The following is a 57,671-nucleotide window of genomic DNA, read 5'->3' on the forward strand; positions in this document are numbered from 1 at the left end:
GAGCTGGAACGGGTGCTGCACCATGACATCCCGCTGACCCGTGAAATGGGCATGCGGGTGGTCGACTGGCATCACCACACGCTACGCCTGCATCTGCCGCTGGCCCCCAACGTCAATCACAAGAGCACGCTGTTCGGCGGCAGCCTGTACTGCGGCGCAGTACTGGCCGGCTGGGGCTGGTTGCACCTGCGGCTGCGCGAAGCGGGAATCAGCGACGGGCATATCGTGATTCAGGATGGGCAGATCAGTTATCCACTGCCCGTACGCAGCGACGCCATCGCCCGCTGCGACGCGCCAGACGCCGCGCAATGGGAGAAATTCATCACCACCTACCAACGCCGAGGCCGTGCTCGCCTGACCCTGCACACCCACATCAGTGCGCAAGACAGCGAAGAACAGGCCGTGAGGTTTGTCGGGCAGTTTGTGTTGCACAGGTGAAGCTTGCGCGGAGCCGACTCACTCTCGTTTCCACGCTGCCTTAACGCTGTTCTGGGCGCCCTGCGTCCAATCTGAATCACGTGATGCGGCGCAGAGCTGTGACGCGGAGCGTCACGAACGGCATGACGACGCGGAGCGTCGCACGATAGCTCTGAGGTTATCGTTCCTCACGCTCTGGGAACGCCGTTCTGGACGCTCTGCGTTCAACCCGGTTTCAGGACTGCGCCAGCACCAGCAGTTTTTCGCGCCATTCGGCCTTGGCGGGCAGCGCCAGGAAGAACGGATTGAGCAGCGATTCGCGGGCCGGGTAGCTGAAAGGCTGGCCGTCCAGTTGCAGCACTGCGCCTCCTGCACCTTCAAGCACGCCTTGTGCCGCTGCGGTGTCCCATTGCGAGGTCGGGGCCAGTCTTGGGTAGCAATCGGCGGCGCCTTCGGCCAGCAGGCAGAACTTCAATGAACTGCCGATATTGGTCAGTTGCAAAGGCCCAAGACCGCTCGCCAGACCGGCCAGTAAATGCTCCTGCTCCGGGCTTGAGTGGCGGCGGCTGGCGACCACGGTAAAGGTCTGCCCGTCGCCGACCTCGTTGCGCACGGCAATCGGCATGCAGTGATCAATGTCATCGCTGCGCCAGGCGCCCAGCCCGGCACCGCCGAAATAGCAGCGGTTATTGGTCGGCATCGAAACCACACCGAACACCACACGACCGTTTTCTATCAACGCGACATTGACGGTGAACTCCTCGCTGCCGGAGATGAACTCCTTGGTGCCGTCCAACGGATCGACCAGCCACCAGCGTTGCCACATCGCGCGCTCACTGAACGGGATGTCGGCGTCCTCTTCGGACAGCACATGAATGCTAGGGTCAAGTGCCTGCAAGCCCTCGACCAGCACCTGATGGGCTGCCAGATCGGCGGCGGTCACCGGGGAATCATCGGTCTTGGTGGTCACCGTGACGTTGGCACGCCAGAACGGCAGGATCACTTCGCCTGCCAGCCTGGCGAGTTCGATCACCGGAGCGAGCAACGGATGGGGCAGGTTTCTCAACGAATCAGTCATGGCTGGAACAATCCACGCTGGGTCAGCAGGTCACGGGTGAGGTACAGCGCAGCCAGCGCCCGGCCTTCGCTGAACTGGGCATTCTGCGCCAGGCTCGACAGCTCCCGCAGGTTGATCCGGTCAACCCGAATAGGCTCGGGCTCGTCGCCTTCCAGCCGCTCTTCGTAAAGATCGGTCGCCAGCACCACCTGAATTTTCTGGCTCATGTAGCCAGGGGACAGCGACAGCTCAGTGAGCAATTCCAGATGGCGGGCACCAAACCCGGCCTCTTCCTTGAGCTCGCGGTTGGCGGCCTCAAGTGCGTCTTCGCCCGGCTCGATCAAGCCTTTGGGCAAGGACAGCTCGTATTCATCGGTGCCACCGCAATATTCTTCGATCAATACGGCGTGATCAGCATCCAGCATGGCCACGATCATCACCGCGCCGGGCCCCGACCCTTTGCTGGCCAGGCGCTCATAGGTCCGCTCTACGCCGTTGGTAAAGCGCAGTTGCAGCTCCTCAACGCGGAACAGGCGACTGCTGGCGACAATGGCGCGAGCAAGTACGGTAGGTTTCTGACGCATGACAGGCTCCTCTACATGAACGAGGTACTATACCGAGCTTTTCCTGATGTCTGTGTCGGATATGCTTGACCGACACCCACCCCCTGACGAGGCCTGAATGCTTTCCATGCCCTGGAGCGAAATCGATACCGTCCTGCTGGATATGGACGGCACGTTGCTCGACCTGCATTACGACGAACACTTCTGGATGCAACACCTGCCGCAGCGCTACGCCGAATTACACGGCATCAGCTTCGCCATGGCCTGGCTGGAACTGAAGCCGCTGTTCGAAAACAACGCGGGCACGCTCAACTGGTATTGCCTGGATTTCTGGAGTGCCGAACTGAAGTTGTCGGTGCGTGACCTGAAACGGGAAATCGCGCACATGATTGCCCTGCGCCCGGACGCCGAGACCTTTCTGGCCGCCATCAAGCAGGCCGGAAAACGCGTGATCATGATCACCAATGCGCACCGTGATTCGTTATCGCTGAAGATGGAGCGCATCGAACTGGCGCCCTATTTCGAGCGCATGATCAGTTCTCATGACTACGGCTTCCCGAAGGAAAACCAGCAATTCTGGGACGCCTTGCAGGCTGAAACCGATTTTGATCCGGCACGCAGCCTGTTTATCGACGACACGCTGCCGGTCTTGCGCAGTGCCCGGCAATTTGGCGTGGCCCATCTGCTCGCAGTCAGCCAGCCGAATAGCCAGAAAGGTCCGAAAGACACCGAAGAGTTTGCCGCAGTGGACGACTATCGTGAGCTGATCAAGGGTCTGTGAAGCGGAAAAGTGCCCACCATGTTCAGTGGGCACTCGCTTCACGTCACTTGGGGATACGAAGCTTCTGACCCGGATAAATCTTGTCGACGCTCTTGAGCATCGGCTTGTTGGCTTCAAAGATTTTCTGGTACTGGTTGGCATCGCCGTACACACGCTTGGAAATCGCGCTGAGGGTGTCACCGGACTTCACCTCGACGTATTCGGATTCCGCGCTCGCGCCGCCTGCAACGGTCATCTGATCGTCAACTTTCTCCACACCATGAATGTTGCCCAATGTCAGAACGATCTTTTCCCGTTCTTCCTGGCTGGCGACTTCGCCTTTGACAATGACAGTGCTTCCGTTGACTTCCGTCTGCACATTGGGATTGCCCAGGCCTACCTCGGAAATATGCTTTTTAAGCACGTCGTCTGCGTTGGCCTTGTCCGGCGTCAAGGCGTCCAGAATTTTCTCGCCTGCTTCTTTCAGGAAACTGATAAGACTCATTCTCTGGTTCTCCCATAATGTGGTTTCAGATAGGCCGCTTAAACTGTAGCCCTTATAAATCAAGGGTTGCAGGCATCCGACCAACGTTGCTCGACCATCGTTCAGCCTGAACGGGTAGAATCGGCGGTCTGGACTGCCCACCGGAGAGAATATGGACATCAAGCAACTCAAATTTCTGATCGCCCTCGATGAAACGCGTCACTTCGGCCAGGCGGCTGCGCGCTGCAATATCACTCAGCCGACGCTGTCGATGCGCTTGCGCAATCTGGAAGAAGAGCTTGGCTTGCCACTGGTCAACCGGGGCCAGCGTTTTGAAGGTTTCACGGCGCCCGGCGAACGGGTGCTGGCGTGGGCGCGTACCGTGCTGGCCGCTTACGACGGTTTGCAGGCTGAGGCCGCAGCGTGCCGGGGGCATCTGGTCGGCACATTGCGCCTGGGCGTGGTGCCGTTGTCGAGTTTCGATCCGTTACCGTTGCTGCACCGGCTGCATCAGCTGCACCCCAACCTGCGCTTCGAGCTGTCGTCACTCAGTTCCGAGCAAGTACTGGAGCAACTGGCGAGCAACCGTATCGACCTGGGCGTGTCCTATCTGGAGCGGCTGGACAGCGAGCGTTTCGATTCGCTGACCCTGGACGACACGCGCATGGGCCTGCTGTATGACCGTCGGCATTTTTCGTTTGGCGAAGAACCGCTGAGCTGGGCTGAGCTGGTCGAGCTGCCGTTGGGCATGCTGACCAGTGGTATGCATTTCCGGCAATCGATTGATCACAACTTCCACAGCCGCAACCTGCAACCTCATCCGCTGATTCAGACTGATGCCGTTCATCAGTTACTTCAAGCAGTAAACGGCGGCTTCTGTTGCGCAATCATGCCGCTGGATGGCGGCCTGGAAACACTCACCGAACATTTGCGTCTGCATCCTATTGCAGATGCGCGCACGCTGGCCCGCCTCGGGCTGATCATGCGCCGCAGTGCACCCCGCTCTGCGCTGGCTGAGGCGTGTTTTGCGCTGGTAGCAGAAATACCCCGCTAGCAAGCTGATCGACGTCATCTATCGGAGCATCAGCACTAGCGATTAGACGATATCCAATAAGACGCCTAGTCTTGCAGATGTCATTCTGCCGGTATTACAGCCCATGCCCGTCACGCGCAAGGTCAGCTCGGCGTCCGTTTCTGCGCCAGCCCCCGAAGCAAGCCAGTCCTACAGCTACTCGAATATCGAGGGCAAGGACTCTGCACGCAATGCGCTTGCCGAAGAAGTGGCTCTGGCCATCGCCTACAACGGCATTAGCCAGGCGGTCATGCTGGTCAGCCCGACCGATCTGGAAGACTTCATCGTCGGCTTCAGCCTTGGCAGCGGCATCATTGCGGCGCCCGATGAAATCTACGACTTCACGCTCAGCGGGAGCGGCTCGGCGATGCAGGCCGAGGTCGAAATCGCCAGCCGCGCTTTCTGGGAGCTCAAGCAGCAACGCCGACAACTGGCGGGCACCAGCGGCTGCGGGTTGTGCGGCGTTGAAGCCGTCGAGCAGGCCTTGCCTGAGCTGAAGGTTTTACCTGGCGCACCCTTGCCGCCGATTGAGTGGCTCGAAGGTCTGCGCCAGCGCATCGGCGAATTCCAGCCTCTCGGCCGCCACTGTGGCGCCGTGCATGCCGCGGTATTCATGGACGGCAACGGCCAGTTACTGCTGGGCCGTGAAGACATTGGCCGCCACAACGCGCTGGACAAGCTGATCGGCGCACTTGTCCGGCAGAACATTTCGACAACCGGCGGCGTTGCTATCGTCACCAGCCGCTGCAGTCTGGAACTGATTCAGAAAGTACTGCGCGCCGGCATCCAGACGCTGGTCAGCCTGTCGTCGCCTACCGGACTTGCCCTGCAATGGGCTCGCCGTCACAAACTCAATTTAATTCACCTGCCGCAGCACAGTGCGCCGCGGGTTTATAGCCCTGCGATGGAGATTCAACCTTGAGCACTCATCATCAAGCCGACAAGACACCAATCCCCCGCTACAAGCCGTACAAAGGTGCGGCAGGCGGCTGGGGCGCACTGATCAGCGTGACCCAACACTGGCTGGGCAGTGATAACGCGCTGAAGAACCTGCGCATGATGCTCAAGACCAACCAGAACGGCGGCTTCGACTGCCCGGGCTGCGCGTGGGGCGATTCGCCGGAAAGCGGCATGGTCAAGTTCTGCGAGAACGGCGCCAAAGCGGTGAACTGGGAAGCGACCAAACGTCGTGTGGACCCGGCCTTCTTTGCCCGCTACAGCGTCAGCGCGCTGCTGGAGCAGAGCGACTATTGGCTTGAGTATCAGGGTCGCCTGACCGAGCCGATGGCGTATGACGCAGAAACTGACCGTTACAAACCGATCAGCTGGGATAACGCGTTCGCGCTGATCGCCAAACACCTGAAAAACCTGCCCAGCCCGAACATGGCCGAGTTTTATACCTCGGGTCGCGCCAGCAACGAAGCCGCGTACCTGTATCAGCTGTTCGTGCGCGCTTATGGCACCAACAATTTTCCCGATTGCTCGAACATGTGCCACGAAGCCAGTGGCGTAGCGCTGTCGCAAAGCGTCGGCGTCGGCAAGGGCACCGTGACTTTCGAAGATTTCGAACACGCCGATGCCATCTTCGTCCTCGGCCAGAACCCCGGCACCAACCACCCGCGCATGCTCGAACCGTTGCGTGAAGCGGTACAGCGCGGTGCTCAGGTGGTCTGTGTCAACCCGCTCAAGGAGCGCGGCCTGGAACGCTTCCAGCATCCGCAGCACCCGGTCGAAATGCTCACCAACGGCGACCGCCCGACCAATACCGCCTACTTCCGCCCTGCCCTGGGTGGCGACATGGCGCTGTTGCGCGGCATGGCCAAGTTTCTGCTGCAATGGGAGCGTGATGCACAACTGGCCAATGAGCCGTCGGTGTTCGATCACGCATTCCTCAACGAACACACCGAGGGCGTGCTGGAATACCTGGCGGCCATCGATGAAACCTCGTGGGACGAGATCGTCGAGCAATCCGGGCTGCCACTGACTGAGATCGAGCAGTCGGCGCGCATGTATGCCAAGGGCAAGAACGTCATCATGTGCTGGGCGATGGGTATCACCCAGCATCGCCACTCGGTTGCGACCATTCAGGAAATCGCCAACCTGATGCTGCTGCGCGGCAACATTGGCCGCCCTGGCGCAGGTCTGTGCCCGGTGCGTGGCCACAGTAACGTGCAAGGCGACCGCACCATGGGCATCAACGAGCGCCCGCCGGTGTTCTTCCTTGATGCGCTGGAAAAACGCTTCCAGTTCCAGGTGCCGCGTGACAACGGGCATAACGTGGTCGAGGCGATTCACGCCATGGCCGAAGGCCGCGCCAAGGTGTTCATCGCGTTGGGCGGCAACTTCGCTCAAGCGACACCGGACAGCCACCGCACCGCCGAAGCACTCAGCCAATGTGATTTGACGGTACAGATCAGCACCAAGCTCAACCGCAGCCACTTGTTCCATGGCAAGGACGCATTGATCCTGCCGTGCTTCGGTCGTACTGACATCGATATCCAGGCCAACGGCCCGCAAGCGGTCACCGTGGAAGACTCGTTCAGCATGGTCCACGCCTCCAACGGCCAGTTGCAGCCGCTGTCGAAGCAAATGCGTTCGGAGCCGTCCATCATCGCTGGCATCGCCAACGCGACACTGGGCAAAAAGCCGGTGGACTGGTTGTGGCTGGTGGAAGACTACGACCGTATTCGTGACCTGATCGCCGACACCATCCCGGGCTTCAAGGACTTCAACGAGCGCGTCAAGCATCCCGGCGGGTTCTACCTGGGCAACGCAGCTGGTGCGCGCCGCTGGAATACCGCGTCGACCCGCGCCAACTTCAAGTCCAACGCACTGCCGCTGAAGCTGATCCATGAAGGCATCAGCTCGACCGGTCAGGTGCCAGACCTGATCATGCAGTCGATGCGCTCCCACGATCAGTACAACACCACGATTTATGGCCTGGACGACCGTTATCGCGGTGTGAAAGGTCAGCGTGATGTGCTGTTCGTCAACGAGGCCGACATCATTCGCCTGGGCTTCCAGCCAGGTCAGAAAGCCGACCTGATTTCGATCTGGAGCGACAATCGCGAACGCCGCGTCAAAGGCTTCACTCTGCTGCCATTCGATATTCCGGCCGGTCAGGCTGCGGCTTACTACCCCGAGGTCAACCCGTTGGTGCCGTTGGAAAGCGTCGGCGAAGGTAGCAGTACGCCGACATCGAAGTTCGTGGCGATTCGTCTTGAGCGTTCAGCTGAATCAGCGCGGATTGTCTGACACTCATCGTTGTTTGAAGCGCCCATAAAAAAGGCCCGTTTCAATTGAAACGGGCCTTTTTGCAAGTAACCTGAGACTGCTTTTTTGTAGTTAAGTTCCTTAACTAAAACAGTAACTTAGGCTTATTTGTGGCAAACGTGTTACTCGTCGGATTTGAATTGCTACATTCTTCACTTGACACCAATATCGCGCCGTCATCCCTATGAGATTCCATACATGAAGTATTCCTCGATACTGTTGTTGTCTCTTACCCTGATCGGCGGTGCAGCCTCTGCAGGCAATCTCGAGTCAGGCGTAGGCGGAGCATTGGGTGGGGTACTCGGTTCAGCCGTCGGTCAACAGCTCGGCGGCAGCACCGGTTCAGCGATTGGCGCTGGCGTTGGCGGTGCAGCTGGTGGCGCGGTCGGTGCCGATCGTCGTAATCGTACAGAAGCCGCTATCGGCGGTGGTCTGGGCGCAGCAGGCGGTAACGTTCTGGGCCGCAGCGTTGGCGGCAATACCGGCAGCCTGGTGGGCTCGGCGGTAGGTGGCGGCGGTGGCGCCGCACTTGGCAACTACATGGGCAATGAAAGCCGTAGCGACGATCGTCGGGATCGTGGCGGCCGTGAGTATCGTGGCAATAAACGTAACAAGCACTACGGACATCGCCGTCACGGTCGCGACTGACTTGATCGCTGACTGTTGATACATCCAGAACCGGCCGCTCTTGAGCGGCCGGTTTGGTTTTAGAGCATCCCCTGCACCCACGTCCTCACCTGCGCATACGGATAATCCTCCAGTACGGCAAACCCGGCCGTCGCACGGGCCTTCAGTTTGGTGAACAGCGGCACACTGATGCCGCAGAGGAAGCGTGTCAGGCATTCAGCACTTGGCGGCTGGCCGGTGTAGTCCTGATGCTTGTGGATAAAACCACCACACAGTTGCTGAAAGTCGCGACTCTGCAAAGGTTCCAGTGCAGGCGGTTCGGGCAGGTGGGCGACTTCGCCAAGGCACACCGAACAATGCCCGCACTGCTCAGGCGCGTTGTGATCGCCGAAATAGCGGGCCAGGCGATGGGTCAGGCACTGATCGCTGGAGAACACTTCCAGCATGGCGTGAATGCGCGCCACTTCAGTGGCTTCGTGATGGACGAAATAGTCATGCAGCTCGGCACTCAGTGCCTGCGGGTCAAAATCGCTGCGCAGCAGGCTATAGACCTCGGTCATCTGCTTGCTTTCAAGCTCGATCCAGCCCTTCTCCTGAAAGTAGTCCAGCGCCTTGACCACCCGCCCACGCTCGGCGCCGTATTGCTGGTACATCGCATCGAAATCAACGGTGGCCCAGGTGCGTGCCCGATTGGAGGTGTTGATCAGCGCCTGAACAAACTGTTGCCGCTCGCCTTCGAACCGCGCCATCAGATCATCTGGCTGTAGCAGGAACTTGAAACGGTATTCCGCAAAATACGCGTAACGCGGCGCGATGATCCCGCGCAGTTCCAGTTGCACCAGCAAGGTTTTCAGCGGCAGTTGGCGGATGTTGCTGAGATCGGCCAGCGGCCCGAGCAAAAACTCCCATTGGCCGTCATGGCGTGCGTTGAGCAGGTCATCCAGCACGCGCGCAATGCCCTCGCGCTCTGGCGTGTCGCCATACACGAAGTTCTCCAGCACGTTAAGGCTGTCACGGTTGGCCAGCACCAGGCAGTCGGATGCGGCACCGTCGCGCCCTGCCCGGCCGATTTCCTGGCTGTAGTTTTCGATGGATTTGGGCAGATCGAAATGCACCACGTTGCGAATGTCGCTCTTGTCGATCCCCATCCCGAACGCGATGGTCGCCACGATGCAATTCAGGCCACCGCCCATGAAACGCTTCTGAATCGACTCGCGTTGATCGTTGGGCAGCCCGGCATGGTAGGCGCTGGCCGGCAGCCCGTTCTGCTCAAGGTGCGCGGCGATGTATTCGGCGGTTTTTTGCAGCGTCACGTAAACAATGGTCGGCTGCCCGCGCTTTTCATCAAGCCATTCGACCAGCCGCCTTCTCTTGTCACGGCCGCTTACCGGTTTGACCCACAGGTGCAGGTTAGCGCGGTAGAAACCGGTAGTGACCACATCGTAGGGGGCGATGGCGAACTTGTTCTGCATGTCGATAATGACCTGCGGCGTCGCCGTAGCCGTCAGCAGCAGTGCCTGGGGGATATTAAATTCACGCTGGTAGTCGGGCAGCTTTAAATAGTCGGGCCGGAAGTTATGCCCCCACTCCGAGATACAGTGCGCCTCGTCGACCACCAGCAAAGAAATCGGCACTTGCGCTATGAAGTTCCGGAAGCGCTCATTCTTGAGCCGTTCGACCGAGATCATCAGGATCCTCAGCTCGCCGGAACGCGCCCTGGCCATGACGTCAGCGACCTCCTCGCGGCTTTGCGCCGAGTCGATGCTCGCCGCCGAAATACCGTGACGATGCAAAAAAGCCAGTTGATCCTGAATCAGCGCCAGTAAAGGCGACACCACCAGCGTCAAATTCGGCAACATCAGTGCGGACAATTGGTAACATAGCGATTTGCCAGAGCCAGTCGGGAAGATCGCCGCAGCCGAACGCCCGGCCAGCACAGCACTGATGGCAGCCTCCTGCCCCGGCCGAAACTGTGTGTAACCGAATACCTGTTCGAGACGCTGGTGCATGACGGGCTGTCCTTCCATAACAATCAAAACGGCCACAACCTTAGCGCGCCAGGCGAAATGCACATAGCGCCGAAGCGTTACAGAAACCCGACACACAGCCGATAGCGTTTTAATATCACGCCCGGACAACGCTTGATCAGGAGCAGGAATGGATTCCCTACAGCAGCCCGAGGACGACGGCGTCATCCGTATCCAGCGCCTCGTGCCAGGCCAAGTCGATGTCGTGCTGGGCTCGCATCCGCGCCGACAGCGCGTCGCTCCGCCTCGTCGGTCACGCCCCTACGGCCTATGGCTGGCCTGCCTGATCGTTGCCGGATGCCTGGCCGGGCTGATCGCCTCCAACGTGAGAGGTCCCAAAGCCGTGCCCATAACACCTGTCGAACAGCGAACACCCGACGCTGAGACCGTCGAAATCGAGTCTCAGCCCGCCGCTGTCGCAAGCACGGCTCCAGTAAATATACGCAGGACGGCAGAGCTTTTGCCTGTCGCCGCAACGCCGGAGCAGCCTGCCGCCGTGCAGCCTTTGGACAACTGCCTCAAGAACGGCAATGTCATCGATGAAAGCGTCGTGAACTGCCGGTTCGGCCAGGTCCCCCGTCCCGTTCAGGCGGAAACAGCCAAAGGCATGGTCTCTGCGGACTACATGGCCGACTTCAAGGCCAACACAACGCGCAACTCCGCTCGACCCTCCAGGCCTTACAGCGTCGCAACCGTCTCGATCCGCGAATGGGACGGCCGTAACCGCTATAGCGCGCAGTGGCGGGTATACGGCAACACCATCGACGGCGACAGCGTCTGTGAGAACTTCGCCATTCACTCACTGGAACGACGCGAGTGCCGCAAATCGGCGCAGGTCAACTTCAAAGAACAATGCCGTGAGTGGACCAGACGCGTGGCCCGCAACCACGATGAAGCGAGTAAAAACGTCGAGCAGCGCTATTGCGAGATAGCAGCGACGTTTTCACCCTGAACCTGTCCCTGTCGCCCCAGGAGCCTTTATTTTAAAGGTTTGCAGACGTTTAAAGGCTGTATGAAGGTGATCGGCATTAGACCAATTCCCACACACGTATAGCCAAAGGCTTACACGCCGTAGGGGAAGTTGGCTATTTTGCAACCTTGGCGGCGCCAGTAGCATTGGATCCAACAACTGGTGAACAAGGAGTTCACCAGGATCAGGGACGATCGACCATCGCCGGGAAGGCAGCCGACAGGGAGTTGGAATGGTCTTGGTACAAACCCGCTTCGGCGGGTTTTTTATTGTCTGCGTTTTTTGCTGCCGGCAGACCTGGACGATTCGCCATTTTTCCTGACGCCAGAATAATCGCTCTCCTGTTATACGCTCAGACATCATTCAGTGAGGTATAGCGAAAGGCTTACACGCGATGGAGTCACTTGGCTATTTTCAACCCTGCTCCCCCTCCGTAATATTGGATCCATCAAGTGGCGAACAGGAGTTCACCACGATCAAGGATGATCGACCATCGCCTGGGAGGCGGCCGACAGGGAGTCGGGATGGTCTTGGAAAAACCCGCTTCGGCGGGTTTTTTATTGGGCGCAGGAAAGCCGGTTGTAAACGCCTACTTGCGTCGCGCTTTCCTCTTGCGCAGATTCCCACGGTTCTTTTCCAGCGCATCCTGGCGGCGCGCCTCAACAGTGCTTTCTTCGCGCTCGAGCCTCAAGGCGACGAACTCTGCACGCATTTCCCGGTGCAGCCTGCTGTTAAGCAGCAACAGACCCAATAGCGGAAACAGCAAACCCAGCACGTATATAAACAGCTGCGCACCCGGACCCTTTGCCGGAAAAGTCGGCAGTACCGCCAACAGACTCACCACCATCATCGCCACCAGCACCCACACGCCCCAACTACGTCCACGACTGATCATCAAGCCTGCGAACGCGAGCACCATCGAAGCGCCGATCAGAAACATGGCTTGATAGAGACCGATGTCCGCAACGTCGCCAAACCAGATGTGGCTGACCTGAGATGTGGCGATGACCACTGAAAAAAGAGTGAGGAACATCGAGCCCAGAAATGAAGGAAAGTAACGCGCGCGAAAGGCGTAGTAGTTGTGGCGGTCTGTCATTCGGTGATTTCCTTTTCATGATGATGCGGGGTACGACTCTGCGCTTGCTCACACTGAATTCCGTTCAATCTGGCAAGCGCTTCAAAAAACGCCACGATGCCTACGCATCTCTAGCGGCGAAAATTATTTCGTGAAACCTTGTTTTTGCGCAAACGCTCGCGATTACGCTCCAGAGCGTCATACCGGCTGTTTTCTTCCCGTCGCCTCTCTACCACAGCGCGGTTGAACACCAGCTGCTCACGCAACTCTCGACTGCGCTTGCTGTTGAGCGACAAAAGCCCCAGTAACGGAAAAAGCATGCCCAGTGTCGAGATAATGAAATCTGCAAGGCGGTTCTGGGCAGGCAACGCAATCATTACTGCCAACAGGCTGGCAACCAGAATTGCGACCAGTATCCACATCGTCCAGAGGCGGCCTCGGCTCAGCAGGAAGCCTCAAACTGTCAGGATCACGGAAGCACCCATGATGAACATTGCCGAGTAGCTTCCATTATCCAAGTCGTCACGAAAGTACGTTTTGGTTATCACTGCCGTAGCTGTGGCGATTGAAAATATGCACATGAAGATAGAGCGCATGAACGAAGGGAAATAGCGGGGGAGAAAACCGACCAGGTTATGGGCGCACTCTACTTGCCGGGATACCGGACCTGGCTTACTACGAGACTTCTCACCCATCCTTGTCTCCATGAAAAAGCGTGCCGTGTCCATTCCGTGCGAACTCTGTCAGACCAACCTTCAAGACATCGACAGACATTACGCATGGTCGATTAGCATGACCTCCCCCCACAGTGTTCGCTCCACATGAAGCCAACTCAACGCGAACGAGCCGTTCAAAAAACCACGGAGCCACTACCCTTTTCAACCCGTAAAATCTGGTCACATCCTGGATTGATGCTCCTATGCTTGTTAAAACACGTGGCTCAAACGATTAGACCAGTCCTCTCACGCTAAATTTAAAACGATAATCGAGCGAAGAAAAAAGGCTAGAACCCTTTCAGAACAAGGCATTCAGCTACATGATCACCATACTCCAATCGGATGATGACTCATTGATATCATTGCTTACTGTAACAATTCCGAGAAAATAACCGTAGTCTGTAGGAACTTTCCCACCGAAAGTGCTGCCATAGACGACAATGCTGGCTATACGATTCCTATATGCCAGTACACGATCTCTCCTTATCGTGGCAGTGCGTTTTGCAGGGATGCTCCCGGCAAAACCACCTCGTGACGAGGCGTACAGTCGAGAAACTCGCAACCTCTCCCCGTCCCCGGTCTGATCCGGGAAGCGGTCGTGAGGGGTTCAAGGACGATGTACCGATGACTCAGACGTTCGATATAGAAGCATTGATCAAGCTGCGCAAACAGACGCGCGCTATTTCCGATGCGCTCAAGGTGCAGGCGTCCGACTATCTGTCGACCCTGGCGTTGCTGATACGCCCGCAGACATTCTTCGGTGAATACCTGCAGGGCGCGCAGCGCAGCAGCGGTCGCGAGACTCAGCACCACTTCAAAGAGCTCAAGGAGCTCTATGACCGCATCGCATCGGCCGAGCCGTTCAAGCTGGTCAATGAGCTGGAAGTACCGCTGAACCTGATCAGCACCACGCCTGAGCTGTTTCCACTCGAGTACGACATGGTTCTGTCACAAAGCGGGCAGACCATTCGCATCACCAGCCCGGTACGCTGGGTAGTGGGCTTCAACTCGTTCGATCTGGCGCAGTTTCGCAAGGTGATCAAGGACCCTAATCGCAGCAGCGCAGAGCTGTACCGCTACGTTGTGCATTATCTGGTCCTGTTCTACTGCCTCAGCAAGTCGCCCGGCATGAGCCGACTGTTCGAAGGGCTGCGCTTTCCGGTCAGTTTCGAGCGTTTGAAAGACTTCGGCGATCTGCCGTTCTGCGTTATCAGCTCACCGGTGCGCTCCGAGTTGCCGGATGAGTCGGTCATTCGTAACAGCACGCAGATTGCAGGCAATACAAGCTTCGAAGAATTGGTTGGGCACGAAAATATTCTGGAAATGAACGATGAAATCCGTCAGCGTCTTCTGCTGACGATTGAAGGACTCTAATCGCGCCTGGCCTAACCAGAGGCCCGGTACGCAAACGACTTGCAGCGAGTTGCTCGCACAGGAGATGACGATGGCGAAGAAGGAAAGTACCCAGCACAAACTTGACCGCGTTCGCGCGCCTCGGGTCCACATTACCTATGACGTAGACATCGGCGATGCTCAGGAAAAGAAAGAGCTGCCATTCGTTGTAGGCGTTTTGGGTGATTTCTCCGGCAACCCATTGGAGCCGCTGCCCAAGCTCAAGGATCGCAAATTCATCTTCATCGATCGCGACAACTTCAACGGCGTCCTCAAAGGCATCAAGCCGCGCCTGGCGTATCGCGTCGACAACACCCTGGCCAAGAACGGTACTCAGCTCGGTGTCGAGCTGAATTTCAACGCGCTTGAAGACTTCGAACCGCAGAACGTCGTGCGTCAGGTAGAGCCACTGCGCAAGCTGCTGGAAGTGCGCAACAAGCTGGCAGACCTGCGTAACAAGATGGGCGGTAACGACAAGCTTGAAGAGCTGTTGATGGACGTGCTGCAGAACACTGAAAAGCTTAAAACCCTGGGCAAGGAATTCGGCCGCGAAGCCGCCGTGCCAGCCACTGACAGCAAAGAGTAAGGAGGAGCCTGACGATGACCGATAAGCAAAACGCGACTCAGCAGGACGGCGCTTTGGTAGAAGTTGAGAACTTCGCCCCGCAATCCTCTTTGCTCGACAGCATCATTTCCGAAAGCCGCGTCGCGCGCTCCGAAACCGAGCGTACCCGCACTCGCGATCTGATCGGCGAACTTGTGGCGCAGGTCCTGGAAGGCGAAATGACGCCAAGCAAGGATCTGATTGCCGTGCTTGACGCGCGCATCGCTGAAATCGATGCGATGCTCTCCGAGCAAATGAACGAGATCATGCATGCCCGTGAATTCCAGCAACTGGAAGCGTCCTGGCGCGGCCTGAAATATCAGGTTGACCAGACAGAGACCAGCACCACGCTGAAGATTCATTTGCTCAACGCTTCAAAAAAAGATCTGGTTCGAGACCTCAAAGCCTCGTCCGAGTTTGACCAAAGCGCACTCTTCAAAAAGATCTACGAAGAAGAGTACGGGACCTTCGGTGGTGCGCCGTTCGGCATGTTGCTGGGTGACTACGAGTTCAACCGCAGCCCTGAAGACATGTACCTGCTGGAAGAGATCTCCCATGTTGCCGCTGCAGCCCATGCACCGTTCATTTCGGCAGCCTCGGCTGAACTGTTCGGCTGGGACTCATTCACCGACATGGCTGGTCCGCGCGATCTGGCGAAGATCTTCGACACTGTCGAGTACGCCAAATGGAAGTCCTTCCGTGCTTCCGAAGACTCCCGTTATGTAGGCCTGACTCTGCCGCACGTGCTGGGTCGCCTGCCTTACGGCCCGGATACCACGCCCGTCGAAGAATTCAACTTTGTCGAAAGCGTCGATGGCCGTGACCACAACAAATATCTGTGGATGAACGCTGCCTACGCACTGGGCACTCGCGTAACTGACGCGTTCTCCCGCTACGGCTGGTGCGTTGCGATTCGTGGTGTTGAAGGCGGTGGCTTGGTTGAAGGCTTGCCGACTCACACATTCAAGACCGATGACGGCGAAATCGCGCTGAAATGCCCGACTGAAATTGCCATCACCGATCGTCGTGAGAAAGAGCTGTCGGACCTGGGCTTCATTCCGCTGGTGCACTGCAAAGGGACTGACTATGCCGCTTTCTTTGGCACTCAGTCGACCCAGAAGCAAAAGCACTACAACACTGACATTGCCAACGCCAACGCCCGTCTCTCGGCGCAGTTGCAGTACATCTTCGCCACCTCGCGTATCGCTCACTACATGAAAGCGATCATGCGCGACAAGATTGGCAGTTTTGCTTCCCGCAAGGATGTCGAACTGTTCCTCAACAAGTGGCTGTCCAGCTATGTGTTGCTGGATGACACAGCCAGTCAGGAAGCCAAGGCCAAGTTCCCGCTACGCGAGGCGCGTGCCGAAGTGTTCGAAGTACCCGGCAAGCCTGGCGTCTACAAGGCCGTGACCTACCTGCGTCCGCATTATCAACTGGATGAACTGACGGCTTCGTTGCGTTTGGTCGCCGAATTACCCCAATCGACTCGCGGCTAATACCCTTTACTTAGCCAGGGAGGCAACATGAGTAGTCAACACAAGCTGTTGCCTTCATTGCTGGATCGATTACTCGACGATCGTCCGCATCAGTCCATGGAAGCGTCATCGGAACGCCTTTGCTCGCTGTCCGATTACAAGGCCAGCATCGTTCGTGACCTGGAGATTCTGGTGAACACTCGCCAGTCTCTGGTTGCTGGCGAGCTGGAAGGCTTTGCCAATCTGAGCGGCACCATTCTCGATTACGGCATGCCCGACTTCACCAGTAGAAGCGTGCTCGACCCGCAGGACCGTCTTTTGATCCAGCGCCAGCTGGAAAAGGCAATTTCTGTAGGAGCCCGCCGCTTCCGTAGCGTGAAAGTTCAGTTGCTTGCACAACAGACCGGCCAACGCATGCTGACTTTTCGTGTGGACGCAGTACTGCGTCTGCAGGACATTTCGCGTCAAGTTTCTTTTGACGCCGTGCTGCAGGTCAACACTCAGGAATACAAAGTGCAGAACCTCAACTGATGCTCGACGATCTGCTGCCCTATTACGAGAAAGAACTCTCGCACCTGCGCTTTCTGGGCCAGGAGTTTGCTGCTCAATATCCGAAGATAGCTTCGCGGCTTCTGATTGAAGGTGATAATTGCGAAGATCCGCATACCGAGCGTCTGATCGAAGCGTTCTCGTTCCTGTCTGCGCGCGTGCACAAGAAACTCGATGATGAGTTTCCTGAGATCGTCGAGTCGTTCCTGGAGGTGCTGTACCCGCATTACCTGCGCCCTACACCCTCGATGTCGATTGTCGAGTTCAACATGGGCAGGCAGGAAAAGGTCACCGAGTCCTACCGCGTGGCCCGACACACAGAGCTGCACGCCACTCCGGTAGACGGCATCGTGTGCAAGTTTCGTACGTGCTACCCGGTCGAATTGTGGCCGGTTGCAGTACAAAGCGCTTCGTTCATTGAAATGGAGCGCTCGGCCTTCAATGGCCACAGCGCAGACCTGATCGCCCGTTTGCGTATCGGGCTGGCGGCTACCTCCGACGTCCTGTTCGGCAAGATGGAACTGGACAGCCTGCGCTTTTTCCTTGATGGCGAAAGCACGCTGATGCATCAACTGTATGAGCTGCTGTTCAACAACCTGGCCAAGGCCACTTTGTCATTCGAAGACGAAGGCCGCACTCGCGAAGTGGTGCTGCCTGCAGGTGCCTTGAAGTCTGTCGGCTACGGTCTGGATGAAGGGCTGGTGGATTACTCGGAACGTTCGTTTCTGGGGTATCGACTGCTGCATGAGTACTTCACCTTCCCTGATAAATTCATGTTCTTCGACCTGTCGGGCTTTGCCCGTATTCTGGCCGGCAAAGAAATCGCGAAAGTGGAAATCAATTTCTACTTTTCCGATTACGACCTGACGGACCGTCTGGCGCGCCTGACCCAGAACATCGGCCGTAACAACTTCAAGCTCAACTGCACGCCGATCATCAACCTGTTCCGCCAACAGGCCGAGCCAATCAAGCTGACCCACGTCCAGCATGAATATGCAGTCACGCCGGATGTACGCCTGCAAAGCTCCGCCGAAGTGGTCTCGATTGATCGTGTGCGCCGGGTGAAAAAAATCAATGGAAATGATCAGGTAGGCACCTGCCATCCGTTCTTTGAACCTCGCGGCGATCAAGGTCCCGGCCAGAGTTTCTGGATTGCCCGGCGACGTCCGACGCAGAGCCGGCAAAGCGATGGCTCGAACATGTTCATCCGCGTCGTGGATCGTGATCTGGAACTGATTGATTCCAACAACGACACGCTCAGTATCCGTCTGACGTGCAGCAACCGCGATTTGCCGCTGATGCTACCTTTTGGCGGCGAGCGCGGGGATTTCAACATCCCTTCCAACTCGGTGATCAAGGATATCCGCTGCCTGCGCAAACCCACTGCGACGGTGCGCGTGCCGCTGGGCAACGGCGTGATCTGGCGTCTTATTTCGCACCTGTCGCTTAACCACATGTCGCTGGTTTCGAAAGGGCGCGAAGTGCTGCTGGAACTGCTCTCGCTTTACAACTACCGCAACATGTCGGCGATTCGTAAACAGATCAACGGGATCGTATCGGTGACCAGTGAACCAGTCGTGGCGCGCATCGGGCATCCGCGCCCGAACTTCGTACGCGGCGTCGGCATCACACTGAAATTCGATGAAAGCCAGTACACCGGCAGCGGCGTGTTCCTGTTCGGCATGGTACTTGACCACTTCTTTGGTCAGTACTGCTCGATGAACAGCTTTACCCAATTAACCCTTCGCACCTTGCAGCGCGAAAAGAGAGTGGTCCAATGGCCCCCGCGAACAGGCGATCAACCCCTGGTCTGATAGACCAGGCAAGGGCTGAGCCGCACCGATTCGAATTTTTCCAGTTGGTGCGTTTGCTCCGCCTGCATTACAGCAGGAACGGGCGCATGGACCTGGAAACCAGGCCGCATGAGGACCCTTTGCGCTTTCGTTCACAACTGTCGCTCAACTTCCCGGCCAGTGAAGTCAGCGACCTGCAGTTTGAACGCGAAGGCAAAGTCTCGGCGGCAGGTTTGCCGCTGTCCGAAGTGCAAGTCACGTTCATGGGGCTGGTCGGGCCGTCCGGCGTTTTACCACGCCCGTACACTGAGTTGCTGATTGATCGACACATCCAGTATCGAGACGATGCTGCGCATGCGTTTCTGGATATTTTTTCGCATCGCATGACCTCGCTGTTTTACGAAGCGTGGCAGAAGTACAAGTTTTATATCGAGTACGAGCGTAGTGGCACCTCGAACTTTGATCGTTATTTGCTCAACTTGGTGGGTTTCGGACCCGAGGCGTTGAAGCAGAAATTCGACAAGGGCGAATCTCCATTGCGCCGCGAACTGTTTAGCTACTTCTCGGGGATGTTCGCCCAGAAGCCGCGCAACGCGTTGAACCTTGAGGTCATGCTGAGCTTTTACTTCTCCCTGCCCTTCAAGATCCAACAGTTTGCCGGGCGCTGGTTAAAACTCGACAGCGGTCAGTGCACCCAGTTAGGCCGCAAGAATGCCGTGCTGGGGCAAAGCGCGGTGGCTGGCAATCGCGTCTGGGACTACCAGTCGTGCGTGCGTATCGAAATGGGGCCTCTGGATCTGGTCGATTACCAGCGTTTTCAGCCAGGCACGGTGGACTACCGAAAACTGGTTGAACTGGTGCGTTTTTACGCGGGTGCCGAACTGGACTTCCAGATTGCACCGAAGCTCAAACGTGAAGCTGTACCTGTGGCCCGCCTGGGCCGCCAAGGCAATGTATCTCTGGGCTGGCTTGGCTGGCTCAAACGCCCCGGTGTCGACGTGGAGCCTTCCCGTTGCGCCCTTTTCCACATTCCTTTTGATGGGGTCTCCCTGTGAACCTGAAGTCCCTGTTCGCCAAGCTGAACGAAACGAGCCGCACGGCCACTGAAAGCGCCGCCGCGCTGTGCCTGTCTGAGAACCATTACGACGTTGAAGTCGAGCACTTGCTGCTGCAATTGCTGGATAGTAACGATAACGACCTGCCCGTGATCCTGCGTCACTACGATGTGGTGCCTGATCGCCTGCAAGCGCAGTTGGTCACAGCGCTGGGGACGTTCAAGAAAGGCAACACTCGGACGCCTGCCCTCTCGCCGCACATCACCCGCATGATCGAACAGGCCTGGGTATTGGCGTCAATCGAGTTCGGTCAGTCACAGATTCGTACCGGCCACCTTCTTCAGGCTTTGCTGGACGACGATGCACTGCGTCGCGTGGTCATCGGGTCCGCTCCGGAACTGGAGAAAATCAACGCGGACGATCTGCGCCTCAACTTGAGCGCGCTGGTCGAAGGCAGCCCCGAGACGAAGCTGAGCAAGCCGCTGGCGAACGCCGACGCAAGTACTGGCGCCACCACCAAGGGCAACGGAAAGACCCCAGCCCTGGACCAGTACACCGTCAACCTGACCCAGAGCGCCCGCGATGGGCGCATTGATCCGGTTCTGGGACGCGAATTCGAAGTACGGCAAATGGTCGACATCCTGACCCGCCGCCGTCAGAACAACCCGATCCTGACCGGCGAAGCGGGTGTGGGTAAAACGGCAGTGGTTGAAGGTCTGGCGCTGCGTATCGTGCAGGGCGACGTGCCGTCGGTGCTCAAGGGCGTCGCCATTCACACGCTGGATCTGGGGTTGTTGCAAGCCGGTGCCGGAGTCAAGGGTGAGTTCGAAAACCGTCTCAAATCAGTCATCGAGGAAACCAAGCGCAGCCTGCACCCGATCATCCTGTTCATCGATGAAGCCCATACGCTGATCGGCTCGGGCGGACAGGCAGGGCAGAACGACGCGGCCAACCTGCTCAAGCCCGCCTTGGCGCGTGGCGAACTGCGCACTATCGCGGCCACTACATGGGCAGAATACAAAAAGTATTTCGAAAAAGACGCCGCGCTGGCACGTCGCTTTCAGGTCGTGAAAGTCGAAGAGCCTGATGAAGACAAGGCCATCCACATGCTACGCGGGCTGCTGGCGAAGATGCAGGAGCACCATAAGGTAACGGTGATGGACGAAGCGCTGGTTCAGGCCGTGCGCCTTTCCAACCGCTACATTACCGGCCGCCAGTTGCCGGACAAGGCGGTCAGCGTACTCGACACCGCTTGCGCGCGCGTTGCGCTGGGCCAATCGGCGCAGCCAGGCGCGCTGGAAGACTGCAAGCGTCATATCGATAACCTGAATGCAGAAATCGCCGTGCTGGAGCAGGAAACCGCCAAAGGCAGCGATCACGCCCGCCGCCTGACCGCTCTTCACGAAGAGCTGAAAACCGAACAGGAAACTCGCGAGTCGCTGGAACAACAGTGGAAGCGTGAGCTGGAACTGGTCGAAAAGCTCGGCACGCTCAGCGTTGCGGAAAACGGCAAGCCGGATGCCGAGCAGATTGCCGCAGTGCGCGCCGAACTGGCCGGCGTTCAGGGCGAGCAGCCACTGGTCCATGCGCTGGTGGACGGTGGCACGATTGGCGAAGTGATTTCCGGCTGGACCGGGATCCCGCTGGGCAAGATGTTGCGCGACGAAATCGACACCGTGCAAAGCCTGCCTGCACTGCTGGGCGAACGCGTTCTGGGGCAGGATCACGCGCTGGAAGAGATCGGCAAGCGCATCAAGATTTCCCGTGCCCGCATGGAAGACCCGAACAAGCCAATCGGCGTATTCCTGCTGCTGGGTCCGAGCGGTGTCGGCAAGACCGAAACTGCGTTGGCTCTGGCTGACACCCTGTATGGCGGCGAGCGTAATGTCATCACCATCAACATGTCCGAATACCAGGAAGCCCATACGGTATCGAGTCTGAAAGGCTCCCCGCCCGGCTACGTCGGTTACGGCGAAGGTGGTGTGCTCACCGAAGCCGTGCGTCGCAAGCCTTACAGCGTGGTCCTGCTCGACGAAGTGGAAAAAGCCCACCCAGACGTGCTTGAGCTGTTTTTTCAGGTCTTCGACAAAGGTGTTCTGGACGACGGCGAAGGTCGCGAGATCAACTTCCGCAATACCGTGATCATCCTCACGTCCAATACCGGCACTGACCGCATCATGCAGTGGTGCCTGAACACCGAGCAGAAATCGACACCCGATGACATCGTGGAAGGTCTGCGCGACGAGTTGAATCAGGTGTTCAAACCGGCGTTTTTGGGTCGTCTCACCATCGTGCCGTATTACCCGGTTCAGGACGCCATTCTGGAGCGCATCGTCGGCCTGAAGCTGGAGCGCATCCGCAAGCGTTTCGAGCGCAATCATCAGGCAGTGCTGCGTTACGACGAAGCGCTGATCAAGGCCATTGCTTCGCGTTGCACGGAAGTCGACAGCGGTGCGCGCAACATCGACAACATTCTGTCCAAGACCCTAATGCCGGAGCTCGCCCAGCGGGTGCTGGAGCGAATGGCGCAGGACAAACCGATTCAGAGCCTGACCATCGATCTGGGCAGCGATGGCGACTTCGCTTACACCCTGACCTGATCGATCACCCCATAGGTAAGACGTGATGAATAAAAGACTTCAAGGTAATTGTTCCTCGAAGCCAGCCTTGGCAAGGTGCCTGGCTGTTCTGGCAATGATGATGGCGCTGTCCGCATGCGGCGTGACAGACCGTGTCGCCAAGCGCATGGATGACACGTGGGCTGGCGACATGATGTTTGGTGATAACGAAAAGGTCATCCTGACGACTGATGGCGGTAACCAGCTCAATCCCGATGAGTACGGTAAACCGCTATCGGTAGTAGTGCGCGTGTATCAGTTGGCCTCTCTGGAGCGCTTTGAGTCCGTCGACGCCGACAGCCTCTGGGATAATCCGCAAAAGGCGCTGGGCAACACGCTGGTCGAGAGCAAGGAGCTGATTCTGCTGCCAGGCATGGGACAGACCGATCAATGGCCGCTGAGCCCGAATGCCTCATACGTGGGCATCGCGGCGTTCTTCCGTACTGACGAAAACAGCCGCTGGAAAGTAGCGTTCGACGCCAATACGTTGCGCAAGGACGGTATCTGGTTCTCGTCCGACGGTGTGCGTGTACTGGTGGACAACAACTACATCCTCGCGGCGCGTGGCGTGGACGTACTGAACAGACTCAAGACGGAAGAGCAGTTCAACAAAGCCAATTCCTTGCCGGAAAAACCCGCCAATAAAACCCTTACCGATCGTGCGCAGGATGCAGCGGTACAGCAAGCCCAGGACTCTGCAAGCAGCTCCGCGAAAAAAGCGGCGGACTCACAATTCAATTCTCTGTTGGAAGGCGCCAAATGAGTAAACAAAGCCGCGTGATGTGGTCGGAAGGTATGTTCCTTTTGCCGCAACATTTCCAATATCAGGATGAGTTTCACCAACATCAGCTTGCTGAGTCGACACTGCGTTCCACGCCCTTTCACTGGGGTGTGCAAACGCTGGAAGTCGACGTAGAGGCGCTGGCGACCGGGTCCCTGCAACTGAAGCGCCTGAAACTGGTGTTCCCGGACGGCAGTCTTTACGACGCGCCGCAGCACGACCCGCTGCCCGCCGCGCGCGACCTGAAAAACCTGATCAAAGGCGGAGAGATCAAGGTTTATGCAGCGCTGAAACTGCCTGAGCCTTTTGGGCTGAACTACGTTGAAGACGGCCAGGAACAGAAAAGTGCCCGTCGCTTTCGTAAACAATTCGACACGCTGCCGGACCTCAACGAAGGCGATCTGGAAAACGAGATCACCAGCCTGCGCCTGAATGTGGTGATGCTGGTCGATGGCGACAGTCTGGACGGTTACAGCTACTGCCCGATTGCGCGACTGGCGCGTAACAACATCGGCGGCTTCAACCTTGATGCGCACTTTGTGCATCCGACCTTGCATGTGGGCACTCACGAAACACTGGTCGGCCTCGGCAGGCGCCTGATCAGCGTGCTGCAAGCCAAGAGCAAGGCGCTCTCGGGCCGCCGCCGCGAGCGTGCCGACCAGATCGCCGAGTTCGGCTCCAGCGACGTCACCCTGTTCTGGCTCCTGAACACCGTCAACCGTGCCTATCCGCAACTGGCCCATCTGCTGGCGCATCCACGTCTGCACCCGGAGCGCCTGTATCTTTTTCTGGCGGAACTGGCGGGTGGCCTGCTGACATTCTCGCTGGACACGCAACTCACCGACATTCCGGATTACGATCATCAGGATCCAGCCGCCTCGTTGGTAAAACTCGACGAGCTGGTTCGTCTGCTGCTTGAAAACGTGATCCCGAACCAGTGCATTGTCATCAACCTGAGCCAGGTCAGGCCTTCGTACTGGCAGGGCCAGTTGCTGGATCCGCGTCTTACCGAAGCGGACTTTTACATCTCGGTACACGCCGATATGCCCGGCTCCAGCCTGCTGGAACTGGTGCCTCGTGCGTTCAAGGTCGGTTCGCCGGAAGACATCGAAGTGGTCGTCAACAGCGCCATGCCGGGCGTCACACTGAACCACTCGACACGCCTGCCAAATGCAATTCCGGTGCGTCTGGACAATCATTATTTCTCCATCGAGCCTCATGGGCGGGTGTACGAGCGAATGATGGAAGCGCAGGCCATTTCCTTCTACGCGCCCAGCGCGTTTACCAATCTCAAGCTTGAACTGTTGGCGGTGCTTAAATGACTGAAGCCGTGATGCAAGGTGCCGCTGCGGCTGCTACCGAAAAACCTACGCTCAAAGACCTGGTACGTGACTTCATCACCATGGCGCTGATTGTCCGTCGCGGCCGCCAGGCGATCTCGGTCATCGCGTTCGAATCCAGCGTCGATTCTTTTTTTGCCGATCTGGAGCGTCAGGCGCGCAGCGCCAACTACAGCGTCGAACAGGTCAAGGACGCCCAGTACGCACTGTGCGCATTCCTGGATGAGAGCGTGCTGCGCTCGGGCGACAACGACATGCGTCGCCACTTCGAAATGGAGCCGCTGCAATTCCGTTATTTCGGTGTTCACCTGGCGGGCGAAGGCTTCTTCGAGAAAATCGAACTGCTGCGCGCCGACGTAAAAAAGAACCTGGATGTGCTTGAGGTGTATCACTTGTGCCTGGCACTGGGTTTCGAAGGCAAATTCGGGCTTGGTCAGAAGGACCAACTGCGCTACCTGGCCAACACACTGGGCCAGGACATCGCACGCTACCGCAAGACGCCAAAGGCGCTGTCACCTGATTGGGCATTGCCTGACCAGGTGTCGCAGATGCTTCGCCATGAAGTTCCGGTATGGCTTTACCTGGTGCTCATCGCCCTCGTGTGCCTGGGCGTCTATCTGACGCTGGACTGGTTGCTGGGCAAAGACGTGGCCGCGTTGGCCGAACATATCAGCCAACTGTTCAATGCTTGAGCCACGATCAGGTAACCGAGTCAGGAAGACATGAAGACATTACTCCGCCTGTTAAAAAGTTTCTGGTTCCTGGTCCCGATACTGTGGCTGATCAGCCTGGCTGTCTGCTGGTTTTTCGCCCCCAGGATCAGTTGGCTGCAAGGCTACACGCTCGAAGCGATGGCGATCATCAGCGCCTTCTACCTGCTGTTGATCGTACTGCGCCAATACCGACGGATTCGTACCGAACATAACCTTGAGAATCTGGTTCAGATCGAAGTTGACCGCTCGCTGAAGTCCACCGGTGAGTTCCGTGATCAGCAAGTGCTGCGCGACCGCCTCAAGCATGCCATTGCCATGCTGCGCACCGATCGCTCGGCAGGCGGTGGCGGTTCATCGGCGCTCTACGACCTGCCGTGGTATCTGGTCATCGGCATGTCAGCGGCGGGCAAGACCTCGTTGCTGACGCGTTCCGGCCTGTCCGCCAGCATTGCCAGCAGCGCCAATGACACGGAAAGCGGCACCCAGCACTGCGATTGGTACTTCAGCCCTGAAGCGGTGATGATCGACACTGCTGGCCGCTATCTTCGCGACGATCAGTCCGCCAGCGAGTTCGCGGCGTTCCTGCGTATGCTCAAAAAGCAACGCAGCAAGGCCGCCGTCAATGGTCTGGTACTGGTGGTCAGTCTGCCGGAGCTGTTGGCAGCCTCTAGCGCAGAACGTAACGAAATGGGTGCGCGCCTGGTCACGCGCATCGAGGAATACACTGATTGCCTGGATGCCAATCCGCCGATCTACCTGATGTTGACCAAGACCGACCAACTGCCCGGCTTCAACCAGGCCTTCGACGGCATGGATCTGAACGAGCGCCAGCAGCCGCTGGGCATGACGTTCGGTCTGACCGAGATCAACACCGAAAGCCTGCGCACCGTGCTCGATCGCAAGCTGGCGAACCTGCAGGCGCATGTCAGTCGCCACGTCGATGCACAGATCATTGCGCTGGGTGCCGACGCCAACAGCGCCCTGCTGAACTTCCCCAACTACTTTGCCGAGCTGTCGACAATACTCGAGCAGTTCCTGCAGCATTTCGCGCGAAGTAACGTCAACGGTACTCAGTTGTTGCTGCGCGGCCTGTATTTCACCAGTGCCCTGCAAACCGACAAGCAACTGACACCGGTGTATGAAGACGAGCTTACAGAGTCGTTCGTCTTGCGGCCAGCGAAGCCACCTGGTGCAGTGGAAGAAGATGAACCCCGGAAAATCAGTGATCGCAGTTACTTCATCACCGACACCTTCCGCCGCGTCATTTTCCCCGACCGTGACCTGACCCTGTATCAGTCACGGCATGGCCGCGACCGGTCAATTGGCCCGATCGTCATCGCAGCGGCGCTGTTCGCCGGGCTGGCCTTTATCGGCTGGCAGGCCTTGTCGTTCCAGAAAAACCGCGAGTGGCTGGCCAACATCAGCCAGCAGTTGAGCGAACTGGAGCAGTCCCCGGACCGGGCACAACGCCTTGCCTCCGGCCAAGGCCTGGAACTGCTGCGTAATCAGTTGGCGGCCATCGAGAAATACCGTACCAAAGGCGTCCCGCTGCAACTCAGTGGCGGGCTGTATCGCGGCGATGACATTTACCTTGCCACCCAGACCGCCTACTTGCAGCAACTGCGCACTCAGGCGCTGGAACCGATCACGTTGAAGCTGCAATTGCAGATGCGTGAATTCAACGAGTTCGCCAAAACCATGGATCCGCAGTACGGCTCCGGGGCTACACCAGCACGTCCGGACACCAGAGCAGGCAAGGTACGTGCTCAGGGCCAGAAACTGCTGGACCGTGGCGCTCGCAATGTAGCGGCAGGCCGTCCGACCAGCCTGAGCAGCATCCCGCGCAGCACTGGCGACGTTACCAACCGCCTGACAGGTGCAGCGAGAGGCACGGCCGGCCAGACACGCAGCGAGGCGATTGCCGCCCTGCGCAACCCGGCCACTGCCAACGATGCCGCCGAGCTATCGGCGACAACAGGCGGCTTGTCGTTGTCGGAAGAAATGCTTGGACGACTCGATGAACGGCAGGTCGCGTCCATCATCGAGTCATACAACGCCCTCAAGCTCTATCTGATCCTGACTCAACCGACCACGCACCCGGAGACCGAATTCGTCGACGTGGCACTGCCGGTGGCCTGGACGGATATTTCCAGCGAGGCCAACCCGATAAGCAACGACGTTATCGAGGACAACTCGCCGGTTTACGTGCAATTGCTCAAAAATGGCGTCGCGCCAGCCATGCCGCGCAATGAACAGTTGATCGATGAAACCCGCAAGAGCCTGAAGTTTTTCATGATTTCCAGTTCGCTGGTGGACCGTGAATACCTGCGCCTGCAGCTGGAATCCAGCCGGCAGTTCCCCGCTATCGGCCTGAATGATCTGGTGCCGATGCCTGGCCGCCAACTGTTGTATGGCTCGGAAGCCGTATCTGCGATCTTCACTCGCCAGGGTTGGGAAACATTTGTGAAGCCCGAGCTGATCAAACTGGTATCGGGCAATCTGCAAAACGAATCGGACTGGGTACTCGACGGCGACGGTGGCGACAGCGTGGTGCAAAAAGCCAACTTCGTCCGTGAATTCATGGCTCGTTACAAGCGTGATTACACACAGGTCTGGTACACCATGATTGACAGCGTCGGCGTGCGTCGCTTCAGCGACATGGCCAACGCCACGCAGCAACTGTCGTTGCTCAGTGACGTGCGTAACTCTCCGGTGAAACTGCTGCTCTCGGCCGTCAACGACAACACTCAATGGGACGTGCCTGCAACTCATGAAGTGCAACCGAACGGGATCAAGCGCGACGACGGCTTCTGGGGCAAGGTCACCGGTATCCTCGACAACAAGGAAGCCGCAGCCAGCGTTCTGGTTTCGCCTCTGCCAGCCGTCGACGACGGCAGTCTGGCCAAGCGTTTCGAACCTGTGTCACGGGTCTTCGCAGCACAGAACGCCGAGGGCGCCGACAGCACGATCATGGATCGCTACCTTGCAGCCCTGCGCAAACTCAAGGTGCGGATGAACAATATTCAGCGCTCGCAAGATGTGGGTAAAAGCAGTAAGCAGCTGATCAGCGAAACGCTGGAAGGGCAGCCAAGCGAAGTGACCAATGTCCGTAACTACGTAGAAACCACGGTTGATACCAGCCAGGGCGGTCTTTCCAACTCGCTGCAAACCCTGTTCAGCCTGCCGATCCAGTTTGCCTGGGAAACCTTGCGTGATCCGGCTGGCGAACAAATCGCCAAGGCCTGGGCCAAACAAGTCGCCAAGCCTTGGGAACAGGTTATGGCGCATCGTTATCCGATCGCGCCCGACAGCCGCAATGAAGCGTCGGTGAAGGATCTGCAACGCTTCGTCGATCCGGAGTCAGGCCTGCTGCCGAATTTCAAACGTAACGAAATCGGCAACCTGTCCGATGGTGAAGGCCTGGGCATGAGCAGTGGAGCCAAAGCCGCACCGTTGGTGAATCCTAAACTGGTCAGCAACATCGACAAGGCCAGCTCGCTGGGCGAAGTCATTGCCAGCCTCTCGGATCGCGACAACGGCTTCGAGATCATGCTGGAGCCGTCGGCCTACTTCACCGACATCATCTTCACGCTGGACGGCCAGGAGCAGCATTACCGCAATGGCAAGACGAGTTGGAGCCGCTTCTCGTGGCCGGGCACCACGACCGCACCGGGCGCACGCCTGGATGTGGTCACGCTGACTGGCGAGCGCATCACCGTGTTCGACTACACAGGTCGCTGGGGCCTGCTGCGTATGAACGACAGCGCACGCGTCGCCGACCTTGATGGCATCCAGCAGCGTTTCAGCTGGAACACTGCCAAAGGGCCGGTTAGCCTCGTGGTTCGCAACTACGGCGGCGTGAAGCTGACCGACCTGGCGAATGTGAAAGCGCTGAGCGCTCTGAATGCAACTGACGGGCGGACCAAGTGAAGATGAGCATGCCGGTTCTGGAGGGTAGTCGATGATTGGCTGCTTCGGAAAAGTCCCCGCGAGCGCAGATTTCGTCAGCCTGCATGGCGCCAGTGACGATGTCTGCGAGTTCGATGCCTGGCTGCAAGGCGCACTCGCCGACATGCAGCATCGCGAAGACTGGCGCACGCTGTTCGATAAGTTGCCCGTGTGTTTCTTCAGTTATCGGGCGCGCAGCGGCAACTGGCTGGTGGGCGGTTTGATCAGTTCCCGGGACTCCAGCGCGCGGCGTTATCCGTTCTTCATCTTTCAGACGGTGAAGTCCAGTGATGCCGGGCTGTTTGTAAACCCTTTTACCCTGAGCGAGCTGTTCGCCGGGCAAATCAAACCGCTGCTGCACATGGCCGAGCAAGGAGAAAGCACCTCGGTGCTGTTCGAGCGCATCAGGGCCTTGCGCCCGCTGCAAGGTCAGGACTTCGAACTGTTTCGGCGCGTACATGAAAAGTTTCTGGTGAACTTCACTCTGCGTGACATTGCGGCCTCGCTGGAGAGCTCATACCCCGAGTTCATCAGCAATGCCGTGCTCACCAGACTGCAAGCGCTGGGTCGCCCTTCGTATAGACCCCCTATCGGCATTTCCCTGCCACTGCCTGCGGAACGAGGCTTGAAGAACCCGACCGCAGATCTGTGGGTCAACTGGTTGACGCGCATTGATACAAACAAGGCCGTGCCGCAGATCAGCATTCTGGCGGATGACTTCATGCGCCCCCGACTGTTCTGCTTTCCGTCCCGCAACACCGCAGGTGTGTACCGGGTAGTAACCGGTGTGGGTGAACATTCGGAGAACTATGACGTGCTGGCACCCTTCGACGCGTTCGACGAACACCACCGAGGCCATGTGTTTCCAGACATTGACCGCCCTCTTTATGACGTTATCGACCGTTTTGTCGATGTGCTGGATTTGAAGCCCGTATGAACAAGATCAAGTATTACTTCCTGCGCTACCAGCCCTACATCCTAGGGGTCTGCTTCTTCCTGGCGATTTTTGTTGTCTGGATGATCGGGCGTGCCTTGGGCTTCAGCTCGATGAATAGCCTGCTGACGGGCATCGGTCTGTTTCTGCTGCTATCAGCCGCTTATGTTTTGCTGCTGTATCGAGGTGTGTCCCAGCATCAGAATCTTGAAGGCCTGCTGCGCGACGACGCCGATCAGGCGGTACTCAATGCAAGCCCGGCGGATCGCGAAGAGATCAGCCTGTTGCGCGAGCGCCTGCTGCAAAGCATCGAACGCCTGCAGAGCAACAAATCGAACGGCACCAACGCCAAGGACGCGCTTTACGCTCTGCCGTGGTATCTGGTCGTCGGTCAGCCAGCGGCCGGTAAAAGCACCATGCTCTACCAGTCGGGCCTCAATTTCCCTTATGCCGAGCGCGAAGGCGCACGCGTCGCAGGGCTGGGTGGCACGCGCAACTGCGACTGGTTCTTCAGCTCTGAAGCGGTGCTACTGGACACCGCTGGCCGCTACATGAATGACCAGGAAGAAGCCGGCAAATGGCGAGCCTTTCTGCAACTGCTGCGTCAGCATCGCCAACGCAGGCCGCTCAACGGGCTGATTGTGACGGTCAGCATCCACGACATCCTGCAATCCTCGGTCGATGATCAGGAGCGCATTGCCAAGCGTCTGCGCGAACGAATCCAGGAAACCCATGAGCTGCTGGAAGTGCGCCTGCCGGTGTATCTGGTGTTCACCAAATGTGACCTGGTGCCAGGTTTTGTACCGTTCTATCGGCAACTGGACGACGTGGCGCGTGGCGAAGTCATGGGCAAGACCTTCCCGCACAAGGGCTATGAACAGGCCGACTGGGGCCAGCGCTTCGGTGTGGCGATGGAAGAACTGATCAATTACTGGAAAGAGGTGGCGAACCAGCAACTGGTGCTTCAGGACATTCAGATCACCCGTCAGGACACAGCGGTGTATCGATTCCCGCTGGAACTGGAAGCGCTGAAACCGCGCCTTCAGTTGTTCGTCGATGCCCTGCTGCGCGCCAATCCATACCAGAGCGCCGAGATGCTGCGCGGCTTCTACTTCACCAGTGCACTGGACGCCGATCAGCCAGAAATGGGCGGACACACTCGCCAGGTTACCGAGCGATTCCTGCTGGAAAGCGAGCAGGAGGCTGTCGATGGCAATGCACAGCCGCGCCCGCTGTTCATCAACAGCCTGTTCCGTAAAGTGATCATCCCCGATCAGCATCTGGTGGCGCTGTACACCACCAACCATCGAGAGCGTCGCCGCAAGGCTGCCTGGATCGGCGGTGCCAGCCTTGTTGCCCTGCTGCTGTGCAGCCTGTGGGGTTGGTCGTACTGGAACAACAAGGACAACATTCAGTCAATTTCCACCGAACTTGCCCAGGCCGCGGCCGATGACAGCAAAGCCACCGGGCAGTACACCGAGTGGCAGACCCTGGATCGCCTGCGCTTCTGGACATCGCTTTATTATGGCCGGCACCACGACGAAGGTGTGCCGTTGCGCATGCGTCTGGGTCTCTACAGGGGCTATGACGTCGAGCCGCTGCTGCGCACGCGCTACTTCAATCGTCTGGAAACGGTGATGCTCAAACCGACTGCCGACAACCTGACGCGCTCGCTTTACCTGCTGACCACCATCAAGGTCTATCAGCGCAATGCCAAGGACCTGACACCGGTTACCGGCGTCGACAGCGTCGAGCCCAAGGCGCTGCCGCCAGATAACCGCGCGCAATCCATCGCCGCCTTCGGCAAGGCTACGCTGGACACCTACGTGATGTTGTCGCGCGCCCAGCGTGAAAAGGCTGACCCGGCGTTCCTGAAAGCGAAGATGCCTGATTACTGGTATCCGGCCATTGCGCGTCAGACCGGCAAGACCATCACCGCGAATGCCGAGGCAGGCTCCAATCTGGATTACGAGTACGCCAGTCGGCAGATCAACTTCTACAGCGATCAGATTCATGAACTGGACGTGCCACGGATTCTCGACAACGCATTTCTGACATCCAGTTCGCGTAATTACATCAATAGCCTGCTGACGCAGTCGTTGAAGGCTATCGAAACCATCACGCTGGAATCGGACACGCTGTTTGCCTTTGGTCGTGCAGACTTCCAGAGCCTGAAAGTCGAAGGTCAAAACCAACTGAGCGCGATCGCCGGCAAGCTGCTGAGCACGCCCAACATCGGCAAGATTGTGATTGCAGGTCACGCTGACCAATTGGGTGACCCGCAAAGCAACATGCAGGTGTCCAAACAGCGTGCGCAGACCATCAAGACTTATCTGGTCGGCAAGGGCGTGCCCGCAGAGCTGGTGGACGCGGTCGGTGAAGGCAGCGAGAAGCCCCTGGTTAAATGCGACATGCAGCAACCCAGGGCTCAGTTGATTCAGTGTCTTGAGCCGAATCGACGCGTGGAGATCGAAGTACGCGCACTTAATTGATCGCGCGTTCGCAAGCAAACCGAAGCTCGGGTTGTCCATATGAGACCGGGGCCGTGGCAAGAGAACCTTTCTTGATTGTTTCAGGAAGGTTAATCAAAAGGGCCGTGTTCTGTCCGCAGACGCCACGGCTTTAAATGAAGTAAGGAGAAGCAGAAAATGGCATTTGACGCATACATCCAAATCGACGGTATCCCAGGCGAAGTTCTGGACGACAAGCACAAGGACTGGATCGAAGTGCTGGGCTACGAGTTCGGCGCTACCCAGGCCACCTCCGCGACTGCCAGCTCGTCGGGCGGTGCTTCGTCCGAGCGCGTTGCATTGAGCGACTTCAGCATCCGCAAGTCTGTGGACAAGGCTTCTGCCAAGCTGTTCGAAGCATGCTGCAAAGGTACTCACATCGCCAAAATCCAGTTGAACGTCAACCGTGCAGGCGGCGACAAGCTGACCTACCTGACCATCAACCTGGAAGAAGTGGTCGTATCTTCCGTGAAAGCTATTGCTGGCGGTAGCCAGAAGGGCGAAGACAACGCAGTCAGCGATCTGCCGATTGAAGAAATCAGCTTCAACTTCGCTCGCATCAAGACCACCTACACCCAACAGAGCCGTTCCGATGGCCAGGGTGGCGGTAACGTCACCGGCGGCTGGGACCGCACTGCGAACAAAGTCTTCGCATAAGTCTGTGACACCTCGGGTCGCGCACGCGGCCCGTCTTCAGCGCCGTGTCTGTCCGGGCACGGTGTTCTTTTATCCTCTGATCAGAGTTGACCATGTCTGAATTTCTCAACGACCTTTCGCTTGCCGATCTGACGGCGCCCATCAACGGGGGAAGCGGCGAAGACATGAGCTTTTCCACCCTGTTCGATCAGGTCAAGGAAGCTCGTCGAGCAGACCCCGACTACCTCACCCAAGGTGACTGGCAAACCGATCTGAAGTCCTCGGACTGGGATCAGACCATCACGTTGGCCGCACAGGGCCTTGCCGAACAAAGCAAGGACCTGATGCTCGTCGCCTGGCTCAGCGAAGCCCTGGCGCACAAATACCACTTTGTCGGCATCACCTTCGGCCTGACCCTGGCCGAGCGGATTCTACAAAAGTTCTGGGACGATCTGTACCCGTCTCTGGAGGACGGCGTAGAAGAACGTGCCGCTCGCCTGGCATGGCTGAAAACCTCGCTGACCGAAGTCGTCGGCGGACTGCCGATCACTCAGGGGCAGAGCTTTGGCCTATTGCGCTACGACGAGTCGCGCCACGTGGAAAACCTCGCGCTGCAAAACCCCAAGGCCATGCAGGCCGCTGTTGACGAAGGCAAGATCAACGCCGAAATCTTCCAGCGCTCGGTCGTCCTCACCGACTCGGACCACCTGCGCCTCAAGGCCAGCGAAATCGCCGCCAGCCTCTATGCCTGCCAACAGCTCCAGGCCACCGCCGACACACTGTTCGGCCGCGACGCGCCAAGCCTCGTCACCCTCAGCGACATCCTGCAACGCGCCGGGCAACTGACCGAAAAGCTGCTCAAGGACCGAGGCATCGAACTGAGCCCGGCCCCCGCCGCCACGGTTCAGGCCGCACCCGAAATCGCCGTCGCCCAACCCGCAGGTGCCGTAATGACCCAGGCCAGCCAGGACAGCGCGTCCGCACCACTGCGCACAACCCCGACCACACGCGACGAAGCCTTCACCATGCTCGCCGGCATCGCACAGTTCTTCAAAAACACCGAACCCCAAAGCCCCGTCCCGTACCTCATCGAGCGCGCCATCAAGTGGGGCAACATGCCGCTGGAAGGCTGGCTGAACGACGTCATCAAAGACAGCAACGTCGTGGACAGCATTCGCGATGTGCTGGGTACGAAAGAGCCTAAGCAGTAAGGGCAGTTTGTAGGATCGGTCTGTATGAACGTGCGTACAGACCATCAGGAAATGCACCACGGGGCGAGTCTGTCTGTACGACTGACGTGCCCATGATTTACCCGTATTTTGCGTCATACCCGGCGCTGCGACAGGGAACGACCATTCACGTGATTCACACACATCAGGGATTAGAGAATGAACACGTCAGACCCGGTAAACGCATCAGGCCACTACAGCGATAAATGGAAAGAACGCTTCGCCTTTTTTGAAGCGAATGGCGGTCCGAGCGCACCGGGCTTCAGACCCGCGCTCAAGCAACTGCCGTTTCTGAAAAAAGTGAAAATCAACTTCAACTTCTTCGCGTTCTTTTTTGGGCCGGTTTACCTGTTCATCATGGGGTTATGGAAGAAGAACTTGTCCTTTATCGCGATCATGATAGTGGTGTCCGTCGCATCGGACATCGTGATGGAAATGTTTGATTTTCGCTACGCCAGAGAGGCCAGCTCTGCACTCGGTTTTGTGTTTAACGCGCTCTACGGGCAGCTGACTAACTATGCCTATTATCTCAATGAAGTGAAAGGCAAGCAGAGCTGGAATCCCTTTGAGGGGATACGTTGGTAATGCGAGCACATGGATTCTATTTCAGGGAGATTTAAATGTTTGAACCTGTAGCCATTACAGTAGTATTACTGTTTTTTTTAGCGCTGGGATTTTTTACTGTCTACGCGCCGATTAGAACCATTGCTTCGTTGATTCGGCGTAACAATCCTCTTGACCGTGTGTCGCGGTTTTCTTACGCAATGTCGACCTGCTTATCATTTCCCACGGCAGGCTATGCATTCCTCGTTGCTTTCGTTGATTCGGACCAGACCGAAACGTTTTTATGGCTTTCGGCCTATCTTTTTTTACAGGCAATAATGATGGCGGTACTGATGATTAAAACCAGAGGACGCTCAAGGCTTGATAAATTTTTGTAGCTTCCTGGCGTTCGCCTCACATAGTTGAAGTCTGCCGTTTGTAAATCCCACCTCTCATTTGAACAGGCATGGAGCCATTACTCACAAGGAAGCCAATATGCGCCCAATCATCGTTGTCAACGATCCCACCACCGATGCGGGTCAGGTCCTTGAGGGATCGCCCAGCACATTCATAAACGGTTTGGCCGTAGCGCGGGTCGGTGACCGAGTGTCCTGCCCACATGGTATAGGGACCATCGTCAGCGGAGATGAAACACTGCTGGTGGACGGCCGCCCGGTTGCCCGGGAAGGTGATTTCATTTCCTGTGGCGCGCGGCTGATGGCAACGCAGCAGGATACCGTGGACCTCTAAGGAACAGAGATGAACACAACACTCAGCATTAACGCACCGGGAGCTTGACCATGGCCACACCTTCGATCACCACTCCGGTTGCTACCAGCAAAAACATGTCGTGCAACATCAACCTCCCGTGGTTTGTGCAGGGCACCGAGTACTGTCCGGCAGAAGCTACTTTTGAGCCTTTGGTCAATGGCGAGCGCGCATTCGGCGCGGTGTACGACACGATCATGGCTGCCACGCAGAGTGTTGAAATCATCTGCTGGGGGTTTCAGCCTTCGATGTATTTCAAGCGTGGCGATACCAGTTCGCTGTGTATTGGTGAGCTCTTGGCTAAGAAGGCCAAAGAAGGGGTTCAGGTCAAAGTCCTCTGCTGGTATGACTCGACTCACATGGCCCAATCTCTGGAGAACCCGACACCCGGCGATAACGTCAGCAACTGGGCACCCGGCCTTGATGATTTTTTCCATGCTACCTCTATTTCAAAGGGGCTAGGCTTTGATCGCGTGAACAAGACGCTTGAAGAATTGCGCGCTAAAGGCGAACAGAATCGCAACAAAGACCAAATCGAGATCGACAAGTTGTGGTACCGCCAGGTTCGCCTCGCCTACACCGGCGCTGAAACCGGCCCTATCGAATTAGGTCAACGCTTTTTCCGCGTGATGGGATGGGGCGACGAAGAATCTATCAAAAACACGACTTTACAGTTCGTCACACGAGACTTCTCTGTCACTGACCGGGTGGAAATTGCATGGCGATTAGCGATGGAAGCACTTGATCAAGATCGCAGTAAAACAAATAAAGCGATGAGTACCACGGCTATGTTCGCCGCACCGACTCACCACCAAAAAATGGTGCTGGTAGATTACGAGAAGCCCGAGCTCGCGGTTGGCTTCGTGATGGGGCACAACACACTGGATGCTTACTGGGACAAGGACGACCATGCCTATGAGCGAATGGCCGCGCAGAAAGGCCGAAACGGGGCGACACCTCGACAGGATATTTCGAGCCGTGTCACCGGCCCCATTCTTGAATATCTGAATCAGAATTTTTGTGAGGCTTGGGAGAAGGAAACCCATATCAATTTGCTTCCCGCTCGCAAGCACATTGTTGATCAGCTAAAGGCTCGCCAGGCCTATGGCACGCCACTCATGGCGCAGATCTTGAGAACTCATAGCCAAAGCAACGTGAGGGATATTGAAAAGCTTTACCTGAAGGCGGTAAACAATACGACCCAGTTTATCTACATCGAGAATCAATATTTCCGCTGGCCACCGCTCGCGGAGAAGATCAAAAGTGTTGTCCAGAGCCTTCTGGATGCTGGTCGCGACCTTAAAAAACATGGGCCTATCTATCTCTTCGTCGTGACAAACTCTTCTAACGAAGGCATGGGGGACGGATCCGTCAATACATTTCGTATGCTCAAGCACTTGGGCCGCCCGGAGCTTCTGCCAGGAGTCGCGCAGGCAGAACGGCATGACGAACTGATGGATGAATTATACTCAGCCAAACAGGAAGAGCTCTTGGCTACTCAGAAAGCTGCGGCCTTCAATCAGATCCACGGGATTGATCATACAGAACGAGCGGCTCGCATTTACGAACCGTTGAAAAGCAAGCTAGCAGAAGCCCGTGCCAAGGTTGAAAGACTTGAGCAGGAAATGCCTGGAAAAGACGCAGAGCCTATAACGCCTTCAGAAATCCCAGGGCTCAAGATGCACATATGTACATTGGTCGCACCTGATTCTCCCCAAGATGACTGGATGGATGTCTATGTACACAGCAAACTGATGATCGTCGATGACGTGTTTACCACTATTGGCTCGGCTAATATTAATACAAGAAGCATGCAGGCTGACACTGAGCTCAACATATGCATTGAAGACCCTGCAATAACTAAACCGCTGCGCGAGCATTTATTTAGAATACATACAGGCGATCAAGAAAATGAGGAAAATATTGCGATTACTTTTGATAACTGGGGAGATATCATTAGAGAAAACGGAAGCCGAAGAGTTAAAAAAACACCGACAGGGGTAGAGCCCGAAAAGCGCCCCCCTTATAGATCACTTGTAGAATTTTTGAATGAAAGTTCAGCGAGAAAAAATCTTGATTAAAAAAATATGTAATCTAAGCATTGTTATTTTTATTTTATCAGTAACTGCCTGTTCAAAAAAGGAAGAGTCTGTGGCAACTCAATCTCAAATGGATTTCGCCTACGAAAGGCTAAAATTCAGCTGTGTTCACGAGAAAGACCATCTACCCACACTAGATAAAAATGCCGACCTATTATATAAATACGCTTTACGCCTTGAGCAAATCGACAAAAAGAAAGCATACGACGAAATAGCGTCTTACTATCGCATAGCAGCAGCGCACGGGCACTACAAAGCCGCAACCAATTTACAAACGCTTTTATCAGAGGGCACGGTAAAGTCGCCTAATGCTTCAAAAGAAACTATTGAGCTAGTTAAGAAATTTATAGCTCAAGATATACCCGGCGCATATTACGATATGGCACATTACCTAGAGAAAGGTTACGGTGTAAAGCAAGACCTACCTGCATCGAAAGCATACTTTCGGCGCGCTGCCGACCTGGGAAATCCCGATGCACAATACTATGTAGCCCGGCTACTTTCCAAAGTCCCTGACACAGCCGATGTAATGCAGGCGATGTACAAATGCGCGATGGAGCAAGGTAATGGACCCGCAGGCGTTTATTATGCAAGCTATTCAAAAGTTATTGGCAATTATGCGGATGCAGTTACAGGCTACCACGTCGCAATTCGAAACGGTAATTACGATGCAGCACGCAATCTGGAGCGCGCTTTTAAAGGCCCACCACCATCCGAAGAGCTTTACTACATGGCGTTGAAGCGAGATGTGGAACGTGTGGAGCGCCTAGAAAAAGTACGCATATTCCTTACAGAGAATCAATATCTCGGACCAAAAGTGCCAGACATCGACCAAATCGTACCCCTGCCCCCAGCCAAGCTTCCGGAATGGGACGGCACATTCGAATGGCTGAAAAAACGCGAGTCCACGCCCCCTGCCGAAAAGCCATCGGAAGACATGATCCGGGCGCTAAGCCAGGAGAAAGGCCTCGACCCTGAAACAGGTCTTCCATTACCTGCATCGAAGTGAAAAAGACATGCGTTGAGTCATACCCGGCACATGCGTAGAGGGAAGGGACTCCAATTCCGGGAAGCTTGTCCCACAAATAGGCACATACAAGGGAATGGAAATGTTCACAAGGCTGGTTTTTCTGGCAATTCTCACCACAAGCCTCTGCGCTTGCGAGAAGAAAGGTCACGACAGCGTTACTGATGAAGACATGGCTAAAGCCATGGAGAGGCTTTCGTTTACCTGCACTCACGAAGCCGACAATCTGCCTGCTATAAGCGAGGATGCTCAGGTGCTGTATCGCTATGCACTATTTCTGGAATCGAAAAAAGGCGCCAAAGACTATCAGCAAATAGGCAGATACTACCGCTTGGCCTATGCAGCAGGTAACTATAAAGCGGCGACCAACCTGCATAACCTGATTTCTCAAGGTGCTGTTGACAGTGGCAATCGCAGCAAAGAGGCGATTGACATTGTGGAGCATCTGATCGCGCAAGGTATTCCAGGCGGTTACTACGATATGGGGCATTATTTGGAAGTCGGCTACGGCGTAGTACGAAATAAGGGCAGCGCGTATGCCTACTTTCGCAGGGCGGCAGACTTAGGCAATCCTGCTGCACAATTTTATGTCGCTCGATTACTGTCTAGCATCCCGGCCGATACCGCCGATGTCATGCAAGCAATGTACAAATGCGCGATGGAGCAAGGTAATGGGCCAGCCGGCGTTCATTACGCAAGCTATTCAAAAGTTGTTGGCCATTATGCGGATGCGGTTACCAGCTTTCACACCGCAATTCGAAACGGTGACTACGATGCAGCCCGCAATCTGGCCCGTGCTTTTGAAGGCCCGCCACCATCGGAAGAGCTTTACTATATGGCCTTGCAGCGAGATGAAGAGCGTGTGAAGCGATTGGATAATATAAATATGTTTCTCTCGCGCCATGAGCATCTTGGAGCAAAAGTCCCAGATCTGGACGATATCGTTCCACTTCCTCCAGCACCGTTACCCGAGTGGGACGGCACGTTCAAATGGAAGCGTGATCGTGATTCCACTGCACCACCTTCGCCTCCATCGGAAGAGCTGATTCAACGGATGGCGGCTGAAAAGAACCTCGACCCCGCTACAGGCATGCCTTTGGCAGCCGTAAAAAAATAAACGATCTCTACTTGCACGACAGCGCGATATCCAAAACCTCGCGCGCGCTCTTAAGGAAAAGAAATGCTTGGTCCCCGTAGGAGTATTTACGATCGCCTGTCCGAAAAGCGTCTGGCTGATCTTGAGCGGCAGCGCGTGGTCGAGGCGCAGTTGCCGAAGGGTAATTTCACCTCGGGCTCTGTGGCGGTGGTCAACGCCTGGGTGTGGTTGCCTTGCGGTGTATTCGAAGCGCCGCTGACGGCTGATGAGCTGGCGCTACGCCGTGCGGATTTTGATCATGATCCGCGTCTGGTTGACTCGCGCAGTTTGCGACGGCCTCTGCGCCGTCTGGATACACCGGCTGTTCGGTCGCCTGCCGTTGATGCAGCTGGGCGGGCTGTCGAGATTCTCAAGGCGATGTTTGCCCAGTGGGATGAGGCGTTCTGTTCGCAGGTCGACTGGGCGAACACTCAGGTCATGCTGTTTACACCCACAGCACTCAATGAGCTGGACTGGCTGGCCGCTGTTTGCAGGCTGTGGCCTCGCGAGCGTTTACCTTATTACGCGTTTGACGTCACCACTCAGCCGGTGGCGCAGTGGCTACCCGAAGTCCTGGGGCAAAGCTACGGTGCGCCCTACCTCTTGTGCCTGAGCCTGGATACCTGGGCGTGCAAGGAGCAGATGAAGGTCGGTGAACCCGGCGAAATGGCTGGGGAGGCGGTCAGCGCGGTCCTGCTGCAACGCGAATCCAGCCCTCCTGAACCGCTGCGCGAAGGCGCTTTGAAACTGTTTGCGCCCGTCACTGAACACCATGTCAGCCGTTACTCACAGACCCGCACCGACACGCAGGCGCTGGAAAGCCTGATGGCCGGGCTAAGTGCCCGAACCGGCTTCGACGCAGAGAAAATCAAGGTGCTGATCGGCGATGGCGCGTTCGATGGGCAGCGTTTGCAGCAGCTCCATCATTACGCTCGGTCCTCTTTGCCTGGCCTCGATCTGGAACGCCAGATCCGTTTGAACACGCTGGGCGCTCGGGTCGGGCCTGCCACTGAGCAATGGGCGCAGATCGGGCTGGCGTGGCTGGCTGCCAGCGCAGAACCGGGCAGCGCCGCATGGATACTGGACCGTGGTTGCGCGGATCAGACTCAGGGCTGGCTGATCGGCTGATCACCCAAGGAATTGTGAGAAAGGGATGTACCTATGAACTCGATACTCGACGCCGCCATGAACGCCTTCAGCGGGCCGCTCAGTCAGGCTGGTCGCCTGCTGGAATTGAAGACGCCACAAGGTCAGGAACTGTTTGCGCTGCGTGCACATGCCGTGGAGCGTCTGAGCCACGTGGCGCGCTACACGATCGACGTGATCAATCAGACCACCGACTTCGACCCGGAAAAGCTGATTGGTCAGGCAGTGCAACTGAGCATCCGTCTCGACGACGGCAGCCTGAGCCCTCGGCATGGCTGGGTCGAGAGTGTGCGTTATCTCGGCAGCGATGGCGGGCTCGAGGATTGGCAGCTGGTCTTTGCGCCGTGGTTCAGCCTGCTGGAATACCGCATTGATTGCCGGATCTGGCAAGAAATGAGCTTGCCAGACATCCTCGCTCAGGTGTTTCAGCACTATAGCCAGGCACGGGCCAACTACCGCTTCGACCTGCAACGCGACTACCCGCTGCTGTCATACGTGACGCAGTTCAACGAGACCGACGCCAACTTCGTTCAGCGCTGGTGCGAGCAGGAAGGCCTTTTCTGGTACGTGGAGCACAAGGTCGACAATCATTGCATCGTGTTCACCGACAACATTGACTCTCTGCCCACACTGAACCCCACAAGCCTGCGTTTTCATACCCAGCAGGCCGCCGACCTGAAAGACAGTATCACCCAGTGGAGCCCCGGCGCTCGCCTGCTCAATGGTTTGGTGCAGTGGCGCAGCAGCGAATACCGCAGCCATGCGCAGCCACAGATCACTCACTCCATGGCACTGCCTGCCGCATCCGCGCCTCCTGACCTCGAACGTTACCAATACCGTGGCCAGTATGCATGGCAGAACCTCGGCCGAGGCGAATGGCTCGCACGCGTGCAGATCGAACAGGATGAGTCGGCGGCCCGTCGCATTCAGGGTCAGGGCGGGGCTCGTCAGATGCAGCCCGGTCATGGCTTTGAGCTAACTCAACATCCGCTTTACGAGCTCAAGACGCTCCAGGACCGTCAGTTCCTGATCGTCGCCGTGGAGTTCTTTGTGCAGAGCAACCTGCCGATCGGCAAGACGCGATCAAGCCCACCCGGAAGCCTGAAAACACAGTTGGATGCACTGCAGGCGCAAGCTTCGCTACCGGCGGGCGATGAGGGCTTCTACCTGAATCGCTTTGAAACACAGCGTCTGGATATTCCCTATCGCAGCCCGTTTACCCATCAAAAACCGGCCCACCCAGGCCCACAGACAGCAGTCGTCGTGACACCCGGCGGGCATGAGGTTTTCACTGACAACCTGAACCGGGTTTGCGTGCGCTTTCACTGGGATCGTCTGGTGAAGGATGGAGAGCTTGGTTCGTGCTGGCTGCGCATGATGCAGTCGAGCAGCGGTCAGGACTGGGGCAGCGTCAATGTGCCGCGCGCTGGCGAAGAGGTTGTCGTCACCTTTCTTGATAACGATATCGACCGTCCGCTGATCATGGGGCAGGTCTACGGCGGACATAAGCCTGCGTGGCATTCCAGTGGCCTGATGAGTGGCTATAAAAGTCAGGAGATTCAGGGGAGCGGCTATAACCAGTGGGTGATGGACGATTCCACCGGCCAGGTCAGGACCCAGATCCACAGTAGCCATGGGCATAGTCAGCTGAACCTCGGTTACCTGATCGACCAACAGGGCAATTCGCGAGGCGCACTGCGCGGCGCAGGTTTCGAGCTGCGGACTGACGCCTACGGTGCCTTGCGTGCTCAGCAAGGTCTGTACTTGAGCACTTGGCCACGCAACAAGGCGCAAGGCGGGCAGATTGATACCCAGGAAGCTCAACAGCATCTGAGCAACGCTCAAGCGCGGTTCAAGGCATTGTCGGAAATAGCCGAACAGCACAACGCGCTGCCAATGCCGGGCGGTATCGAAAGTCTCGACCAGCTCAACGCCGATACTCAGGCCAATTACGGCAGTGGCGGTGACAGCCAGGTCAGCAGCACTCAGCAACAGCGTAACGGCGGTGACACCAAGGCGGCAATCATGAGCGGCGGCCGTGGCCAGACGTCAGGCTATAAGAAGCCCTTGCTGGTCGCATCCTCACCGGCCGACATCGCGACCGTCACCCCGCAAAATACTCACATCCACAGCGGCAAACAGTTAACGCTTTCGACCGGTGAAGACACCAATCTGGCCAGCGGCAAGTCGCTATTGGTGAGTGTCGCGCAAAGCATCAGTCTGTTCGCCCAGGCGGCAGGCGCCAAGCTGTTTGCAGCAAAAGGCAAAGTTGAAATACAGGCACAAAACGACAGCATTGAACTGACCGCGAAGGAAAGCGTGCGTATCACCTCCACCGCTCGTACCATCGAGATTGCGGCGCAGGAAGAAATCCTGCTGACCAGCGGCGCAGCTTACATTCGCATCAAGGGCGGCAATATCGAGATTCATGCCCCCGGGACCATCGATGTAAAAGGCGTGAAAAAGACTTTCGACGGCCCTGCGCAGCTCAATCGGGATAATCCGGCATGGCCGACCGACTCGATCAAACAAAAGCTTACAGCTTACGCCGGGCTTAGCAGTGCGGCGGGCTATCAGGCATGGGCAGGTCAGCCGTATACCATCTTTGCAGACGGCGCCGAGGTCAAAAAAGGAGTGATGGACGCCAGCGGACAGATCGCCATCGACCATCACGTTACAACCAGCCAGTACCGTATTGACCTGAGTAACGGCGTTAGCTACGACCTGCCAGTAGCGGCCGATTACAAAGGTGATCCCAAAAATGCGGAACTGGCCAACCGCGGGCTTCACCGCCACGAAAGCGCTTCGCACCCAGACGTCAAACCGAGCGACAATCGCAGTCTGTTCCGTAACAGGTATGATCAGTTGAGCAATCCGGAGTCGGACGCGTGATTGTTTTGGGGTGCCTGGATGCCTACCCGGTTACCTGCAGACATTGCTGATGAAATTACCTATGCTCCAGGGCTGCGTCTGCGGCAGCCAGCCTCTTGGGGCAGAAGGTAATTTCGCACTAGAGTTCAGATCAGGTCGCTGGGATTACTTTCAAAATGACGACTATGTACGACCCGGATCCACCTACTTTGAAAAAGGGGACGATAACAGCATTTTTTTTCGTCATCGCCTCTGCTGCTTTTGGCCCAGCCAATTTCCCTGGCTACTGGTGGTTATATGGCTGCTTTTCGGTCCTGATGTTTTTTTATACCCTGTATCTAATTTACAGGTGCGAACGCTTTACAACTTTCACCCTGAGCCTGCTTTCCTCTTTTGTCTTTTCGTTTGGATTTGCCGCTGCAGGGTTAGCTCATGTGGTGCTTCTAGAAGACTTGGCTGCGTCCGTTTCTGAAGCGGTTGCTGTGAACGTCGGCTTGATCGTGGCTATGCTCGCAATCTATGCCGGCATTTACTTTTCCCCGTCGACGGTTTTTCCTTTTTGCATTACTGGAAATAGAGTTTCGCGGATGTTGTTGAAGTCCGCCGGGCTAAGTGCAGGGTTTATTTCATGTGTTGGCACGTTGGTGTCCGCAGCGTTTATAGGCGCTGTTTCGGAGTTGACCTCAAGTGCGGTGGCGGTATTGGGTATGTTCTTTATTTGCGTCGCTTTAATGGTGTATGAGCGGCATGCAATCCGGGGGCTACGCAGCCTCCGCATCAAGGAGAAAACCCTGCCTGTCCCCTACACCTTCATGCAAATCGACGAGATTCGCGAGGCTCGCAGTCGCTGGTGGTTGGGCAAGCTTTTCAAGTGGGTCGCGGGCACCTGATGGAGCTGGCCTGCTCGAGCAAAATCCTGTGACCAGGCCCGGCATGACTAAGAATGCGGAGAACACAATCAAGGAATACCTACCATAATGAGCACCATATACGATCCAGACGCACGAACGGTCAAGCAGGCATCGGTAGCGATATTTTTACTGACCGTGACCCTCGGTGTGATAGGCCCCTTAAGTTTTTCGGGTGGATGGTGGGTTTACGGATGTTTATCGTCAGCGGCGTTTATTTACATGCTTTATATGCGATACACGTGTGAACGCTACACGTTGTTTACCTCAAGCTATTTCATTCTATTGATTTTCCTTCTCGCATTTGCAACCGCGTGCGTAAGCTACACCGTTGTTACAGACGATTTAGGTGGCTCTGAGTTCGCGGGCGGGCTTGCCACTTTATTCATATTGACTTCTGTCATGCTGATCTATTTGTTTATATACTTTACGCCGACAAAAGAATTTCCATTCGAGGTGTCCGGCAATAAGGTTTCTTTCAGCGCCCCTGATACATCCAGCCTCCCCGCCAGCATTGTTGCAGGCCTTGGAACATTAATGGCCTCTGTAGTTATCCGATCTGCTACCCCGTTTACAACGGGCATCCTTATTATTTTGCTATTTTTATTCGGGTGCACTTTCATGCTCATACACTCCCGCCATCTTATTAGAGGCCTGCGCACCCTACGCATCCAGGAGAGAACCATGCCCACCCCCTATACCTTCATGCAAATCGACGAGATTCGCAAAGCGCGCAGTCGGTGGTGGCTGGGCAGGCTGTTCAAGTGGGTCGCTTCGTGGTCCAGGTCGCCGGGCACTTGATATTCGATGACCGCTACATGACGGCCCGGCACCCCGCTATTTATCGAACTGGATAACCCGAATCTCGCCATTTTCCGCATCCACCGCGTAGGTCACACCATTCCAGCAACCCACGACGATCTGATCATTGTCGTCACAGCAAAGACTTATGAACGGCTTGTCGGCCTGCGTGCCATGTGGGCTTTCATCGATCTGCCAGAGGACCTCGCCAGTCATCAAAATAGCGAAGATATTCCGGTTGAAAACCTTTCCGGCCGATGGCTCAAGCCGAATTAATACTTTGCCGCCGGACAGCAGAAACGTATCCACTGGATAAGGCATGCAGACACGCTGACTCTTTATCCAGAGTTCCCCGTCCACGATTCGACAAAGATGCAAACTCATCACTCAGCCTTCAAAGCCATCAACATACAGCGCCTCGTAACGCACCACTGTATCGGTGAGCCGCTGACGCAGATACCCGCTCGCATGCCCCAAGGCTGCCAGGATCTGCGCCGACTCGATCAGATACGACGCTCGCTTAGCCTTCTTCCAGGTGGACGGCGCTGACTGGAGATTGGTGATGCGATCACACAACTTGACCGACGCAGCTTCTTTGGAATGACTGGCGATCCCGGCGAAATAAAGCGCTTCGGAAAACGGCACGATCAGGTTCTTGCTCAGGCACGCCACGGCTGAGGCGAGCTCCACACCGAACGCTTCAGCCAACTCATCCTGAGTCACGGGCGTATCCTCCAGCACGTCGTGCAGCAACGCTGTAGGCAAGGCCATTTCAAGCGCGCCCACGGATTCTTCGCGATGGGCAAAGATCAACTCATTGGCGACCATCGCTACGTGGGTGGTGTAAGGAAGGTCCGAGCCTGTCATCTTTTGGCCGACGTGGGCATGAGATGCGAATAGCCAGGCTTTGTTGTAGAGGTGTTGCAGGCATGGTTTGGGCATTTGGGTCAGATTCCTTGAGACGCGATAGAAGTCAGGGGCTGTGAGCTGATCCTCGGAGAGAGTACGCGCGTTTCCCTATCAGTCGCCCAAGGGGTCCTGCAGCGGCGCACGCTCGAACAACTGTTGAGCCAGTCCCTGAATATGCTCGGACCATGCGACTTTCTTGACCCATTCCTCAGGCATGCCCGACACCCCATACAGAGCGCCGGCGATTTGTCCGGCAGTGGCGGCTACGCTGTCGGCATCATCAGCCAGGTTGGCGGCGAGCAGGATGGCGTCTTTGAAATTGTCGGTATTCCAAACGGCCCACAGGGCTGCTTCGAGTGTGTCGATGACATAGCCGGAGGAGCGGATCTGGTCGCGGTTTTTTTCTTTGTATTCGCCTGCGTTGATGATCATTACCCGAGGCTGAAACGGACCAATCATGGGAGAACAAACTTCCTGTTTATCCGCCCCATTTAAAGCAAAATGTAATTTAGCCCCTAGAAGCTCGCAACAGCTCACTGCCTCAACTGCGCAGTGCGTAGTTTTACTTTGTGTTTGACTCTCCATCCATGTAGTGATCAGAGAGTTTCGCCGAAAAATAGCTGTCGGAGCCAATCTGATGATTGAGCCGTTGCCCGCTGTACTAGGTTCCCAGTTGCCGTTCCAACTCAATCCTTCTTTTAGCCAGCCTTCAAGTGCGTTACGTGTCGCATTACCAATATCAAAACAAACGCCGTTTGCGCTATTTTCTCCTTGCTGATACCAGCGGCATAGCCGATTCAAGTAGTCTGCGTAATCCAGCTTTCCATTCGCGAGATAGCAGTCAGCCAAGCAAAGAGCCAGGCTGGTATCATCTGTCCATTCGCCCGCGTTAAGATTGAAAGGACCTCCACCCACCATGTCATGGACGTGACTACGATCACGAGGCAAGAATTCCAGTGTTGTGCCGACGGCATCACCTATGGCTAGCCCAAGCAGGCAGCCTTGTGCACGGTCCAGCGCCTGCGCTTCGGTCAAGGTGCATGCCCTTGAGGCTATCCAGTCGGGCCTTTCTATCGGCAACCTCGGTGCGTCAGCCTCCAACATGCAATCCATACGTTGAGGCAACCGCGCAGAGGGCGGCGGTAGCATGTGACGGTAGCGCTCAACATATGGATGGAGGGTTTCGTTGGAGCTTCTCAAGTCAATCATGGGTCCTTCCAGAATAATTTCTCAAGGGACAGAGTCGGGATAAAAAGTCGCTGTCTTTCGGAGATTCTATACTGCTTGTTAACGGCTAAATAGCCGTTCCCCTGTTTGCTCCTGGCTTCTGGATCAAAAGATCATCTCGCTCTCTCCTGCGGCATGTCGTGGCGAAAGCATCCGCAGCATTCAGGTCTGCGTGGAAAAGATCGAAGCTGGCTTTGTCGATCTCGTAATGCTCCTCGTAGTCGACGAAACTGCTACTCACCGGGAATGATAAATAAAAACGACCTGAGGTTTCCTCGATGCCCAAGGAGAACATTAGGTCGCGATGTACAAAAGTGTCGTTAAATTTCATAGTTCCTCTTGAGATTTCACTTCCCGAGCTATTTCGACATGGACCACGCGCTACCTTAGTCACGATATAGAATGCCGGTGGGAAGTTTAATTTTCAGTCCGTTTTCTGACTGATTCCGATGTAAAAACATCCATCAGCGCTCGTGCCAGTTCGTAATCTGTTTCTTCAAACTCCTTGGCTGCAAGGGCACCGATGAAAAGCTTGTGAAGTCTGGACTTGTATTTCTCAACGTCCTCAAAAACGGATTTTATATAGAGAAGCTGATTTAGAACTGATGCGTATATCGGAAACGCAGGATGGCGACTAATACGCACTTCGGTGAGTAAAATAGCATGACTTATAAATTCCATGGCGGATTCAAACTTCATTATCGGCCTCCCCTAACACATAACATGCTTCATCACTGCGGCACACACGAGCTATTTCCGATTTCGTTCTGCACGAAGTATTTTTAAGAGCGGAGGTTCTCCGCCCGCAATCTCAATTGAAAATACAGCATATGCTTCTTCCAAATCGCTGTACTCCTGAAGTCCGTTTTCAGTAAAACGATAACGCCCCGGAATCTTACCCCATTGTATGGGTGATATAATACTTTTTGACTTTGCTAGTTCCAGCAATACCCTCAGGTCATTATAGAGATGTAACGCCTGAACATCTTTACTTGTATACTCCTTTAGCTTCTCCTCTAAAACTCTTGCTGAAGAACTCAATTCTTCTATGTTAATTTTTAGCACCTCATGATTTAAACTATCACAGCCAAAAAGAAAAATTTATTCGCCCCCCTACCACTGCTAGAAATAAGCTGCACTGCTTCGTTTCTCATTCCCTATTCCCTATTCCCTATTCCCTATTCCCAGATATTTCAGTCCTTAGCCATTTTGGCCAGCAAAATTTTGTAAGCCTCAGTTTCTCGCCCCTCGATGAGTTCCATATAGAAATCTGTATATGCAGCCTCCAAATCTTTATATGACTGTAAACTTGTCTCAGTGAAAAGCTTGTAACCTGGAATATCTCGCGGCTCAACCATTTCAGTGATTTGGCCTCGCTCTGCTCGGGAAAGCAAATCCTCAAGATTCAATAACAATATTGAAGCATTAGGGTCACGATGTTTATAAAATTTAAGTTTGTCACGAAGCGTTGTAGCTGCCATTCTCAAAGCTTCAACATCCATATGTATATTACTCCTATTTGCTATGGCGCAGGTTATCCTGGGCATTAGCTAATTCTCACCAGTGCATATGCTATATGTCTCAGAAAGCAGGTCATGCAGCATCAAGATAGCAAGGCACGTGCGCCACACAGAGAAAAAGTTAACTGCCCGTGACACTCACCTTCACTCCTCGCTCATTTCCCTTTTCAACTTACGTAACAAAGGAGTCTCTCCACCAGTCAGTTCAACCTGAACTCTGCGAAAGCATGCTCAAGATGGGGATATAGCTGCAAGCCCTCGTCGGTGAATAGGTAACGCCCCGGAATGTCTCGCCACTGCAACTTAACTGTTATCATGCCAAACTCGGCCAGTTCCATCAGTGGTTCGATTTCAGCCCGAAACGTTTCAACAACGTGATCTGATTTTTTCAAATCTTCAATCACCTCACGCAGTTTTTGTGTTTTTTGCTTAAGCTTTTCGATATCCATATGAACCTTTAGCAGCACTAGCAACAAAACTTGAGCATCATCTCTTCGTATGAAATCATCTTTCTCGTAAGAGCTAATGTAACCGCTTCAAAAGCTGTAAATGCGCAAGTACTCCACGCCTGCACCGCTTTTAAAAAGTTCGATACTAGTCGGGAAGTATAATTTTCAATCCGCGAGCTGACTGTATAGCAACATAGTGAGCATCCCTCAAAGCGCGGTCCAACTCTGGGTCGGTTTCCTCAAACTCCTTTGACGCAATAGCACCTATAGTCAATTGATGAAGTCTGGATTTATCTTTTTCTGTCCCCTCAAAAACGGCTTTCACGTAGTCAAGCTGAGCAAGGAGCATATCGTACACCGGAAATTGAGGGCATTTGTCACGCCTATCAACAGTTACTTCGATAGCTTTTTTAATATAATCAATCGGCGCTTTAATATTCATGGTTGGCCCGGCGCAATGAGTTTAAACAATTCTTTCTGGAGTGCCGTCATTTGTCTAGCCCCCCCTATTGCATCATAAGGCTGATGGCGTATAGACCATGTATCAACTACGGGTGCAGACGTACTCCTTAGCAAAGTTACCTTATCAGTGGATTGATAAATATTCAACACTTTCGGTACCACTATCTCAGTTTTGTAGATTTTACCAAGCGGGTTGATTCCTAATTGGCCCGGCGCAACATTCGGCGTTGGCGAAAACCACACTCCTTGCACGCCGTCTGGCACTTGATACTGCCAAAGATTCTTGCCTCTGTTGATCGTTTCAACATAGACCGGCTTCGTAAAATCTAGTCCAGACATGTATTTTTCGTAATCGACAGGCTTGAGTCCTTGCGACTTGAAAAAATCAACAGCAGTTTCTCGATTTCCACGAATATAAATATCTTGTACAAGATCACCAGTACGACCAAATCTTTTGTTCAGATAATCTCGGCGCGATTGAACCTCCAGCACTTTCTTTTCGGCTGGCTTCGCTTGCGGTCTTGCAGCGGGTTGTTCTTGTTTATCATATTGTTGCGCATCTGTTTGTTTGAAAGACACAGGCTCAGTACCCCTCAACTCCGGCTGAGCCAACAACCTCTGCTCATTACGCGCCAACCAATTCGCAAACTGCTTGTTTGAAATCTCCGTCTGGAGCTTGGCACTGCGCGCAGCAATGCTATCCATGCTGCCCATGAGGCCTGCCTTGACCTGCCCACGCGTCATATAGGTCACGATGGCCGTAAAGAGCAGTACCACCAGTTGCTCTTGGCCCTTTGCAAGCTGGCGGGCAGCGCGATCAATGCGCTCCTGGATTTCGTATGCCGAACCACCAGTGGGGTCAAGGCCCTCGGGTTTCAAACCTTCGTCAGCGTGCCAGGCAGTGGCGAAGCCTTCCTGTAGGGTAGAAAGGCAAGCAGGCAGGCCTTGGTAGAAATACTCAGCGATCGATGAGAGGCCCAGCGTCAACAAGATCAGATTGCCAACCTGTAAACCAATGCCCGCTCCCGCTGCCGCTACGGGCACAGCGCCCACACCAAAGAAAGCCGCCCCGGCAATGCCCCCAGCGATCGTCCCGACCGCAACGCTGCCGCCCAGAATCATCGCCACTTCTTTGACCAGTTGCAGCAGTACCGGGAGGATCTGTTCGATCTCGATCGACGCCCACTTGCGCTTAAGATTCGACTCGATAATGGGCTGGGAAAGCCGCATCGCTGCTTTCACCGAGTCAATCCTGTTGCCTCCCATGTACCCGTAGGCTTGAGTGGCTGTGGTACTGACGCGTCGAGTAAAGCCATTCCAGCTGTCGTGAGCGCTCTGCAGCCCATCGCTGTAGCCTTGGTTTAGCGTATTGAATTTATCATCGAGGTTTCGCTCGATGTCATCCCAGCTAGGAACATTGGCTAATAGGTCCATTTACACGTCACAGTCCTGGGTTGAAGGAAGCTAGCACCGGTGCCTTGCTTGACCACGAATCAGCGTGGGCTGGGCAGTGCGTATGTCGCCTGTCAGACCTGAATATTTGAGCTGAATTTCAAGGCAAGCTCATTTTTCTCATCTGCGAAACAGACCGCAATGATGCCGTTAAGCCATCAACCAGTCGAGTCTTCACTTAAACCATTGTGAATACTAAGTATTTAGCCATTAAAAAGTATCTGGGCTCGGTGTAATCAAAACGCCCATAGATAGCGTGTCTTCATCAAAATCACAGCCAACGCCTGAGCCGCATGGTTGTGGTTGACACGGCGCAGCACCACGGTGTTTCCTTTCATACTTTAAGATAAGAACTGTAACGGTTTTGTGAGAGATGTAGGGTATTTTTACTGAGCTAGTGGCACTTTCACACTAATTTATGGTCGCACGCTGCAGTATTTGCGAGATGTGGAATGCATCTGTAGCCCTGGTCCTACGAGATTTTCGGAGGTTTAGGGCGCGGTGCACATCCGTGGTTAATGTCAATCCACTGCCCTAAATGATTGATACTTAAGCACCAGACCTAAGCCGTGACTTGTCAATTCGTAATCGTTAGCCGCTAAACCCGGCGGTGCTGGCCTCCCTGCCCTCAAGGAGATATACATGTTGATGGACCTTGCCGCGATGCTTTCGCCGCAGAACCGGCGCCTTTTCAAATTCAAGAACCTCGCCAATCCTGAGCAGGAACTGCTGCTGGAGTCCTTCCGGGGGACTGAAGGTCTTTCGCGTGCGTACCAATTTGATCTGCTATTGGTGTGCCAGGACTCCGGGGTCGAGCTGAAGTCGATGATGGGCCAACATGTGGTCATCGAGATCGAGCTGGCCGATGGCTCGCCACGCTACATCGCTGGCTATCTCACACGCTTTGCCAGTGCTGGAAGCGACGGCGGCATGGCTAAATACACGGCAACGCTCAACCCCTGGTTCTCAATGCTGAAGAACCGCTTCGACACACGTATCTTCCAGGGGAATACGGTTGAGGAAGTCGTTACCCAAGTGTTCGCGATGTGTACCGCGTTCTCTAAGCATGAGTTTCGCCTGAGCAAGCCGCTCAAGCGCTATACCTACATCACTCAATACCGAGAATCCGACTTCAACTTCGTCCAGCGTCTGTTGGAAGAAGAAGGGATGTTCTATTACTTCGAGCACACCGCCGAAGGCCACACCATGATCATCTGCGATGACTCCACCACGCTGGTGCCATTGCCGGAACAGCCCCAGATACGCTTCCATTCGGCTTCGGTTACCGAGACCGCCGACTCCATCACCGATTGGAACGGCGACCGCAAGCTGCAATCAGGAAAGATGGCTGTTCAGACCTTTGACTACCGTCAGCCGAACAACAGGCTGCCGGTTACCATGAACAGCCTGAATAAGCAGGGTGATGTCGAAAATTTCGAGGTGTACGACTTCCCCGGCCAGTACACACATGGCACTTACGATGAAGGTGAAGCGCTGTTGCGACTGCGCGTTGAAGCGCTTGAGTTGAGAGGCAAGAGCTTTCGGGGCGCCAGTAACTGTCGCGCCATGAAGCCTGGATATACCTTCGAACTGCTGCAGCATTACGACCACGATCAGGGTTCGCCTGAGGATCGCCAGTTTCTGCTCGTTCTTGTTGATAGCGAAGGCCACAACAATTATCTCAACGGTCAGCAAGCCAGCTACTTCAACACCTTCTCCTGCGTACGCAAAAAGATAGTTTTCCGCCCCCAGCTCACCACCAATCGCTCCGTCATTTCCGGACCGCAGACTGCTATCGTTGTGGGCCCGCCCGGAGAAGAAATCTTCACCGACGAACTAGGTCGCGTGAAGATCCAGTTCCACTGGGATCGCAAAGGTGAGCACAACGACAAAAGCTCCTGCTGGGTCCGCGTAGCTCAATCCGGCGCCAGTGGTGGCTTCGGCAGCATCCAAATACCGCGCGTTGACGACGAAGTTGTCGTGGTCTTCCTTGATGGCAACCCTGACCGACCTCTGATCATGGGCAGCGTCTACAACAGCCAGAATACCCCGCCGTGGTCTTTGCCAGCCAACAAGACACAGAGCGGTTTCCTGACTCGTTCCATGAAAGGACACGGCGGCAACGCCAACTTCTTTCGCTTTGAGGACAAGGCTGGCGCAGAGCAGGTAAGCCTGCACGCCGAGCGCAATCTGGACACCGATATCGAGGTAGATGAGAGCCACACTGTCGGAGGTAACCGGACCATTAAAGTGGAGGGCATGCACTCCGAAACTATAAAGCTGGAGACAAGCATCGCTGTCCAAGAAGGCTCGTATTTTGTGACAGTAGATAAGGGTGAAGTAAAAATAAAATCGGCCACATCCATCACGCTTGAGGTGGGCTCCAGTAAGCTCGTGATGAACGCTGATGGGACCATTACGCTGTCCGGTATCACAGTAAATATAGACGGCACTACCAAAATCAACCTAAACAAATAAGCGACCGACAGGAGTAGCCGCATGCGTCAACGAACGGATGGCCGTACAAGTTTTTATGATCGTCTATCAGAGAACCGCATTCGTGAGGAAAAGCGTCTGGAAGAGGAACGCCTTGCCCAAGAGGCGCTTGATGCTATTCCAGTGCCTAAACGCTTTCATACCAATGAGCTGAGTTTTATTCGCCCCCAAGGCTTCAAGGATAAGACCTTTCACGTGTTCACCATGACGGATATCGGGCCTAGCCCGTTTTCACTTGTGGTGGGTAGATCACCTGTTATTCCCGGCGCAGATCTTGAAACGATGGCTCAGCAACTGCTGGCCGAGTTAAAAAAATCGCTGTCGCACGCCGAATGGATTGAGCCGGTCACTCCGGTGGTGGTGGCTGGACTGGATGCTCGTCGCGTCGAGTTTCGCTGGCGCCAACAGGGACAACCTGTTCATCAACTGCAGTTGATCTTTTTACACCACGACGAGCACCGGCAACCGCTGCTCATGCAAATCACGGGTACAAGCAACAACCCTCAAGGTATGACGGCTGAGGAGCGTCAGTACTTCGACTCAATTGTCGAAACGCTTGAATTGCGGCAGTCGCCAGGTCCGGATGAGCCTCTCGAAGAGGCTATCCCGATATGACAGCGGCAGCGCGCCTTGATGACCCGATTGAACACTCCAGTGCGTTGGGTGGTTTGCTAGCTGGGTTGGCAATTGGTGCCGGGGCCGTGCTGGTCGGCATCGCGGTTGTCGGTACGGGCGGATTGGGTGCACTCGCACTTGGGGCAATGGTTGGTGCTGGTGCTGCGACGGGTGCCGGTATTGGTCAGCTCATCGGTAGCCTCTCGTTTGCGTGTCACAACGCTGGGCAAATAAAGACCGGATCCGGAAATGTCTACATCAATGGAAAACCGGCAGCCCGGGCGCATGTTGATACGGCGGTATGTACTCAACATAGCGGGACACCACAGATCCTCGCTCAAGGTAGCGACTCGGTTTACATCAACAACCTACCCGCAGCTCGCGTAGGTGATCGAACTATTTGTGATGCGAAAATAAGTGCTGGCTCAAGCAACGTTTTTATTGGTGGTGGCACGGAGACAACCGATGCGATTAATCCTGAAGTCCCAGAGCTGATTGAGCGCGCAGTAATAGCGCTGGGGCTTGCGAGTGCTTTTGTGCTGGCGAGTCCAGTTATTGTCATCGCGGGGTTGGTCGGCGGTATCGCGGGTGGTCTCGGAGGTAATTGGGCAGGCGGCAAACTGTTTGGCGAAGGCTCCGATGGTCAGAAGCTAATGGCTTTTGGCGGAGCGCTGTTGGGTGGAGGGCTGGGAGGGAAAGGCGGCAAGTGGTTTGATGCGCGATATGAGTTTAAAACTCAAGGTTTGGGCTCGAACTTTGGGAATGTGAAAATAGTTCCTAAGGCGAACATAGCCACTGAGCCGACAGTGGCACCTAAGCCGACGAGAGGGCCAAATGGACGGTTTGTTAAAACATCGGAGGGTACTCGGTTAAATCGGAAAACAGAATATCCAAGTAGCTACCGAGCTGGAGTGAAAGACGCGGTCCTCGACGCGAATACGATTGAAGGCGGAAAGCATGCCGGTAAAGTAATGACGGTTGATGGAGATAGGGTATACAGGGATGACCCTAGACTGACAATTGAGCATAACAAACCAGTTGTTGAACATTGGAATGAGCAAGGTTACAATTCGACTAGGGCGGAGAGGAACGACTTTTATAATAATACCAAAGACCTTAGTTTAAAGTTAAAAGTTGAGAACAGTAGGCAAGGCGGTGTAATGTCCGCGAGCGGTGTTAGGTACAGACAGGATGTAGGGCCGGATTATAACTAGTGGGGGATGTGTCGTGATTGCGGAAAATGATCTGCTTGAAGAGTTTGGTGATGTACGCAGGATTCGTTCTGATGTATTTTTCTTTCAGGATAAAATGCGAACCTATACATACAATTATTGGTTGCAGTCGTCGAGCGCTCAAGACTTGCTTGTCGTTTCTGAAAATTTAAAAAATGATTCGCTTGCTATTGAAATTATTGATTCTGCACCCTCTGACTTGGCTGGAGACAAGCCTACCATTTACAAACTTAAAAAAGCTTTTAACGGCTTTACTCATGGTATCGCAGTTCCCTCTGAATATCATGGGTATTTAAAAGGCACTGACGGTATTGATCGTAGATATTTATTCTTATGCCTCCCAATCTTCAGGTGTGAGTTTTCAGGGAATGAAAGTCCTGAAGAGTTTAGAGAACTACGTCTGCACTACAATCCCACACTCGATTGGGAGAGAGATAAACACCCGAAAATTCGTGTGTACTTTGACAATCCTAAAACGGGTGCCGGCGTAGTTGAAGATGGAGTTTTTTTCCGATTAAACGCGCTTTTAAATGAAATCAATAATCTTAATGGGGTCAGTAATGGTTTTATTGAGATTACAAATTGGGCGGGGGCAGTAATTGAAATACTTTCTCCTGAGCATGATAAATATTTATTGATACGCAATAGGGAGGACGAGGAGGAAATATCTAAAGCTGATTTAATATCTCTGGTTAATGATTTTTGCTGTTCCTGATTTTAAATTATAGACGGCAAGGGTCAGTTTACGCGACCGCGCTGATCTGATGAGCTTGTGCTACGGCGGTGATGCATCCGTAATCCAGGAGCGCATTGATCGTGCAGTGTTGGCGCTGATGCGATTTTGCCCCCTCCGCAAAATTTATTTGCAATGTGCCGTTCAAGGTACTGCTGTGATGCAAACTTACGATCTCGCGACCCACACCCCCTCAGTTGGTGCGGACCCCTACAGCTCCCGCCGAGAAATAGTCGTAGAAGAACATGGCCACCTGCATCAGTTAAACCTCGATAGCCAACTGATCAGCGACATGGAGCGCGATGACCTGCACCGCGAGATCTATCGCACCCAAGGCACGCTGACCAGTTGCTTCGGCTACGACAGCATGGGCCGCAAGGCCTGGCAGTACGCCACAACCCTGCCCGCTGAAAAGCTGTCGCAGATCCAGAACCCGCTCATAAAGCCAGAGCGCTACGTCGAACACGCCTACAACCCGATCCATCGTCGTTACGAGTACGACCCGGCCGGCGAGCTGAGCCGCACCCTCGACAAACTGCGTGGCGAAACCCGGTACGAATACGAAGCCAACGGCCAACTGCTGGCCCGCAACACTGGTCGAGTGGTCGACGGCGAAGAGTTCCGTTACGACGCCGCGGCCAACCGCCTCAACTTCAA

The 57,671-nt window shown here is 55.5% G+C and carries 50 protein-coding genes and 2 pseudogenes (2 of these 52 running past the window's edge); 37 read left to right on the forward strand and 15 right to left on the reverse strand.

The genetic code is table 11. From position 1 onward, the window contains the following. On the forward strand, window positions 1–438 hold the 3' portion of the coding sequence (locus N018_RS24460; protein ID WP_025390974.1) for a YiiD C-terminal domain-containing protein. The gene continues 36 nt to the left of window position 1, outside the view; the window shows 438 of its 474 coding nt (coding positions 37–474); its start codon lies beyond the left edge, outside the window; the stop codon is at window positions 436–438. Between the two features lie 214 nt (window positions 439–652). Here the strand turns inward: N018_RS24460 and cysQ are convergent, their stop codons facing one another. Both cysQ and nudE read right to left on the reverse strand, forming a co-directional pair. Next, on the reverse strand, window positions 653–1,495 hold the full coding sequence (cysQ, locus tag N018_RS24465; protein WP_025390975.1) for a 3'(2'),5'-bisphosphate nucleotidase CysQ: 843 nt from the start codon (window positions 1,493–1,495) through the stop codon (window positions 653–655). Beyond that, on the reverse strand, window positions 1,492–2,058 hold the full coding sequence (gene nudE, locus N018_RS24470) for an ADP compounds hydrolase NudE (protein WP_024646440.1): 567 nt from the start codon (window positions 2,056–2,058) through the stop codon (window positions 1,492–1,494). Before nudE ends, cysQ begins: the two co-directional genes overlap by 4 nt. Window positions 2,059–2,155: 97 nt before the next feature. Between nudE and yrfG the strand changes: the two genes are divergently transcribed. Then, complete coding sequence (yrfG, locus tag N018_RS24475) at window positions 2,156–2,818, forward strand: GMP/IMP nucleotidase (protein WP_025390976.1); 663 nt, start codon at window positions 2,156–2,158, stop codon at window positions 2,816–2,818. A 43-nt stretch (window positions 2,819–2,861) separates the two neighbouring features. Here yrfG and lysM read toward each other — a convergent pair whose 3' ends face one another. Continuing rightward, complete coding sequence (gene lysM, locus N018_RS24480; RefSeq protein WP_024646442.1) at window positions 2,862–3,302, reverse strand: peptidoglycan-binding protein LysM; 441 nt, start codon at window positions 3,300–3,302, stop codon at window positions 2,862–2,864. A 151-nt stretch (window positions 3,303–3,453) separates the two neighbouring features. Between lysM and N018_RS24485 the strand changes: the two genes are divergently transcribed. The 4 genes from N018_RS24485 (at window position 3,454) to N018_RS24500 (ending at window position 8,274) form a co-directional block, all read left to right on the forward strand. Beyond that, window positions 3,454–4,335, forward strand: coding sequence for a LysR family transcriptional regulator (locus N018_RS24485; RefSeq protein ID WP_024646443.1), 882 nt, complete (start codon window positions 3,454–3,456; stop codon window positions 4,333–4,335). A 103-nt stretch (window positions 4,336–4,438) separates the two neighbouring features. Further along, window positions 4,439–5,275 (forward strand): formate dehydrogenase accessory sulfurtransferase FdhD, encoded by an 837-nt coding sequence (fdhD, locus tag N018_RS24490; RefSeq protein ID WP_024646444.1) that lies wholly within the window; start codon window positions 4,439–4,441, stop codon window positions 5,273–5,275. Then, window positions 5,272–7,608: an FdhF/YdeP family oxidoreductase gene (locus tag N018_RS24495; RefSeq protein ID WP_025390977.1), complete on the forward strand. Its 2,337-nt coding sequence runs from the start codon at window positions 5,272–5,274 to the stop codon at window positions 7,606–7,608. The genes fdhD and N018_RS24495 overlap by 4 nt, the downstream gene beginning before the upstream one ends. Before the next feature lie 216 nt (window positions 7,609–7,824). Then, window positions 7,825–8,274, forward strand: coding sequence for a glycine zipper domain-containing protein (locus tag N018_RS24500; RefSeq protein WP_024646446.1), 450 nt, complete (start codon window positions 7,825–7,827; stop codon window positions 8,272–8,274). 59 nt (window positions 8,275–8,333) lie between these two features. On the opposite strand, the gene N018_RS24505 is transcribed toward N018_RS24500, so the two are convergent. Continuing rightward, a complete protein-coding gene (locus N018_RS24505; protein ID WP_025390978.1) occupies window positions 8,334–10,262 on the reverse strand; it encodes a RecQ family ATP-dependent DNA helicase in 1,929 nt (642 codons plus the stop codon). 148 nt (window positions 10,263–10,410) lie between these two features. Here N018_RS24505 and N018_RS24510 point away from each other — a divergent pair, with 148 nt between their 5' ends. After that, window positions 10,411–11,232, forward strand: a complete 822-nt coding sequence (locus N018_RS24510; protein WP_025390979.1) for a hypothetical protein — start codon at window positions 10,411–10,413, stop codon at window positions 11,230–11,232. 607 nt (window positions 11,233–11,839) lie between these two features. Here the strand turns inward: N018_RS24510 and N018_RS24515 are convergent. Both N018_RS24515 and N018_RS25825 read right to left on the reverse strand, forming a co-directional pair. Next, window positions 11,840–12,346, reverse strand: coding sequence for a hypothetical protein (locus tag N018_RS24515; RefSeq protein WP_025390980.1), 507 nt, complete (start codon window positions 12,344–12,346; stop codon window positions 11,840–11,842). A 110-nt stretch (window positions 12,347–12,456) separates the two neighbouring features. Continuing rightward, window positions 12,457–12,747, reverse strand: coding sequence for a hypothetical protein (locus N018_RS25825; RefSeq protein WP_051476186.1), 291 nt, complete (start codon window positions 12,745–12,747; stop codon window positions 12,457–12,459). A gap of 918 nt (window positions 12,748–13,665) precedes the next feature. Here N018_RS25825 and N018_RS24525 point away from each other — a divergent pair. From N018_RS24525 to N018_RS24645, 25 genes are all read left to right on the forward strand, one after another. Beyond that, entirely contained in the window at window positions 13,666–14,415 is a 750-nt protein-coding gene (locus N018_RS24525; RefSeq protein WP_002551426.1) for a hypothetical protein, read from the forward strand. Window positions 14,416–14,485: 70 nt separating this feature from the next. Continuing rightward, a complete protein-coding gene (gene tssB / locus N018_RS24530; protein ID WP_002551425.1) occupies window positions 14,486–15,019 on the forward strand; it encodes a type VI secretion system contractile sheath small subunit in 534 nt (177 codons plus the stop codon). 14 nt (window positions 15,020–15,033) lie between these two features. Then, on the forward strand, window positions 15,034–16,536 hold the full coding sequence (tssC, locus tag N018_RS24535) for a type VI secretion system contractile sheath large subunit (protein WP_025390981.1): 1,503 nt from the start codon (window positions 15,034–15,036) through the stop codon (window positions 16,534–16,536). Between the two features lie 27 nt (window positions 16,537–16,563). Next, window positions 16,564–17,046 carry a type VI secretion system baseplate subunit TssE gene (gene tssE / locus N018_RS24540; protein WP_025390982.1) on the forward strand — a complete coding sequence of 161 codons (483 nt, stop codon included), beginning with the start codon at window positions 16,564–16,566 and terminating at the stop codon, window positions 17,044–17,046. Continuing rightward, window positions 17,046–18,878, forward strand: a complete 1,833-nt coding sequence (gene tssF, locus N018_RS24545) for a type VI secretion system baseplate subunit TssF (protein ID WP_025390983.1) — start codon at window positions 17,046–17,048, stop codon at window positions 18,876–18,878. Before tssE ends, tssF begins: the two co-directional genes overlap by 1 nt. Further along, complete coding sequence (gene tssG, locus N018_RS24550; RefSeq protein ID WP_025390984.1) at window positions 18,842–19,912, forward strand: type VI secretion system baseplate subunit TssG; 1,071 nt, start codon at window positions 18,842–18,844, stop codon at window positions 19,910–19,912. Before tssF ends, tssG begins: the two co-directional genes overlap by 37 nt. Next, entirely contained in the window at window positions 19,909–22,512 is a 2,604-nt protein-coding gene (gene tssH / locus N018_RS24555) for a type VI secretion system ATPase TssH (protein ID WP_025390985.1), read from the forward strand. Before tssG ends, tssH begins: the two co-directional genes overlap by 4 nt. A 25-nt stretch (window positions 22,513–22,537) precedes the next feature. Next, window positions 22,538–23,293 (forward strand): type VI secretion system lipoprotein TssJ, encoded by a 756-nt coding sequence (gene tssJ / locus N018_RS24560; protein ID WP_080274902.1) that lies wholly within the window; start codon window positions 22,538–22,540, stop codon window positions 23,291–23,293. Continuing rightward, window positions 23,290–24,633 carry a type VI secretion system baseplate subunit TssK gene (gene tssK / locus N018_RS24565; RefSeq protein WP_025390987.1) on the forward strand — a complete coding sequence of 448 codons (1,344 nt, stop codon included), beginning with the start codon at window positions 23,290–23,292 and terminating at the stop codon, window positions 24,631–24,633. The genes tssJ and tssK overlap by 4 nt, the downstream gene beginning before the upstream one ends. Then, window positions 24,630–25,343, forward strand: coding sequence for a type IVB secretion system protein IcmH/DotU (icmH, locus tag N018_RS24570; protein ID WP_025390988.1), 714 nt, complete (start codon window positions 24,630–24,632; stop codon window positions 25,341–25,343). Before tssK ends, icmH begins: the two co-directional genes overlap by 4 nt. A 30-nt stretch (window positions 25,344–25,373) precedes the next feature. Then, window positions 25,374–29,294: a type VI secretion protein IcmF/TssM N-terminal domain-containing protein gene (locus N018_RS24575; protein ID WP_025390989.1), complete on the forward strand. Its 3,921-nt coding sequence runs from the start codon at window positions 25,374–25,376 to the stop codon at window positions 29,292–29,294. Window positions 29,295–29,325: 31 nt separating this feature from the next. Further along, entirely contained in the window at window positions 29,326–30,249 is a 924-nt protein-coding gene (tagF, locus tag N018_RS24580; RefSeq protein WP_025390990.1) for a type VI secretion system-associated protein TagF, read from the forward strand. Further along, a complete protein-coding gene (tssM, locus tag N018_RS24585; RefSeq protein WP_025390991.1) occupies window positions 30,246–32,738 on the forward strand; it encodes a type VI secretion system membrane subunit TssM in 2,493 nt (830 codons plus the stop codon). The genes tagF and tssM overlap by 4 nt, the downstream gene beginning before the upstream one ends. Before the next feature lie 156 nt (window positions 32,739–32,894). After that, entirely contained in the window at window positions 32,895–33,413 is a 519-nt protein-coding gene (locus N018_RS24590; RefSeq protein ID WP_025390992.1) for an Hcp family type VI secretion system effector, read from the forward strand. Window positions 33,414–33,505: 92 nt separating this feature from the next. Beyond that, window positions 33,506–34,603: a type VI secretion system protein TssA gene (gene tssA / locus N018_RS24595; RefSeq protein WP_025390993.1), complete on the forward strand. Its 1,098-nt coding sequence runs from the start codon at window positions 33,506–33,508 to the stop codon at window positions 34,601–34,603. A 177-nt stretch (window positions 34,604–34,780) separates the two neighbouring features. Beyond that, entirely contained in the window at window positions 34,781–35,206 is a 426-nt protein-coding gene (locus N018_RS24600) for a DUF2628 domain-containing protein (protein WP_025390994.1), read from the forward strand. Window positions 35,207–35,241: 35 nt separating this feature from the next. After that, window positions 35,242–35,562 (forward strand): hypothetical protein, encoded by a 321-nt coding sequence (locus tag N018_RS24605; protein ID WP_025390995.1) that lies wholly within the window; start codon window positions 35,242–35,244, stop codon window positions 35,560–35,562. Between the two features lie 97 nt (window positions 35,563–35,659). After that, window positions 35,660–35,914 carry a PAAR domain-containing protein gene (locus tag N018_RS24610; protein WP_025390996.1) on the forward strand — a complete coding sequence of 85 codons (255 nt, stop codon included), beginning with the start codon at window positions 35,660–35,662 and terminating at the stop codon, window positions 35,912–35,914. A 50-nt stretch (window positions 35,915–35,964) separates the two neighbouring features. Continuing rightward, window positions 35,965–38,013 carry a phospholipase D-like domain-containing protein gene (locus N018_RS24615; protein WP_025390997.1) on the forward strand — a complete coding sequence of 683 codons (2,049 nt, stop codon included), beginning with the start codon at window positions 35,965–35,967 and terminating at the stop codon, window positions 38,011–38,013. Continuing rightward, on the forward strand, window positions 37,982–39,040 hold the full coding sequence (locus N018_RS24620; protein ID WP_229631206.1) for an SEL1-like repeat protein: 1,059 nt from the start codon (window positions 37,982–37,984) through the stop codon (window positions 39,038–39,040). The genes N018_RS24615 and N018_RS24620 overlap by 32 nt, the downstream gene beginning before the upstream one ends. A 100-nt stretch (window positions 39,041–39,140) precedes the next feature. Further along, window positions 39,141–40,175: an SEL1-like repeat protein gene (locus tag N018_RS24625; RefSeq protein ID WP_025390999.1), complete on the forward strand. Its 1,035-nt coding sequence runs from the start codon at window positions 39,141–39,143 to the stop codon at window positions 40,173–40,175. 63 nt (window positions 40,176–40,238) lie between these two features. Beyond that, window positions 40,239–41,321, forward strand: a complete 1,083-nt coding sequence (locus N018_RS24630; RefSeq protein WP_025391000.1) for a hypothetical protein — start codon at window positions 40,239–40,241, stop codon at window positions 41,319–41,321. A gap of 33 nt (window positions 41,322–41,354) precedes the next feature. Next, window positions 41,355–44,231 (forward strand): type VI secretion system Vgr family protein, encoded by a 2,877-nt coding sequence (locus N018_RS24635; protein WP_051476188.1) that lies wholly within the window; start codon window positions 41,355–41,357, stop codon window positions 44,229–44,231. A gap of 164 nt (window positions 44,232–44,395) precedes the next feature. Then, a complete protein-coding gene (locus N018_RS24640; protein ID WP_154219976.1) occupies window positions 44,396–45,100 on the forward strand; it encodes a hypothetical protein in 705 nt (234 codons plus the stop codon). 87 nt (window positions 45,101–45,187) lie between these two features. After that, window positions 45,188–45,919, forward strand: a complete 732-nt coding sequence (locus N018_RS24645; RefSeq protein ID WP_025391003.1) for a hypothetical protein — start codon at window positions 45,188–45,190, stop codon at window positions 45,917–45,919. Between the two features lie 36 nt (window positions 45,920–45,955). On the opposite strand, the gene N018_RS24650 is transcribed toward N018_RS24645, so the two are convergent. The 9 genes and pseudogenes from N018_RS24650 to N018_RS24690 form a co-directional block, all read right to left on the reverse strand. Next, window positions 45,956–46,303 carry a PQQ-binding-like beta-propeller repeat protein gene (locus N018_RS24650; protein WP_025391004.1) on the reverse strand — a complete coding sequence of 116 codons (348 nt, stop codon included), beginning with the start codon at window positions 46,301–46,303 and terminating at the stop codon, window positions 45,956–45,958. A gap of 3 nt (window positions 46,304–46,306) precedes the next feature. Beyond that, on the reverse strand, window positions 46,307–46,861 hold the full coding sequence (locus tag N018_RS24655) for an HD domain-containing protein (RefSeq protein ID WP_025391005.1): 555 nt from the start codon (window positions 46,859–46,861) through the stop codon (window positions 46,307–46,309). Between the two features lie 78 nt (window positions 46,862–46,939). Continuing rightward, on the reverse strand, window positions 46,940–48,037 hold the full coding sequence (gene tri1 / locus N018_RS24660; protein WP_025391006.1) for an ADP-ribosylarginine hydrolase Tri1: 1,098 nt from the start codon (window positions 48,035–48,037) through the stop codon (window positions 46,940–46,942). An 85-nt stretch (window positions 48,038–48,122) separates the two neighbouring features. Continuing rightward, window positions 48,123–48,386, reverse strand: a complete 264-nt coding sequence (locus N018_RS24665; RefSeq protein ID WP_025391007.1) for a hypothetical protein — start codon at window positions 48,384–48,386, stop codon at window positions 48,123–48,125. A 55-nt stretch (window positions 48,387–48,441) separates the two neighbouring features. Next, a pseudogene (locus tag N018_RS24670) lies at window positions 48,442–48,754 on the reverse strand (immunity protein Tsi6 family protein). A 494-nt stretch (window positions 48,755–49,248) separates the two neighbouring features. Continuing rightward, entirely contained in the window at window positions 49,249–49,557 is a 309-nt protein-coding gene (locus N018_RS24675; RefSeq protein WP_025391008.1) for a hypothetical protein, read from the reverse strand. A gap of 162 nt (window positions 49,558–49,719) precedes the next feature. After that, a pseudogene (locus tag N018_RS24680) lies at window positions 49,720–50,024 on the reverse strand (hypothetical protein). Window positions 50,025–50,169: 145 nt separating this feature from the next. Continuing rightward, complete coding sequence (locus tag N018_RS24685; protein ID WP_025391009.1) at window positions 50,170–50,466, reverse strand: immunity protein Tsi6 family protein; 297 nt, start codon at window positions 50,464–50,466, stop codon at window positions 50,170–50,172. After that, a complete protein-coding gene (locus tag N018_RS24690; RefSeq protein ID WP_025391010.1) occupies window positions 50,463–51,920 on the reverse strand; it encodes a polymorphic toxin type 46 domain-containing protein in 1,458 nt (485 codons plus the stop codon). The genes N018_RS24685 and N018_RS24690 overlap by 4 nt, the downstream gene beginning before the upstream one ends. 660 nt (window positions 51,921–52,580) lie before the next feature. Between N018_RS24690 and N018_RS24695 the strand changes: the two genes are divergently transcribed. The 5 genes from N018_RS24695 to N018_RS27845 all read left to right on the forward strand — a co-directional run. Next, entirely contained in the window at window positions 52,581–54,416 is a 1,836-nt protein-coding gene (locus N018_RS24695; protein ID WP_025391011.1) for a type VI secretion system Vgr family protein, read from the forward strand. A 21-nt stretch (window positions 54,417–54,437) separates the two neighbouring features. After that, window positions 54,438–55,049 carry a DcrB-related protein gene (locus N018_RS24700; protein ID WP_025391012.1) on the forward strand — a complete coding sequence of 204 codons (612 nt, stop codon included), beginning with the start codon at window positions 54,438–54,440 and terminating at the stop codon, window positions 55,047–55,049. Further along, window positions 55,046–56,263 carry a PAAR domain-containing protein gene (locus N018_RS27055; protein ID WP_025391013.1) on the forward strand — a complete coding sequence of 406 codons (1,218 nt, stop codon included), beginning with the start codon at window positions 55,046–55,048 and terminating at the stop codon, window positions 56,261–56,263. The genes N018_RS24700 and N018_RS27055 overlap by 4 nt, the downstream gene beginning before the upstream one ends. A gap of 13 nt (window positions 56,264–56,276) precedes the next feature. Beyond that, window positions 56,277–56,996: a hypothetical protein gene (locus tag N018_RS24710; RefSeq protein ID WP_025391014.1), complete on the forward strand. Its 720-nt coding sequence runs from the start codon at window positions 56,277–56,279 to the stop codon at window positions 56,994–56,996. A 310-nt stretch (window positions 56,997–57,306) separates the two neighbouring features. After that, window positions 57,307–57,671, forward strand: the 5' end (the start) of a protein-coding gene (locus N018_RS27845; protein WP_418903494.1) for an RHS repeat-associated core domain-containing protein. Its footprint extends 1,105 nt past the window's final position; the window shows 365 of its 1,470 coding nt (coding positions 1–365); its start codon is at window positions 57,307–57,309; its stop codon lies beyond the right edge, outside the window.

The organism is Pseudomonas syringae CC1557, from assembly GCF_000452705.1.
In the GTDB taxonomy this organism is placed as follows: Bacteria; Pseudomonadota; Gammaproteobacteria; order Pseudomonadales; family Pseudomonadaceae; genus Aquipseudomonas; species Aquipseudomonas syringae_F.

Bases quoted from the DNA above. Each gene is read 5' to 3' on its own strand.
- N018_RS24500 (WP_024646446.1), top strand. From the start codon at position 7,825: ATGAAGTATTCCTCGATACTGTTGTTGTCTCTTACCCTGATCGGCGGT.
- N018_RS24630 (WP_025391000.1), top strand. From the start codon at position 40,239: ATGCTTGGTCCCCGTAGGAGTATTTACGATCGCCTGTCCGAAAAGCGT.
- N018_RS24665 (WP_025391007.1), bottom strand. From the start codon at position 48,386: ATGAAATTTAACGACACTTTTGTACATCGCGACCTAATGTTCTCCTTG.
- N018_RS24615 (WP_025390997.1), top strand. From the start codon at position 35,965: ATGGCCACACCTTCGATCACCACTCCGGTTGCTACCAGCAAAAACATG.
- N018_RS24575 (WP_025390989.1), top strand. From the start codon at position 25,374: ATGAAGACATTACTCCGCCTGTTAAAAAGTTTCTGGTTCCTGGTCCCG.
- tri1 (WP_025391006.1), bottom strand. From the start codon at position 48,037: ATGATTGACTTGAGAAGCTCCAACGAAACCCTCCATCCATATGTTGAG.
- N018_RS25825 (WP_051476186.1), bottom strand. From the start codon at position 12,747: ATGTGGATACTGGTCGCAATTCTGGTTGCCAGCCTGTTGGCAGTAATG.
- tssF (WP_025390983.1), top strand. From the start codon at position 17,046: ATGCTCGACGATCTGCTGCCCTATTACGAGAAAGAACTCTCGCACCTG.
- tagF (WP_025390990.1), top strand. From the start codon at position 29,326: ATGATTGGCTGCTTCGGAAAAGTCCCCGCGAGCGCAGATTTCGTCAGC.
- N018_RS24690 (WP_025391010.1), bottom strand. From the start codon at position 51,920: ATGGACCTATTAGCCAATGTTCCTAGCTGGGATGACATCGAGCGAAAC.
- tssK (WP_025390987.1), top strand. From the start codon at position 23,290: ATGAGTAAACAAAGCCGCGTGATGTGGTCGGAAGGTATGTTCCTTTTG.
- tssG (WP_025390984.1), top strand. From the start codon at position 18,842: ATGGCCCCCGCGAACAGGCGATCAACCCCTGGTCTGATAGACCAGGCA.
- N018_RS24525 (WP_002551426.1), top strand. From the start codon at position 13,666: ATGACTCAGACGTTCGATATAGAAGCATTGATCAAGCTGCGCAAACAG.
- tssA (WP_025390993.1), top strand. From the start codon at position 33,506: ATGTCTGAATTTCTCAACGACCTTTCGCTTGCCGATCTGACGGCGCCC.
- N018_RS24590 (WP_025390992.1), top strand. From the start codon at position 32,895: ATGGCATTTGACGCATACATCCAAATCGACGGTATCCCAGGCGAAGTT.
- N018_RS24685 (WP_025391009.1), bottom strand. From the start codon at position 50,466: ATGAATATTAAAGCGCCGATTGATTATATTAAAAAAGCTATCGAAGTA.
- tssJ (WP_080274902.1), top strand. From the start codon at position 22,538: ATGAATAAAAGACTTCAAGGTAATTGTTCCTCGAAGCCAGCCTTGGCA.
- tssE (WP_025390982.1), top strand. From the start codon at position 16,564: ATGAGTAGTCAACACAAGCTGTTGCCTTCATTGCTGGATCGATTACTC.
- N018_RS24600 (WP_025390994.1), top strand. From the start codon at position 34,781: ATGAACACGTCAGACCCGGTAAACGCATCAGGCCACTACAGCGATAAA.
- N018_RS24675 (WP_025391008.1), bottom strand. From the start codon at position 49,557: ATGGATGTTGAAGCTTTGAGAATGGCAGCTACAACGCTTCGTGACAAA.
- N018_RS24485 (WP_024646443.1), top strand. From the start codon at position 3,454: ATGGACATCAAGCAACTCAAATTTCTGATCGCCCTCGATGAAACGCGT.
- tssB (WP_002551425.1), top strand. From the start codon at position 14,486: ATGGCGAAGAAGGAAAGTACCCAGCACAAACTTGACCGCGTTCGCGCG.
- N018_RS24515 (WP_025390980.1), bottom strand. From the start codon at position 12,346: ATGACAGACCGCCACAACTACTACGCCTTTCGCGCGCGTTACTTTCCT.
- icmH (WP_025390988.1), top strand. From the start codon at position 24,630: ATGACTGAAGCCGTGATGCAAGGTGCCGCTGCGGCTGCTACCGAAAAA.
- N018_RS24655 (WP_025391005.1), bottom strand. From the start codon at position 46,861: ATGCCCAAACCATGCCTGCAACACCTCTACAACAAAGCCTGGCTATTC.
- N018_RS24635 (WP_051476188.1), top strand. From the start codon at position 41,355: ATGAACTCGATACTCGACGCCGCCATGAACGCCTTCAGCGGGCCGCTC.
- N018_RS24625 (WP_025390999.1), top strand. From the start codon at position 39,141: ATGTTCACAAGGCTGGTTTTTCTGGCAATTCTCACCACAAGCCTCTGC.
- lysM (WP_024646442.1), bottom strand. From the start codon at position 3,302: ATGAGTCTTATCAGTTTCCTGAAAGAAGCAGGCGAGAAAATTCTGGAC.
- N018_RS24645 (WP_025391003.1), top strand. From the start codon at position 45,188: ATGAGCACCATATACGATCCAGACGCACGAACGGTCAAGCAGGCATCG.
- N018_RS24695 (WP_025391011.1), top strand. From the start codon at position 52,581: ATGTTGATGGACCTTGCCGCGATGCTTTCGCCGCAGAACCGGCGCCTT.
- nudE (WP_024646440.1), bottom strand. From the start codon at position 2,058: ATGCGTCAGAAACCTACCGTACTTGCTCGCGCCATTGTCGCCAGCAGT.
- N018_RS24620 (WP_229631206.1), top strand. From the start codon at position 37,982: ATGAAAGTTCAGCGAGAAAAAATCTTGATTAAAAAAATATGTAATCTA.
- N018_RS24610 (WP_025390996.1), top strand. From the start codon at position 35,660: ATGCGCCCAATCATCGTTGTCAACGATCCCACCACCGATGCGGGTCAG.
- N018_RS24510 (WP_025390979.1), top strand. From the start codon at position 10,411: ATGGATTCCCTACAGCAGCCCGAGGACGACGGCGTCATCCGTATCCAG.
- fdhD (WP_024646444.1), top strand. From the start codon at position 4,439: ATGCCCGTCACGCGCAAGGTCAGCTCGGCGTCCGTTTCTGCGCCAGCC.
- N018_RS24650 (WP_025391004.1), bottom strand. From the start codon at position 46,303: ATGAGTTTGCATCTTTGTCGAATCGTGGACGGGGAACTCTGGATAAAG.
- N018_RS24640 (WP_154219976.1), top strand. From the start codon at position 44,396: ATGTACGACCCGGATCCACCTACTTTGAAAAAGGGGACGATAACAGCA.
- N018_RS24700 (WP_025391012.1), top strand. From the start codon at position 54,438: ATGCGTCAACGAACGGATGGCCGTACAAGTTTTTATGATCGTCTATCA.
- yrfG (WP_025390976.1), top strand. From the start codon at position 2,156: ATGCTTTCCATGCCCTGGAGCGAAATCGATACCGTCCTGCTGGATATG.
- tssC (WP_025390981.1), top strand. From the start codon at position 15,034: ATGACCGATAAGCAAAACGCGACTCAGCAGGACGGCGCTTTGGTAGAA.
- cysQ (WP_025390975.1), bottom strand. From the start codon at position 1,495: ATGACTGATTCGTTGAGAAACCTGCCCCATCCGTTGCTCGCTCCGGTG.
- N018_RS24505 (WP_025390978.1), bottom strand. From the start codon at position 10,262: ATGCACCAGCGTCTCGAACAGGTATTCGGTTACACACAGTTTCGGCCG.
- tssM (WP_025390991.1), top strand. From the start codon at position 30,246: ATGAACAAGATCAAGTATTACTTCCTGCGCTACCAGCCCTACATCCTA.
- N018_RS27055 (WP_025391013.1), top strand. From the start codon at position 55,046: ATGACAGCGGCAGCGCGCCTTGATGACCCGATTGAACACTCCAGTGCG.
- N018_RS24605 (WP_025390995.1), top strand. From the start codon at position 35,242: ATGTTTGAACCTGTAGCCATTACAGTAGTATTACTGTTTTTTTTAGCG.